Annotated in this window: 57 protein-coding genes and 1 pseudogene (2 of these 58 cut by a window edge); 45 read left to right on the top strand and 13 right to left on the bottom strand. The window is 36.4% G+C overall.

Features of this window, described 5'->3' with window-relative positions; translation table 11 throughout:
* Positions 1 to 745 carry the end of a S8 family serine peptidase gene (locus BAMA_RS25505; RefSeq protein WP_051758956.1) on the top strand. 3404 nt of this gene lie to the left of the window's left edge, so the window shows 745 of its 4149 coding nt (coding positions 3405–4149); its start codon lies off the left edge, out of view; the stop codon is at positions 743 to 745.
* 159 nt (positions 746 to 904) lie between these two features.
* On the opposite strand, the gene BAMA_RS14080 is transcribed toward BAMA_RS25505, so the two are convergent.
* Entirely contained in the window at positions 905 to 2611 is a 1707-nt protein-coding gene (locus BAMA_RS14080; protein WP_034640062.1) for a methyl-accepting chemotaxis protein, read from the bottom strand.
* A 315-nt stretch (positions 2612 to 2926) separates the two neighbouring features.
* On the opposite strand from BAMA_RS14080, the gene BAMA_RS14075 reads away from it, so the two are divergent.
* Complete coding sequence (locus BAMA_RS14075) at positions 2927 to 3298, top strand: VOC family protein (protein WP_034640060.1); 372 nt, start codon at positions 2927 to 2929, stop codon at positions 3296 to 3298.
* Between the two features lie 34 nt (positions 3299 to 3332).
* On the opposite strand, the gene BAMA_RS14070 is transcribed toward BAMA_RS14075, so the two are convergent.
* Positions 3333 to 4142, bottom strand: coding sequence for a YitT family protein (locus tag BAMA_RS14070; RefSeq protein WP_034640058.1), 810 nt, complete (start codon positions 4140 to 4142; stop codon positions 3333 to 3335).
* A gap of 259 nt (positions 4143 to 4401) precedes the next feature.
* Here BAMA_RS14070 and BAMA_RS14065 point away from each other — a divergent pair, with 259 nt between their 5' ends.
* The 3 genes from BAMA_RS14065 to BAMA_RS14055 all read left to right on the top strand — a co-directional run bounded on the left by BAMA_RS14065 (position 4402) and on the right by BAMA_RS14055 (position 5543).
* Positions 4402 to 4653 carry a DUF2164 domain-containing protein gene (locus BAMA_RS14065; protein WP_034640056.1) on the top strand — a complete coding sequence of 84 codons (252 nt, stop codon included), beginning with the start codon at positions 4402 to 4404 and terminating at the stop codon, positions 4651 to 4653.
* Positions 4654 to 4770: 117 nt separating this feature from the next.
* The gene (locus tag BAMA_RS14060; protein ID WP_034640054.1) at positions 4771 to 4971 is read left to right on the top strand and encodes a hypothetical protein; all 201 of its coding nucleotides are present in this window, start codon (positions 4771 to 4773) and stop codon (positions 4969 to 4971) included.
* A 5-nt stretch (positions 4972 to 4976) separates the two neighbouring features.
* Entirely contained in the window at positions 4977 to 5543 is a 567-nt protein-coding gene (locus BAMA_RS14055; protein WP_034640052.1) for a GNAT family N-acetyltransferase, read from the top strand.
* A gap of 37 nt (positions 5544 to 5580) precedes the next feature.
* On the opposite strand, the gene BAMA_RS14050 is transcribed toward BAMA_RS14055, so the two are convergent.
* Positions 5581 to 6228: a GNAT family N-acetyltransferase gene (locus BAMA_RS14050; protein ID WP_034640050.1), complete on the bottom strand. Its 648-nt coding sequence runs from the start codon at positions 6226 to 6228 to the stop codon at positions 5581 to 5583.
* A gap of 288 nt (positions 6229 to 6516) precedes the next feature.
* Between BAMA_RS14050 and BAMA_RS14045 the strand changes: the two genes are divergently transcribed.
* The 6 genes from BAMA_RS14045 to BAMA_RS14025 all read left to right on the top strand — a co-directional run bounded on the left by BAMA_RS14045 (position 6517) and on the right by BAMA_RS14025 (position 12700).
* Positions 6517 to 8130, top strand: coding sequence for a long-chain fatty acid--CoA ligase (locus BAMA_RS14045; protein ID WP_034640048.1), 1614 nt, complete (start codon positions 6517 to 6519; stop codon positions 8128 to 8130).
* 335 nt (positions 8131 to 8465) lie between these two features.
* On the top strand, positions 8466 to 10079 hold the full coding sequence (locus BAMA_RS14040; RefSeq protein ID WP_034640046.1) for a long-chain fatty acid--CoA ligase: 1614 nt from the start codon (positions 8466 to 8468) through the stop codon (positions 10077 to 10079).
* Positions 10080 to 10143: 64 nt separating this feature from the next.
* Positions 10144 to 10482, top strand: coding sequence for an HAD hydrolase-like protein (locus tag BAMA_RS14035; RefSeq protein WP_051758955.1), 339 nt, complete (start codon positions 10144 to 10146; stop codon positions 10480 to 10482).
* An 18-nt stretch (positions 10483 to 10500) separates the two neighbouring features.
* Positions 10501 to 10635 (top strand): hypothetical protein, encoded by a 135-nt coding sequence (locus tag BAMA_RS25410; RefSeq protein WP_265182735.1) that lies wholly within the window; start codon positions 10501 to 10503, stop codon positions 10633 to 10635.
* 178 nt (positions 10636 to 10813) lie between these two features.
* Complete coding sequence (locus tag BAMA_RS14030; protein WP_034640044.1) at positions 10814 to 11227, top strand: hypothetical protein; 414 nt, start codon at positions 10814 to 10816, stop codon at positions 11225 to 11227.
* Between the two features lie 240 nt (positions 11228 to 11467).
* Positions 11468 to 12700 carry an MDR family MFS transporter gene (locus tag BAMA_RS14025; RefSeq protein WP_034640042.1) on the top strand — a complete coding sequence of 411 codons (1233 nt, stop codon included), beginning with the start codon at positions 11468 to 11470 and terminating at the stop codon, positions 12698 to 12700.
* A gap of 39 nt (positions 12701 to 12739) precedes the next feature.
* On the opposite strand, the gene BAMA_RS14020 is transcribed toward BAMA_RS14025, so the two are convergent.
* Positions 12740 to 13129: an Hsp20/alpha crystallin family protein gene (locus BAMA_RS14020; RefSeq protein ID WP_034640040.1), complete on the bottom strand. Its 390-nt coding sequence runs from the start codon at positions 13127 to 13129 to the stop codon at positions 12740 to 12742.
* Positions 13130 to 13263: 134 nt separating this feature from the next.
* Positions 13264 to 13407: a small acid-soluble spore protein P gene (locus BAMA_RS14015; RefSeq protein ID WP_034640038.1), complete on the bottom strand. Its 144-nt coding sequence runs from the start codon at positions 13405 to 13407 to the stop codon at positions 13264 to 13266.
* 111 nt (positions 13408 to 13518) lie between these two features.
* On the opposite strand from BAMA_RS14015, the gene BAMA_RS14010 reads away from it, so the two are divergent.
* The gene (locus BAMA_RS14010; RefSeq protein WP_034640036.1) at positions 13519 to 13785 is read left to right on the top strand and encodes a hypothetical protein; all 267 of its coding nucleotides are present in this window, start codon (positions 13519 to 13521) and stop codon (positions 13783 to 13785) included.
* Between the two features lie 137 nt (positions 13786 to 13922).
* Here BAMA_RS14010 and sspO read toward each other — a convergent pair whose 3' ends face one another.
* Positions 13923 to 14072 carry a small acid-soluble spore protein O gene (gene sspO, locus BAMA_RS14005; protein WP_034640034.1) on the bottom strand — a complete coding sequence of 50 codons (150 nt, stop codon included), beginning with the start codon at positions 14070 to 14072 and terminating at the stop codon, positions 13923 to 13925.
* A gap of 464 nt (positions 14073 to 14536) precedes the next feature.
* On the opposite strand from sspO, the gene acnA reads away from it, so the two are divergent.
* The 7 genes from acnA to BAMA_RS13975 all read left to right on the top strand — a co-directional run bounded on the left by acnA (position 14537) and on the right by BAMA_RS13975 (position 20202).
* The gene (acnA, locus tag BAMA_RS14000; RefSeq protein WP_034640032.1) at positions 14537 to 17260 is read left to right on the top strand and encodes an aconitate hydratase AcnA; all 2724 of its coding nucleotides are present in this window, start codon (positions 14537 to 14539) and stop codon (positions 17258 to 17260) included.
* 462 nt (positions 17261 to 17722) lie between these two features.
* The gene (locus BAMA_RS13995) at positions 17723 to 18172 is read left to right on the top strand and encodes a YhfM domain-containing protein (protein ID WP_034640030.1); all 450 of its coding nucleotides are present in this window, start codon (positions 17723 to 17725) and stop codon (positions 18170 to 18172) included.
* Between the two features lie 46 nt (positions 18173 to 18218).
* Entirely contained in the window at positions 18219 to 18791 is a 573-nt protein-coding gene (locus BAMA_RS13990; RefSeq protein WP_034640028.1) for a peroxiredoxin family protein, read from the top strand.
* 126 nt (positions 18792 to 18917) lie between these two features.
* Positions 18918 to 19061 (top strand): FbpB family small basic protein, encoded by a 144-nt coding sequence (locus BAMA_RS24070; RefSeq protein ID WP_084158000.1) that lies wholly within the window; start codon positions 18918 to 18920, stop codon positions 19059 to 19061.
* 45 nt (positions 19062 to 19106) lie between these two features.
* Positions 19107 to 19241 (top strand): acid-soluble spore protein SspN, encoded by a 135-nt coding sequence (gene sspN, locus BAMA_RS13985; RefSeq protein ID WP_000527988.1) that lies wholly within the window; start codon positions 19107 to 19109, stop codon positions 19239 to 19241.
* 98 nt (positions 19242 to 19339) lie between these two features.
* On the top strand, positions 19340 to 19564 hold the full coding sequence (tlp, locus tag BAMA_RS25175; RefSeq protein WP_034640021.1) for a small acid-soluble spore protein Tlp: 225 nt from the start codon (positions 19340 to 19342) through the stop codon (positions 19562 to 19564).
* A 218-nt stretch (positions 19565 to 19782) separates the two neighbouring features.
* Positions 19783 to 20202 carry an acyl-CoA thioesterase gene (locus BAMA_RS13975; protein WP_034640019.1) on the top strand — a complete coding sequence of 140 codons (420 nt, stop codon included), beginning with the start codon at positions 19783 to 19785 and terminating at the stop codon, positions 20200 to 20202.
* Positions 20203 to 20230: 28 nt separating this feature from the next.
* Here BAMA_RS13975 and BAMA_RS13970 read toward each other — a convergent pair whose 3' ends face one another.
* Both BAMA_RS13970 and plsY read right to left on the bottom strand, forming a co-directional pair.
* A complete protein-coding gene (locus BAMA_RS13970; RefSeq protein WP_034640017.1) occupies positions 20231 to 20521 on the bottom strand; it encodes a HesB/YadR/YfhF family protein in 291 nt (96 codons plus the stop codon).
* Positions 20522 to 20630: 109 nt separating this feature from the next.
* A complete protein-coding gene (gene plsY, locus BAMA_RS13965; RefSeq protein WP_034640015.1) occupies positions 20631 to 21230 on the bottom strand; it encodes a glycerol-3-phosphate 1-O-acyltransferase PlsY in 600 nt (199 codons plus the stop codon).
* A 221-nt stretch (positions 21231 to 21451) separates the two neighbouring features.
* On the opposite strand from plsY, the gene BAMA_RS13960 reads away from it, so the two are divergent.
* The 7 genes from BAMA_RS13960 to parC all read left to right on the top strand — a co-directional run bounded on the left by BAMA_RS13960 (position 21452) and on the right by parC (position 31074).
* Entirely contained in the window at positions 21452 to 23299 is a 1848-nt protein-coding gene (locus BAMA_RS13960; RefSeq protein WP_034640013.1) for an anaerobic ribonucleoside triphosphate reductase, read from the top strand.
* On the top strand, positions 23296 to 23748 hold the full coding sequence (nrdG, locus tag BAMA_RS13955; RefSeq protein ID WP_034640011.1) for an anaerobic ribonucleoside-triphosphate reductase activating protein: 453 nt from the start codon (positions 23296 to 23298) through the stop codon (positions 23746 to 23748). Before BAMA_RS13960 ends, nrdG begins: the two co-directional genes overlap by 4 nt.
* Positions 23749 to 23762: 14 nt before the next feature.
* The gene (locus tag BAMA_RS13950) at positions 23763 to 24440 is read left to right on the top strand and encodes a response regulator transcription factor (protein ID WP_034640009.1); all 678 of its coding nucleotides are present in this window, start codon (positions 23763 to 23765) and stop codon (positions 24438 to 24440) included.
* A gap of 151 nt (positions 24441 to 24591) precedes the next feature.
* Entirely contained in the window at positions 24592 to 25812 is a 1221-nt protein-coding gene (locus BAMA_RS13945) for a S1C family serine protease (RefSeq protein ID WP_034640008.1), read from the top strand.
* 72 nt (positions 25813 to 25884) lie between these two features.
* Positions 25885 to 26298, top strand: coding sequence for a CoA-binding protein (locus BAMA_RS13940; protein ID WP_034640007.1), 414 nt, complete (start codon positions 25885 to 25887; stop codon positions 26296 to 26298).
* Between the two features lie 386 nt (positions 26299 to 26684).
* Positions 26685 to 28649 carry a DNA topoisomerase IV subunit B gene (gene parE / locus BAMA_RS13935; RefSeq protein ID WP_034640006.1) on the top strand — a complete coding sequence of 655 codons (1965 nt, stop codon included), beginning with the start codon at positions 26685 to 26687 and terminating at the stop codon, positions 28647 to 28649.
* A gap of 1 nt (position 28650) precedes the next feature.
* Positions 28651 to 31074, top strand: a complete 2424-nt coding sequence (gene parC / locus BAMA_RS13930; RefSeq protein WP_034640004.1) for a DNA topoisomerase IV subunit A — start codon at positions 28651 to 28653, stop codon at positions 31072 to 31074.
* Between the two features lie 39 nt (positions 31075 to 31113).
* On the opposite strand, the gene BAMA_RS13925 is transcribed toward parC, so the two are convergent.
* Positions 31114 to 31311: a hypothetical protein gene (locus tag BAMA_RS13925; protein WP_034640003.1), complete on the bottom strand. Its 198-nt coding sequence runs from the start codon at positions 31309 to 31311 to the stop codon at positions 31114 to 31116.
* Between the two features lie 263 nt (positions 31312 to 31574).
* Between BAMA_RS13925 and BAMA_RS13920 the strand changes: the two genes are divergently transcribed.
* The 3 genes from BAMA_RS13920 to BAMA_RS13910 all read left to right on the top strand — a co-directional run bounded on the left by BAMA_RS13920 (position 31575) and on the right by BAMA_RS13910 (position 35905).
* Positions 31575 to 32600, top strand: coding sequence for an oxidoreductase (locus BAMA_RS13920; protein WP_034640001.1), 1026 nt, complete (start codon positions 31575 to 31577; stop codon positions 32598 to 32600).
* A gap of 750 nt (positions 32601 to 33350) precedes the next feature.
* Positions 33351 to 35057 (top strand): peptide ABC transporter substrate-binding protein, encoded by a 1707-nt coding sequence (locus tag BAMA_RS13915; protein WP_034639999.1) that lies wholly within the window; start codon positions 33351 to 33353, stop codon positions 35055 to 35057.
* 128 nt (positions 35058 to 35185) lie between these two features.
* Positions 35186 to 35905 carry a class I SAM-dependent methyltransferase gene (locus BAMA_RS13910; protein ID WP_034639998.1) on the top strand — a complete coding sequence of 240 codons (720 nt, stop codon included), beginning with the start codon at positions 35186 to 35188 and terminating at the stop codon, positions 35903 to 35905.
* 48 nt (positions 35906 to 35953) lie between these two features.
* Here the strand turns inward: BAMA_RS13910 and BAMA_RS13905 are convergent, their stop codons facing one another.
* A complete protein-coding gene (locus BAMA_RS13905; RefSeq protein ID WP_034639996.1) occupies positions 35954 to 36331 on the bottom strand; it encodes a hypothetical protein in 378 nt (125 codons plus the stop codon).
* Positions 36332 to 36775: 444 nt separating this feature from the next.
* Between BAMA_RS13905 and BAMA_RS13900 the strand changes: the two genes are divergently transcribed.
* From BAMA_RS13900 to shc, 7 genes are all read left to right on the top strand, one after another.
* The gene (locus BAMA_RS13900) at positions 36776 to 38875 is read left to right on the top strand and encodes a vWA domain-containing protein (RefSeq protein WP_034639994.1); all 2100 of its coding nucleotides are present in this window, start codon (positions 36776 to 36778) and stop codon (positions 38873 to 38875) included.
* Between the two features lie 45 nt (positions 38876 to 38920).
* Positions 38921 to 42283 carry a tubulin-like doman-containing protein gene (locus tag BAMA_RS13895; protein ID WP_034639992.1) on the top strand — a complete coding sequence of 1121 codons (3363 nt, stop codon included), beginning with the start codon at positions 38921 to 38923 and terminating at the stop codon, positions 42281 to 42283.
* A gap of 72 nt (positions 42284 to 42355) precedes the next feature.
* Complete coding sequence (locus tag BAMA_RS13890; protein WP_034639991.1) at positions 42356 to 42490, top strand: hypothetical protein; 135 nt, start codon at positions 42356 to 42358, stop codon at positions 42488 to 42490.
* Positions 42491 to 42557: 67 nt separating this feature from the next.
* The gene (locus tag BAMA_RS13885) at positions 42558 to 42809 is read left to right on the top strand and encodes a DUF1294 domain-containing protein (protein WP_034639989.1); all 252 of its coding nucleotides are present in this window, start codon (positions 42558 to 42560) and stop codon (positions 42807 to 42809) included.
* 77 nt (positions 42810 to 42886) lie between these two features.
* Positions 42887 to 43816: an EamA family transporter RarD gene (gene rarD, locus BAMA_RS13880; protein ID WP_034639987.1), complete on the top strand. Its 930-nt coding sequence runs from the start codon at positions 42887 to 42889 to the stop codon at positions 43814 to 43816.
* 79 nt (positions 43817 to 43895) lie between these two features.
* Positions 43896 to 44321: a divergent PAP2 family protein gene (locus tag BAMA_RS13875; RefSeq protein ID WP_034639986.1), complete on the top strand. Its 426-nt coding sequence runs from the start codon at positions 43896 to 43898 to the stop codon at positions 44319 to 44321.
* Positions 44322 to 44438: 117 nt separating this feature from the next.
* Positions 44439 to 46298: a squalene--hopene cyclase gene (gene shc, locus BAMA_RS13870; protein WP_034639985.1), complete on the top strand. Its 1860-nt coding sequence runs from the start codon at positions 44439 to 44441 to the stop codon at positions 46296 to 46298.
* 19 nt (positions 46299 to 46317) lie between these two features.
* Here shc and BAMA_RS13865 read toward each other — a convergent pair whose 3' ends face one another.
* Positions 46318 to 46467: a YfhD family protein gene (locus BAMA_RS13865; RefSeq protein ID WP_034639984.1), complete on the bottom strand. Its 150-nt coding sequence runs from the start codon at positions 46465 to 46467 to the stop codon at positions 46318 to 46320.
* A 137-nt stretch (positions 46468 to 46604) separates the two neighbouring features.
* Between BAMA_RS13865 and BAMA_RS23535 the strand changes: the two are divergent.
* The 3 genes and pseudogenes from BAMA_RS23535 (at position 46605) to fabG (ending at position 49299) form a co-directional block, all read left to right on the top strand.
* Positions 46605 to 47204 (top strand): annotated as a pseudogene (locus BAMA_RS23535) (IS607 family transposase).
* Positions 47201 to 48352, top strand: coding sequence for an RNA-guided endonuclease InsQ/TnpB family protein (locus BAMA_RS13855; protein WP_034639978.1), 1152 nt, complete (start codon positions 47201 to 47203; stop codon positions 48350 to 48352). Before BAMA_RS23535 ends, BAMA_RS13855 begins: the two are co-directional and overlap by 4 nt.
* Positions 48353 to 48558: 206 nt before the next feature.
* Positions 48559 to 49299, top strand: coding sequence for a 3-oxoacyl-ACP reductase FabG (gene fabG, locus BAMA_RS13850; RefSeq protein ID WP_034639976.1), 741 nt, complete (start codon positions 48559 to 48561; stop codon positions 49297 to 49299).
* Between the two features lie 37 nt (positions 49300 to 49336).
* On the opposite strand, the gene BAMA_RS13845 is transcribed toward fabG, so the two are convergent.
* Positions 49337 to 50821: an aldehyde dehydrogenase family protein gene (locus tag BAMA_RS13845; protein ID WP_034639974.1), complete on the bottom strand. Its 1485-nt coding sequence runs from the start codon at positions 50819 to 50821 to the stop codon at positions 49337 to 49339.
* Positions 50822 to 51096: 275 nt separating this feature from the next.
* Between BAMA_RS13845 and BAMA_RS13840 the strand changes: the two genes are divergently transcribed.
* From BAMA_RS13840 to BAMA_RS13820, 5 genes are all read left to right on the top strand, one after another.
* On the top strand, positions 51097 to 51375 hold the full coding sequence (locus BAMA_RS13840) for a YhdT family protein (RefSeq protein ID WP_034639973.1): 279 nt from the start codon (positions 51097 to 51099) through the stop codon (positions 51373 to 51375).
* A gap of 2 nt (positions 51376 to 51377) precedes the next feature.
* Positions 51378 to 52820: a sodium/pantothenate symporter gene (panF, locus tag BAMA_RS13835; RefSeq protein WP_034639971.1), complete on the top strand. Its 1443-nt coding sequence runs from the start codon at positions 51378 to 51380 to the stop codon at positions 52818 to 52820.
* Between the two features lie 225 nt (positions 52821 to 53045).
* Positions 53046 to 53993 carry a nucleoside hydrolase gene (locus tag BAMA_RS13830; RefSeq protein WP_034639970.1) on the top strand — a complete coding sequence of 316 codons (948 nt, stop codon included), beginning with the start codon at positions 53046 to 53048 and terminating at the stop codon, positions 53991 to 53993.
* A 112-nt stretch (positions 53994 to 54105) separates the two neighbouring features.
* Positions 54106 to 55596 (top strand): argininosuccinate lyase, encoded by a 1491-nt coding sequence (gene argH, locus BAMA_RS13825; RefSeq protein ID WP_034639968.1) that lies wholly within the window; start codon positions 54106 to 54108, stop codon positions 55594 to 55596.
* A 160-nt stretch (positions 55597 to 55756) separates the two neighbouring features.
* Positions 55757 to 56608: a GNAT family N-acetyltransferase gene (locus BAMA_RS13820; protein WP_034639966.1), complete on the top strand. Its 852-nt coding sequence runs from the start codon at positions 55757 to 55759 to the stop codon at positions 56606 to 56608.
* A gap of 18 nt (positions 56609 to 56626) precedes the next feature.
* Here the strand turns inward: BAMA_RS13820 and BAMA_RS13815 are convergent, their stop codons facing one another.
* Complete coding sequence (locus tag BAMA_RS13815) at positions 56627 to 57379, bottom strand: (S)-benzoin forming benzil reductase (protein ID WP_034639964.1); 753 nt, start codon at positions 57377 to 57379, stop codon at positions 56627 to 56629.
* 262 nt (positions 57380 to 57641) lie between these two features.
* On the opposite strand from BAMA_RS13815, the gene BAMA_RS13810 reads away from it, so the two are divergent.
* Positions 57642 to 57671, top strand: the 5' portion of a protein-coding gene (locus BAMA_RS13810) for an SDR family NAD(P)-dependent oxidoreductase (protein WP_034639962.1). The gene runs 936 nt beyond the window's last position; the window shows 30 of its 966 coding nt (coding positions 1–30); it begins with the start codon at positions 57642 to 57644; the stop codon falls past the right edge of the window.

Here is a 57671-nt window from a genome sequence, read left to right as displayed (position 1 = left end):
AAACGACTTTTCTATTGAGCGTCATTTTATCGTTGATACGAAAGCACCTAAACTTTCTGTCGTAAAAGCACCTAAATATGCTGGTAAAAATGAAGATTCAGCGAAGATTAGTGTAGCAATTGAAGATAATTTCGATGAAGCACGTTTATATGTAAACGGCAGTGAAGAATATGTCCATGTGTTTGAAGATCCATATGAAATGAGATCATTTAAACATACTGTTGAAGATATTACAATACCATTAAAAGATGGTGTGAATACATTCAAAATCGAACTTGTAGATATTAGTGGTAATAAAACTGTAGAAGAAATTCAAATTACAAAGGGTGCATCAGGATGGGTCTATGATCAAGGTGCATGGTACTACTACGGTGATAACGGTGCGAAGCAAACAGGCTGGGTATCTACAGGGAATAAGTGGTATTACTTAAATGATAATGGCGTAATGCAAACAGGCTGGGTGTCTACAGGAGGGAAATGGTACTACTTAGATAATAGCGGAGCAATGCAAACAGGCTGGGCATTTACGGGAGGAAAATGGTACTACTTAGATAATAGTGGGGCAATGAAGACGGGCTGGGTGTCTACAGGAGGAAAATGGTACTATTTAGATAATAGTGGAGCAATGCAAACAGGCTGGATTTTTGTAGGGGGTAAATGGTATTACCTTTACAATAACGGCTCAATGGCGGCAAATACAGTTGTGAATGGGTATAAACTTGGACATGATGGAGCGTTAGTTTAAGAGATAAGAAGAAAAAGGAGAGGATTCCTCTCCTTTTTCGTTTATCCCGTAAAATCCTGATTGGTTTAACTAACACTCAGTGGGGGATGAAGAAAATCCCCACTGAGTGAAGTTTCACTTTATGGTAGATGAATAAAACTTCCACTACGGAATGAAATTTTACTTTTTTGCTGTTACATCCGTTTTAAATTGTGAAACGAGAGTTTGTAAATTTGTTGCACATGCATTCATCTGCTGTGAGCGAGTAGCAGTACTGCTCATTAATTCAGATTGCTCTTTTGTTGAGAGCACAGTTTGAGATGTTTCTGCTGCAACGGTTGTTGAAATAGAAGCGATATTTGTAAGTGAAGAAGAGATTTCTTCTGTGCTCGCAGACATTTCTTCAGTAGTAGAAGAAACGTCCTGAATTTGTTCTGTAATGATGCTAATCTTCTCAACGATTGTTGAGAAGGATTTTCCGGCTTCCTGTATAATGTGAATACCTTCAGCAGCTTCTTTTTGTCCATTTTGCATCGCTGTAATTGCTAGCTTTGTATCATCATGAATACATGTTATTAAATTATTGATTTCAATAGCAGCTTGTTTAGACTGTTCAGCTAAATTTCCAACTTCTTGTGCAACAACAGCAAAACCTTTACCTTGTTCTCCAACACGAGCGGATTCAATTGCTGCATTCAGTGCTAGTAAGTTTGTTTGTTCAGCTATCGTTGTAATTGTTTCAAGGGCAATATCAATTTGCTTTGTATTTTGGATTAGTCGATTTACGACTTGTGCTGTCTCATCTACAGAATGATGGATAGAATGCATCTGTGAAATCGATTCCTCAATTCTGCCTTCACCTTCCTTTGCATTTTCAGCAGTGAAGACTGCTAGTTCAGCGACATGTGTAGTAGATTGTGCAATTCGTTGTACACTAATCGCAATATCTTCCATCGCTGTTGAACTTTCTTGCATGCTAGACTCTTGGGTATGAATTCCTTGCTCTAATTCAGACATTGTTTTTGTAATATGATCTATTTTATCTGTTGTTGTAATAATATCATTTGTTACTTGTTCTGAATTTTCCTTCACTTCACCGGATATCGATTTTACTTCTTGAATAATATTTTGGAAATTATCAAGAGTTTGATTTAATGAGATTGCAATTTCACCGACTTCATCTTTACTGCTGACATGCAAACGTGCAGTTAAATCACCATTGTTTGAGGATAGCTCTTTTAGTTTTTGGATAACGGAATGAATGGGTTTTACTAGTCGATTAGAAAACCACCAAGCAATGATACAAGCAAGAGATATACAAAAGACCAGTGCGGATAAAATGACATTTTGTACAGCGAGGGAAGAGTCATGAATTTTCTTTATAGCAACTTCTCGTTTTTTTTCTTGTTCGGCACTATATGTAGTGAAATCTTTTAAAATACTACGTATATCATCTCTTGTTGTAGCTGAAAGTTGTGCCGCTTCTTCCCATTTACCTTCCTTAGCAAGTGGAAAAACATGATCTGTTATATATGTTCGCCAATCAATAGATCTTTGAATTGTTTGTTTTACTTCTTCTGGTGTTTCAGGGTGTTTTAAAATAGTTTGTTGTACTTCATAAGTTTCTTTTGTAAGGGTGTTAAATGCTTCTAACTGAGTTTCATCTTTATACAATAAATAGGCCCTTAGTAACGCTACTCTATCCTTTAGAGCATCACCTTGTTCTTTAAACAAAGTTGCTCTAGGTGAAACCTTCTTTTCTAGTTCTATCGCCATATTAGCTTGATTTTTAGCGGAGAAAAAAATAAATAGTAAAGAAGTGCTAAATAAAAGACTAATGACTAGCATCATTAATAATATTTTGTTTCTAATTTTTAAGTTTTTCATACTTATCTCCTATAGTGTTTTTATTTCTTACCTTTTAACAACCTGTAATCTTTTTAACTTAGCTCATGAATGCTCATAAATAAGAAAATTGGCGATAATTAAAGCCCTCCACCAAATGAAGTTATATAAGGCATTTGCATTATAGCAAATATATTGGTTATAAACATCTTATTATTAAATAAAATAAATATTAAGATTTTTAGATTATAAAACACATTAGAAACTTTCATATATCTTATCAAACTCTATAAGATATAAATTATTTCATAGTAAGACTGTTATATGTAAACTAAGAGTATAGAGGAGGGGATTTTTATGACGTTTCTAGTTCAGGGGATAGATCATGTGCAAGTAGCAGCACCAGTAGGTTGTGAAGAAAAAGCAAGAGAGTTCTATGGGAAAATTATTGGATTACAAGAAATAGAAAAGCCAGCTGAGTTAAAAAAACGTGGTGGTTGTTGGTTTAAATGTGGCAATCAAGAGATTCATATTGGAGTAGAGGAACATTTTACGCCCGCCAAAAAAGCTCATCCAGCTTTTTATGTGAAACATATTGAGGAGTTTCAACAAGTTTTAACTAAAAAAGGTGTTTCCGTCTTAGAAGACAAAGCACGTCCTGGTATAACGAGGTTTTATGTATTTGATCCATTTGGGAATCGAATTGAGTTTATGGAAAACAAAGGATAAAAAAACGAGGTAGAATCGTATCTACCTCGTTTTTTTATCCTCTTCTAAATAACCCTAATACTTCCACTGTTTCTGTAATATTGACAAATGCGTGAGGGTCTACTTCAGAAATAATAGATTTCATATTTGCAAGCTCTTCACGAGAAATAACAGTCATTAAAATACGCTTTTTTTCATTTGAGTATGCGCCTTCACCATCCAGCATTGTAATACCGCGTACTAAACTAGAAAGTAATTTTTGTTTCATAACTTCGGCTTGGTTGGTTACAATCATAAGTGTGATTTTTCGCTTTTTTGTATGAACTGCATCAATTGCTTTTCCTGTAACGTAAATAGATAATAAGCTAATTAATGCAACGTCCCAATTGAAGAAAAATCCAGAAATGATGATAACAACAGCATTAAGAGCGATTAAGAAACCACCAATTGAAATATCTTTTTTTCTTGATAATAACATACCAAGGACGTCAAATCCTCCAGTAGAACCCGAACAGTTAAAGACAAGCCCAACAGCAGCTCCAGCAATAACGCCCCCAAATATAGAAGATAAAAGAGCATCACTTACAATTGGATATTGAGGGATAAGATCTAAGGCTGCTGAAAGCGTGATAACAGACACAATTGTGTAAAAAATAAATCGCTTTCCAAGACCGATATAACCTAAAATAAGAATAGGTAAGTTAAGTAAAAGGTTTACGATACCGGTGTTAAATGGGGTTAAAATACCGATAATAATTGCAATACCACCGATCCCACTACTTAAAATGTTATGAGGGATAAGAAAAAGATTGAAAGAAATTGCTATAACTATTGATCCGAGAATAACTCCTAGTAATCGATACATCTCTTTCCCGTCCTTCCTAAAAATATATATGATTTCAAAATTATATATGAAATGGAAAGATTTTAGGGAAGAAAGTTTATTCCGTAAACTTAGATTAATCTAAAAATTGGAAGCGATTTCTATTTTAATTTTACATCCCGTAAAAGTCCGGTTGGTTAGGCTAACACTGAGCTGAAAAATTCCTCTTCAGAGATGTTTTACTTTATATAGAATTTCCTATATACATAAAGAGTGAATATATGTAAAACAAAAAGGAGAAATGATAGTAATGTTTATGAAAATAACAAATGATCAGAAAGAAAAATTAGTAGAAAATGTTCAACGATTTTTTGTAGAAGAAGGTTTAGAAGAGATTGGACGTTTTCAAGCAGAAAGACTAATTGAACAAATGATAAAAGAACTAGGTCCTTACGCATATAATCAAGCGATACAGGATGCAAGGCAACTTGTTGTGGACAAGTTAACTAACATGGAAGAAGATTTGTATGTGCTTGAGAAACCAATTAAATAATAGTTTGCTTTTTTAGATCATTACTAAATCTATTTGGAGTAAGATTCCTTTCTATGGAAGGGAATTTCCAAGTTGTTGTCGAAAGAGAGTAGAAAATGTAATGAAGGTGGTTTTTGTATGGAGAAAGTAGTACATATACATACGTGTCCCCATTGTGGATCAAACAACATCGGAGAAGGGGAATTTGTTGGTTATGCGCAAATGAGAAAGAAAGAGACAATGTTTACGTCTTCACCTGTAGATGCTTATGTTTGTACAGATTGCGGTAGTGTACTGCATTTGAAAGTACGAAATCATCAGAAATTTAAGAAGGAATGACCTTTATGCAGAATAATATCTTGGGAAAAGATCTAGCACTAGTAACGGAACGATTGTTGTTACGTCCTTTAAAACTTGAGGATGTTTCAGATGTATTTGATTATGCTTCAAACTCTAATATTGCTACTTATACAGTGTGGGAAGTACATGAAACGATTCACGAGTCGGAGCAATTTGTAAAATCTATACTAAACCAATATGAAAAAACAGAAATGGCAGCTTATGGGATAGAGTTGAAGAAAGAAAGGAAAATCGTTGGAACATGTGGCTTTATTACATATGACAAACATAATCATAAAGCAGAACTTGCATATGCTTTATCACCAAAATATTGGGGAAAAGGGCTTGCGATAGAAGCGGCGAAAGCATGGGTTAAATACGGATTTGAGGAATTAGGATTAAATCGAATTGAAGCAGGTTGTCACGCAGGAAACTTTTCATCGGAAAAAGTAATGAAGCGCCTTGGTATGCGTTACGAGGGAACGCTTCGAAAAGATATGTTTGTAAAAGGGAAATATCGTGATACGAAAGTGTATGCGATATTAAAAGAGGATTATAAAGAAGAAGTGTGAGAAACACTTCTTCTTTTGTTTATAAATAAGTCATTCTCTAAACAGCTTTACGTTTAATATGTGATTGAGGTATGTGCAATAACTGAGCCATTAAAGAAGACGAAAGTTTTGAAAATGGATGTGCACCTTCATAAAGAAACTCATTATAGACAATTTTATTGAGCTGAAAAGCTTGATATTGCTTTGTGAACATTCCTTGCGTAATTTTATTTGTACAAGCTGCCACCATATCAAGCTTTTTTGTAAGAGCTAACTCTTGTACTGCGTGTGCGGTAAGGGAATTAGCTACACCTTTCCCCATCCAGTCTGGGTGACACCCCCCCATATCTAAGTAAACTAAATTTTCTTTCTCAAGATAAGGAAACTCCGTTGAATCTGTTTCTAATTGGTCTAACAACTGGAAAATCGGTTCCATTTTTGGGCATATTTCAAGTGCTCTTTTTTTATCTATAAGAGGTTGATTTGCTTTTCTTACTAAAACAGCCCCGACCATTTGGGAATTTTTTATTGCGACAAATGATAATGATTGAGAAGCTGCTTCAGCCACCATTACTTCACACATTCTATTAAAAGAAGTAGATGGGATTTGTAAATTACTTACAAGGGGTTCGTAATTTACAAAAGAGTGTGTAATGATTGCAGCTGCGTCTTTTACATGTTGAGTCCCGAGTATTTCTATATTCATCTGTTGTTCCTCTTTTCACTATAATTAACTTTTTTTTACATATATATGATTGCGTTTAATCATATAAATTATATATACTAATAAAACGAAAGTAAATCTGTAATTTGGAATTTATGTAAAAATTTGAATGGTAATAGACTGTTGTTTACATCAAATGCAGAAACTTAATAAAGGCGTTTCTTGTATAGTGCTATATTGCAAAACTATTAAAAAATGTCGAATTGTTTAGCTTTTTTATAAAAAATTGCATGTTAGTAATAAAAGTGGTTTAACAAGGGGGAATAAAAGATGATGATGAATGTACCATTAACGATTCATTCGATGATTGAAAGGGCAGAGAAACTTTTTCCGAAGAAGGAAATTGTATCGAGAACACATGATACAATTACACACCTTACTTATAAAGAATTAGGTGAAAGAACAAGAAGACTTTCTAGTGCACTTCATAAATTAGGGATTAAAGAAGGAGAAAAAGTTGGGACACTAGCGTGGAACCACCATAGGCACGTTGAGGCTTATTTTGCAATTCCTGGTATTGGGGCTGTGTTACATACAATTAATATTCGTTTGTCTCCGCAGCATATTTCTTATATTATTCAACATTCAGAAGATCGAGTGTTATTGATTGATGAAGATCTTGTACCACTTGTTGAGCAAGTACAAGGTGAATTAAAAGGTGTACAAGCTTATATTATTATGACAGATAAAGATGAATTGCCAGCTACATCACTCCATCCTGTATATCATTATGAAGATTTATTGCGAGAGGGGAATCCATCATTTCCATTTATTCAAAATATAGATGAAAATATGCCAGCTGGTATGTGCTATACGTCAGCAACGACAGGAAACCCAAAAGGGGTTCTCTACACACATCGTAGTACAGTCCTTCATTGCATGACTCTTGGACTTGTAGATACAATAGCGCTTTCTGAAAGTGATAGTATGATGCCAATTGTTCCGATGTTTCATGTAAATGCATGGGGTCTTCCATATGCAGCAACTTGGTTTGGGACGAAGTTAGTTTTACCAGGGCCGATGTTTACATCAAAAACTTTGCTAGAAATGATGCAAGAAGAAAAAGTAACATTAGCTGCCGGTGTACCAACAATTTGGCTAAGTGTGCTGCAAGAGTTAGAGCGAAATACATATGATTTAACGAGTGTAACACGTTTAGTATGCGGAGGTGCAACAGCACCAAGAAGTGTCATTGCAGCATTTGAACAAAAATATAACATTCCATTTATTCATGCTTACGGTATGACAGAAACAAGTCCACTTGTTACAATTGCACGTCTAAAAAGCTATGAAACTGAACTAGCGTATGAAGAACAGTTAAATATTCGGGAGAAGCAAGGGTATGTAGTGCCGGGTGTTGAGATGAAAATAGTTGGGAAAGATGGAGAAATTGCGTGGGGCGGAAACGAAATGGGTGAATTATGTTTACGAGCTCCTTGGATTGCATCTAGTTATTATAATGATGAGCGTTCGGCAGAAGCTTTCCGAGATGGATGGCTTCATACAGGAGACGTTGTTACCGTTGATGAAGAAGGGTGTATCAAAATTGTCGATCGCACAAAAGATGTCATTAAAAGCGGTGGCGAATGGATCTCATCTGTTGATTTAGAAAATGCGTTTATGGCACACGAAGCAATTTTTGAGGCGGCTGTTGTTGCCGTTCCACATAAAAAGTGGCAAGAACGTCCAGTAGCATGTGTGTCAGTAAAAGAGGGAAAGGTAGTTACGAAAGAAGAATTATATGAATTTATAAAACCTCAATTTGCAAAATGGTGGCTTCCAGATGATATTGTCTTTATGGAAGAAATTCCAAAGACATCAGTTGGAAAGTTTTTAAAAAAGGAACTGCGAAAAGAATTAGAATCACAGTACATAGAAAGTTAATTTTGTTTGTAGGGTAACGTGCGATTATACGTTACCCTATTTTTATCCCGCATTAACAGCCTGTAAAAGCCCGATTGGTCGGGCTGACAATCAGTGGGGGATGGAGAAAACCCCCACTGATTGAAGTTTCACTTTATTCTTCATTAACCGGTTGTAATTGAGGAAGCGAAGATGTATAGGTGGAAGATTAATAGTTAAAAAGCATCTTTATCAAACGAGTAGCGGTCATTCTTCCTTTTTTAAATTATGAATAAATTGTCGAATTATTCTATCTATTCTTTTGAGAAAATTTGTTGTATCATCAATGAAAGCGTTTTAATTAGGGGGGATGAAAGATGATGATGAATGTACCATTAACGATTAGTTCTATGATTGAAAGAGCAGAAAAACTTTTTCCGAAAAAGGAAATTGTTTCTCGAACACATGATACAATTACACGTCTCACTTATAAGGAATTAGGAGAGAGAACAAGAAGACTTTCTAGCGCACTTCATAAGTTAGGGGTTAAAGAGGGCGAAAAAGTTGGGACATTAGCATGGAATCACCACCGACATGTTGAGGCTTATTTTGCAATCCCTGGTATTGGAGCGGTGTTACATACAATTAATATTCGTTTATCTCCGCAACACATTTCCTACATTATTCAGCATTCAGAAGATCGTGTCTTACTTATTGATGAAGATCTTGTGCCACTTGTTGAGAAAGTACAAGATGAATTAAAAGGTGTACAAGCTTATATTATTATGACGGATAAAGACGAACTTCCAGCTACATCACTTCAACCTGTTTATCATTATGAAAAGCTACTACAAGATGGTGATCCTTCATTTCAATTTATTCAAAATATAGACGAGAACATGCCAGCTGGAATGTGTTATACGTCAGCAACTACGGGAAATCCAAAAGGTGTTATATACACACATCGTAGTACAGTCCTTCATAGCATGGCGCTTGGGCTTGCTGATACAACAGCACTTTCTGAGAGTGATAGTATTATGCCAGTTGTCCCAATGTTTCATGTTAATGCGTGGGGGATGCCATTTGCAGGAACTTGGTTTGGGTCTAAATTAGTTCTCCCAGGACCGATGTTTACACCGAAAATTTTGCTAGAAATGATGCAAGAAGAAAGAGTAACATTAGCTGCTGGTGTGCCAACAATTTGGCTTGGTGTATTGCAAGAGTTAGAGCGGAATGAATATGATTTAACGAGTGTGACACGACTTGTATGCGGAGGAGCAGCTGCTCCAAAAAGTGTTATTGCAGCATTTGAACAAAAATATAATATTCCATTTGTTCATGCTTACGGTATGACAGAAACAAGTCCACTTGTTACACTTGCACGTTTAAAAAGCTATGAAAGTGAATTAGCGTATGAAGAACAGCTAGAAATTCGAGCGAAACAAGGATATTTAGTACCAGGTGTTGAGATGAAAGTAGTTGGAAAAAATGGAGAAGTAGAGTGGAACGGAAACGAGATGGGTGAATTATGTTTGCGTGCCCCTTGGATTGCATCCAGTTACTATAATGATGACCGTTCGGCAGAAGGATTCCGAGATGGATGGCTTCATACAGGAGACGTTGTTACCGTTGATGAAGAAGGATGTATCAAAATTGTGGATCGCACAAAAGATGTCATTAAAAGCGGAGGCGAATGGATTTCATCTGTTGACTTAGAAAATGCACTTATGGCACACGAAGCAATTTTTGAAGCAGCGGTTGTGGCAGTTCCGCATAAACAATGGCAAGAGCGTCCGGTTGCATGTGTGTCAGTAAAAGAAGGAAAAGCAGTTACGAAAGAAGAATTATATGAATTTATAAAACCTCAATTTGCGAAATGGTGGCTTCCAGATGATATTGTCTTTATGGAGGAAATCCCGAAGACATCGGTTGGGAAGTTTTTAAAACAAGCGTTGCGAAAAGAACTAGAATTGTATTATATAGAAAGTTAACTTCATTTTTCTAAGGTAACATACGACCGTATGTTACCTTATCTTTTTTTGAGGAGGGATGGTTATGAGTATAAACATACTTTGGGACTTTGATGGAACGTTAGTAGATAGTTATCCGGTCTTTATACGTATTTTTAGTGAAGTAATTGGAAGTCATATAGATAAAGAAGAAATTATGAGACATGCGAAGGTTTCTTTAACGCATGCCGTTAAGCATTACAAACTTTCACAGAGGCAAATTCACTATATGTTAAAAAGGGAAAAATCGATTCATCCATCGGAGTATCAAGTTTTTCCATATGTTGAAGATGTTTTAAAATGTGCAAATAGTAATTGTATTGTTACGCATAATTCAAGAGAAGAAGTGAAGCGCATATTAGAATATCATGGTTTGTTACAGTAATTTTCTGAGATTATTGGAATGGAAGATGAGTTTCCAAGAAAACCAGAAGTAGAAGCCTATCAATATATGAATGAAAAGTATGATATTCATCTTGCTGTTGGAGACCGTGCGCTAGATTTAATGGAAATCTATACAATCTCACTATGCCTTTGAATTTCCTTTATCCTGCATTAACAGCCAGTAAAAGCCCGATTGATTGGGCTGACAATCAGTGGGGGATGGAGAAAACCCTACTGATTGAAGTTCCATTTTATTAATTTGGTAAGAAAAGAAAGACTTTTTGAATTTTCTTGCTATAATAAAGAAAAGGAACATAATGGGGGTTGATACGATGTTGTATGAAAATGGGGTAAATAAATTAATTCATTTAAATACAAGTATTTCTGAACTATACAGAGAGCTTCATGACATGACCCGTCATTTAAAAGAATGTAACCGAGAAAGTGTATCATTTGATCGGTTGTATGTAAAAGAGCTACTTTGGAAGAAAGAAGATGTTATCTTCATGTATGATCAACTTCTCGTTCAACTTTGTATAAATGAATGCTTTGATATGAAAAGCTTGATTTCTGGAGAATACAGCTACACATATGATGAAGTAGCAACGTGTGTAAGTGAGTTTAATACGAAATATAATGTAACGATTTCATTAGAATCTGTGTTAAAAGAATTGCAATTTACATATGGAATTAACATGGAGTTAACAAGAGTTTCTCGTACGCAGCAGCAATATGAGAATGTGTAAAAGAAAGATGTGAAAGGGCTGATAATATATCATCAGCCCTTTATATATTGAAATTGCTATAACAGAAACTTATAAAAAGTTATAAGTTTCTTATTATTTGTTTCTGTAAATGATTGTAATAATATATGAAATGGGAGGAGAAAAAGGTTAATGATATAAGTTTTCTAAATATAAGTGCGTGAATTAGATGCGTAGTATGGTGCAAACTAAACAGGCGTGCTGTGTAAAGAAGGGGAGAAAATGAAGGGGAAGTTACAACAAATTCATCCAATTGGGATGAGTATTATCATTGGGACATTATTTGCACGTTTTGCAACATCGATGAGCATTCCATTTTTGGCGATTTATTTAACGACGGTTAAAGATATATCAGCTAGTGTGACGGGAGCCATTATTGGAACGAGTGCATTAATTGGTGTATTTGCAAGTTTCATAGGAGGGAACTTATCAGATCGGTATGGAAGAAAACGTATTATGATTGGTTCTATCGCTTTATGGATTTTCGTTTTTATTGGGTTTGCTTTTGCAGAAAACACTGCATCATTCTTTTTGTTAAATGCATTAAATGGACTGTGTCGTTCGTTCTTTGAACCAACGTCTCGTGCTCTGTTGTCAGATTTAACAAAGCCAGAAAATCGCTTGTTAGTATTCAATCTACGTTACGGTGCAATTAATGTCGGGTTTGCAGTTGGACCGCTTGTTGGTCTGCAGATTGGGAGTGCACAGTCTGTCATGCCATTTTTAGTAGCGGCTATTGTATATGCACTTTATATGATTGTTATAATATTGCAATTTCGCAAATATCGTATGGAAGAGAAAGAAACGAATAAGAAAGAGCGGACTACATTTGCGGGAGCTGTACGTATTTTAAGGAGAGATACTGTTTTTTTAGTTGTATTGCTTGGTATTATTATGAGTACAGCAGGATATGCACAGTTTTCTTCAACTATTTCTCAATATTTCGCAAACTCTCAATTATTTGAAGATGGGATCACTTTATTTTCTTATGCACTAACATTAAATGCAGTTACAGTTGTGATTGTTCAGTACCCACTTATTCAAATGTTTAAAAAGTATACACCACTTGTATCAATTATGGTTGGTACAATATTTGTGAGCATTGGTTTGTTTGGGTTCGGACTTGCACAGTCAATGGTAGTAGTTTTCCTTTGCACCATTATATTTACAATTGGTGAAGTATTAATGTTTTCAATGACAGATATATTTATTGATCAAATTGCAGTTCCGCATTTGAAAGGCACATATTTTGGGGCAATGGGATTTTCTGGAGTTGGGGTTGTGCTAGGGCCTTTTGTTGGTGGTATTTTAATAGATTATTATGGCTATCAAAATGGGTTTACCATTTTTACATTGTTAGCGGTGTCTTCACTAATAGCATTTCCACTGTTGCTAGTCGCAAAAAATTTGCTAAATAAAAGGACAATAGATGAGAAATTAGAGGCACAAATATAATAAGAAAAGGCTGACGATATGTGCCGTCAGCCCTTTTAATCATATTGATTTTTGAAAAGAGATTTGTGCTTCTTCGTTATCCGCTTGCGTTGTTTTTGAAATGTGAATGTTAAGAAGATGATGCTCTAAGCAGGCCAACATTTTCTTATCTATTATATTAGTTGGTAAAGAGATTGTGCGTTGTAGAAAAGAGTTGTTACAAAATATTTGAATGTGTAGGCCTGTCTCTAATTTTGTAATAAGAATATTTTTCTCAATTACTTCAGGAATGTTCGCTTCTAAAATGTATTCTTCATCTGTTTCAAATAAATCAACATGAAATGTATCTGTGTATTGTGAGTTTACGTATGAATCTGAGCAAAATTGATTCATCCATTCTTCAAATCCGTCCACATGAAAGAGGCAGTCCTTCTCTTTCTTTTTGCCCATAACAGAAAACCTCCGTAAAATCTCAATTCATCATTAAGATATGCGATATGAAGAGAAGTGGTGAGGAGTAGAAGACAAAATGTGTGAGGAGATAGAAATGATATGTAAAAGGATAGTGCATATGCACTATCCTTTTACATATCATGGTGAGAATGATGTTTCTGTCTTGAATGATTTTTATTCTTCACTTTATGAGATCCGCTCATTGGTTCTGGTTGACCAGAAGGTTGCCCTTTTGGTGTATTTTTACGAATGGATTTACTGTTGTTGTGTTCCATAGTTGCACCCCCTCCTTATTAGGATGAGAGAACTTTATGAAATTATACGAGAATGTTTTGAAGAAAACTGGTAAAGATAAGTGGGAGGATTAGACAGAAAGGGGAAAGACAATGCCTTATCATAAAGATAAACAACAAGCATTTCAAGCAGCTCAGCAAGGAGTCGTAGATGCGATGCATTCATACGATAATATTGTGAAGAATGATCCGAATTATGGACATGATTTAAAGCATTTACGTCAGGAAGTACAAGAAGCGTATGAACAAATTCAAAATGCATTAGAAGTTGCTTCAGAAACGCAGCGCTCGCAGCTTAAAAAATATGAGGATGATTTACAGCGCATTATACAACATGTAGATGAATCATCTGATATATAAAGAACAATAAAAGTCCCAAAAGGAATTCCCTTGGGACTTTTGCCTTTTTATTTTGCATTAACAGCTTGTAAAAATTTGATGGGTCAGGCTAATAATCAATGGGGGATGAAGAACCCCCAACTGATTGGATTTTCACTTTATTGATTCTTTTTTCGTTTTTTATTGTTTTGGCGCTGTGCAGCAGTTAGCGGTTCGTTTGCAAACTCTTCATTATACCCAGCTCCTTGCCCTTGAGCCGCCGCCGCATTCATTCCTGGGATAGCATGATTTGCTTTTCGTTTACCCATTTTATATCCCCCTTAACTTCATCGTGCTAAAGAAAAACCTTTAGCTGAATATTGTACAATGCATAGTATTTGTTAAGGCGATGTGAGCTATTCAACAAGAAGGAGAAGATTTGCTGATTCTCTTTTTATCCCGCATTAACGGGCTGTAAACTTTCACTTTAAAATTTGAAAGAAGCGAGGAAGTTTAGGTAAGAGATTAACACTATGTGAAAGCTTGATTGAAGTCTCATTTATAATAAGAAGATATAATTGTTCGTACGCATGATATAGCACTTTATTGGAGAGAAAATAAAGCTTTTTATGTTTTAAGGTATAGGTATAACAGAAACTTATAGAAAACCATAAGTTTCTTATTATTTACTTATTTAGAAAGTTGTAATAATATATTATCGTAAGGTATTGAAAAATTTGTCTATATTTTATATTCAGAAAATTTTAGGCGCGTTTAAACAGGGGGGAACACAATGGTAAAACACAATCCATTCCAGTCTAGAAAAGCATTTGAATTAGAGGGGAAAACGTATCATTACTATAGCTTAAAAGCACTTGAAGATGCAGGTGTTGGTAATGTATCTAAACTTCCTTATTCTATTAAAGTATTACTTGAATCTGTACTACGTCAAGTAGACGGACGTGTTATTAAAGAGGAGCATGTTACAAATTTAGCGAAGTGGGGAACAGCTGAAGTACAAGATATCGATGTTCCATTTAAACCATCTCGTGTTATTTTACAAGATTTCACAGGGGTACCAGCTGTCGTTGACTTAGCATCACTTCGTAAAGCAATGGCTGATATGGGAGGAGACCCTGATAAAATTAATCCAGAAATTACAGTTGACCTTGTTATTGATCACTCTGTGCAGGTTGATAGAGCGGGTACAGCAGACGCGCTTGAGTTCAACATGGACTTAGAGTTTAAACGTAATGAAGAGCGTTATAAATTTTTAAGCTGGGCACAAAAATCATTTGATAACTATCGTGCAGTTCCACCAGCAACAGGTATCGTACACCAAGTAAACCTTGAGTATTTAGCACCGGTTGTTCATGCAACAAAAAATGCTGAAGGTGAGTTAATTGCATACCCAGATTCTTTAGTAGGAACAGACTCCCATACGACAATGATTAACGGTATTGGTGTTCTTGGCTGGGGTGTTGGTGGTATTGAGGCAGAGGCAGGAATGCTTGGGCAACCATCATACTTTCCAGTACCAGAAGTTATCGGTGTGAAATTAACAGGTACGCTTCCAAGTGGTACAACAGCAACAGATGTGGCTTTAAAAGTAACGCAAGTATTACGTCAAAAAGGTGTAGTTGGTAAATTTGTTGAGTTCTTTGGTGCAGGATTAAAGAGCATGCCACTTGCTGACCGTGCGACAATTTCAAACATGGCACCAGAATACGGTGCAACGTGTGGATTCTTCCCAATCGATGAAATTTCATTAGAATATTTACGTTTAACAGGAAGAGATGAAGAGCAAGTTCGCGTTGTTGAAGAGTATTGTAAAGAAAATGATCTATTCTACTTTGCAGATAGTGAAGATCCAATTTATACAGATCTTGTTGAAATCGACCTAAATACAATTGAAACAAATCTTTCTGGACCAAAACGTCCGCAAGATTTAATCCCTCTTTCAAATATGAAGGATTCATTCCGTCAAGCAGTTGTTGCTCCGGTTGGAACACAAGGTCTTGGTTTTGACGAGCAAGAATTTGATAAAGAAGTGACAGTTGTATTAAAAGATAAAGAAGTAACGATGAAAACAGGTGCGATTGCAATTGCGGCAATTACAAGCTGTACAAATACATCAAATCCATATGTATTAATTGGTGCAGGTTTAGTAGCGAAGAAAGCGATTGAAAAAGGTCTAAAAGTACCTGGGTATGTAAAAACATCATTAGCACCAGGTTCAAAAGTTGTAACAGAATACTTAGATAAATCAGGTTTAACAACATATTTAGATCAATTAGGATTCCAAACAGTTGGATACGGATGTACAACTTGTATCGGAAACTCTGGTCCATTAGAGGATGAGTTAGAAGAAGCAATCGCTGCCAATGACTTATTAGTAACATCTGTGTTATCAGGTAACCGTAACTTTGAAGGTCGTATTCATCCACTTGTAAAAGCAAACTACTTAGCATCACCACCACTTGTTGTGGCATATGCGCTTGCTGGTACAGTTGATGTTGATCTGAAAAACGATGTGATTGGTACAGATAAAGATGGCAATGCAGTATACTTTAATGATATTTGGCCAACAGCGAAAGAAATTGAAGAAGTAGTTCAAAGTGTTGTAACATCTGAACTATTCAAGAAAGAATATGCGCAAGTATTTAATAGTAACGAGCGCTGGAATGAAATTCAAACTTCAAATGAGGCATTATATACTTGGGATAACGACTCAACGTATATTCAAAACCCACCATTCTTTGAAGGTTTATCAAAAGAACCAGGTGAAGTAGAGCCGCTTTCTAGCTTACGTGTAATCGGTAAATTTGGAGACACTGTAACAACAGACCACATTTCACCAGCAGGTTCTATCGGCAAGCATACACCAGCAGGTCGTTATTTATTAGAAAATGGCGTACAGCCAGTGGACTTCAACTCATATGGTTCTCGTCGTGGTAACCATGAAGTAATGATGCGTGGTACGTTTGCGAACATTCGCATTAAAAACCAAATCGCACCAGGTACAGAAGGTGGTTTCACAACATACTGGCCAACAGGTGAAGTAACGTCCATTTACGATGCTGCAATGAAATATAAAGAAGATGGTACAGGACTTCTTGTTATCGCTGGAAAAGATTACGGTATGGGAAGTTCTCGTGACTGGGCAGCGAAAGGTACGAATCTTTTAGGTATTAAAGCAGTTATCGCGGAAAGTTTCGAGCGTATTCACCGCAGTAACCTTGTGTTAATGGGTGTGTTACCATTACAGTTCAAAGATGGCGAAAGTGCTGAAACGTTAGGTCTTTCTGGTAACGAGTCGTTTGAAATTCAAATTGATAAAACAGTAAAACCACGTGACCTTGTTACAGTAGTAGCAACTGACGCAGATGGTAAAGAAACAAAGTTCGAAGTTGTAGCACGTTTTGATAGTGAAGTTGAAATTGACTACTACCGTCACGGTGGTATTTTACAAATGGTTCTTCGTGAGAAAATTGAAGAGTCGAAAGTATCTAACTAATAGATATAAATATAAAACAAAAGCTTGATTGGGATTCCAATCAAGCTTTTGTTTTATCCTCACTAACGGGCTGTACAAATCTCACCTTTAAAATTTAAGAGGGCTGAAAAGTTTAGGTGAGAGATAATCAGTTTGCGACAGCTCGATTGGTCTAGCTAGTAATTAATGAGAGATGAAGAATCTTATGTATGTAAAGTTTCACTTTATATACAAGCTGAATTTTCAGTAACAGTTTTAAAATATAAAAAAAGAGGTGAAAATTAAGTTGTTAAGTGGTTCTCTGTGCTTCATATATGTAATGTGAATGTATCTATATGTATTTGGTGGTGGACTTTTAATTTTTTAAAACAATAAAAGAAGTGATATAAAACAAAGAATAATTTTTTGCCGAAAGTAGAGTAAATAGAAGGACATCCTTCATATATATAGAATACGGTCAGTGAGTGGGAAGGAGTGAAAGAAATGAAACAACTGCACATTTATATGATTATAGTCTCCCTTGTAATGTTGGCAGGTTGTAAGTCGTATACAGGGACGGTTTCGGTTGTCGTGAATAAAGTAGTTGAAGAAGATGTCCATACTGCAGAACCGGCGTTAAAACGTGTGGTAATGGAAGAGCGTGAAGATGTTGTAAATCAAATTATGAAAGCTGTGCAGCAGAAAAAGAAAGTGGCTGGGGTAGATGTAGAAAAGGCAACAGCTCAGTATGAAATCCAAATTGTGTATCCAAATGAGAAAAGTGACCATTATTTTGTTTGGGTTGATGTAGAAAAAGGTGAAGTGAGAGTGTTACAAGGTAATGTGATGTATGAACTCGAGGATGAAGCTGAAGAAACACTACTACAAATTTTTTATGAATATAAAGAGGGACAACAGTTAGTGTGGGGAATATTTCCAAGTGTTCTCGTCTAAGCTAACTATTGAACAAGTGGAGATAAATGATAAGGACTGATGTTACATGTGGCGTAAATTGACAATTATTATCGTATTATTAAGTTTAACTGGATATGCTCTATATGAACAGTTTGGTAAAGAAAACAAGGTTGCTCCGAAGTCCACGCAGCAAAATGAACAAGTGAAAGATGTAATTGCGAGAAATGGTATTGAAGTGGGTAGAGCGGCACCTGATTTTGAGTTAACAACATTAGATGGAACGGCTGTAAAATTATCAGACTTACAAGGGAAGAAAGTTATTTTAAATTTTTGGGCAACGTGGTGTGGTCCTTGTAAACAAGAAATGCCAGATATGGAGACGTTTTATCAAAAACATAAAGGTGATGTAGAAGTGTTAGCTGTGAATTATACTGCTTCTGAAGGTGCGGGTGGAGAAGAGAAAGTAAAACAGTTTGCACAGGAGTGGGGAATTACGTTTCCGATTTTGCTCGATAAAGATATAACGGTTACAACGACATATAAAGTCATCACAATACCAACTTCTTTTTTTATTGATACAAAAGGAGTTGTTCGGGAAAAATTTGTTGGGCCAATGACTGTAAAGGAAATGGAAAAGAGGATTAAAAATGTAAAGTGACTTTTTGACAAGCGAGGTAAGAATCCTTGCTTGTTTTTTATTTCTTAAAATTTTCTAATAAATCCGATTAAGGTTTTTGGAATTTGCTCATACTACATAATAAGACAGAGAAAGGGTGAACACATAATGAGAAGAAATCGACGAAAAACATTTGAAGAGCTTGTGAGGGAGAATAAAAGGCAATTACTAAGCGATCGTGATGCAATTGAACGGATAGAAGAACGTATTGAAAAGAGATATGAAATGCAGCTTTTCAAACAAGCTGAATAGTCTTTTCGATTAGTATGATACTAATCGAAAGGAGGCGATATATTTATGGGTAATCCAAAAAAGAATTCAAAAGATTTTGCACCAAATCAGATTGGAACACAGTCGAAAAAAGCTGGTGGGAATAAAGGGAAGCAAATGCAAGATCAAACAGGAAAACAACCAATTGTTGATAACGGTTAAAAAAAGGAGAATGTTAGCATTCTCCTTTTTTGTACATAATGTGTACTGTTTTTCAAACACTAGCATTGTGTGTAACTTTTATAAAGGAGGGAAAGAAAGTGGCGGAGCATTATAAAGCAAATCCAGATGATCGTAGTGATAACGCTGAAAAGTTACAAGAGATGGTGCAAAATACAATTGACAACATTCATGATGCAAAAGCAGCTATTCCGCATTCAAGTGAGCAAGATTGTGCAGCAATTGAAGCGAAAAATGAACATCGCTTAGAAAGTATACAAAAAATGAAAGCGGAAATAAAAGAAGAGAGTCAATATCGAAAGTAAAATGTTACGTAAGGAAAGGAAAAAAGGCTGGCAATTGTCAGTCTTTTTTTCTTATGATTGGAATTGTTTGTATGAAACAAGGGGTTGAAGCTATACATAGTAATTATTTTTTGTTTTTTTTATATAAAAAGAGGAATGGCTCTTATTTTCCTTTTATGAGTTGCTGTATTATGATGAAAGATATGGGAAAGAAACATAGGTGAAAGGGAGCTAGAGAAATGTTTGTAGCAGAACACGAAATCGATATCCGTTATGCAGAAACAGACCAAATGGGTGTCGTATACCATGCTAATTATTTAGTATGGCTTGAACTTGGTCGCACACAATTAATTCGTGAATTAGGATTTTCCTACGTTGAGATGGAGAATGATGGAATTGTATCACCAGTATTAGATTTACAAATTACATACCGTAAAGCAATGAGGTATGGAGAAAAAGCAATTGTGAAAACATGGGTACATAGTGTAAATCCTGTGCGCGTTGTATATGGATATGAAATTTACAATGGTGATGGTGAGCTTTGTGTAACTGCAGAGACGACAAATATTTGCGTGAAAAAAGAAAACTTCCGTCCAATCTCATTTAAGAAGATGTATCCGAAATGGTATGAAACATATGAGAAAATAAAGAAACAATAAAAAACGAGCAGCCTCAGCTGCTCATTTTTTATTTTTCGTAATGGAACTGCGGAGATTCGTCTCCTTCGTTAAAAGTAACGGATAAATTATGTCCATCAAAGTACCACTCATCATCGCCTTCAATAAAGAATGTAATGCCACTTTCGCTTGTTTGTGCACAAGCATTCATCGGCGCATCTTTACGAAGACCAAGTGACAATCCTTTTTGTACAGTGCTACATCCGCCGTATTGAACGAAGAAGCGAATGAAGTCTCCATCTTGTAGTAACAGTTCTTCTTTATACCAATTTGCTGCTTCTTTTGATACTGATAAGTTCATTATGTATTCCTCCAGATGAATTCTTTTTCTTTAAGTATAAAAAATAACGCAAAAAGACGCCATTTATATGCTTTGCGTTTTCTTTTTGCGTTATGAGGTCAATTGCTGTTTACTTATGTTTTTTTGTCAAATTAGCTTTTGGCTCTGTCTTATTTATAATACGTCCAATGTTAGCGCGGTGTCTGTAAATGACAATGGCAGCTAATATGCAGATTGCAACAAGGTAGAATGTATCTGTTCCTTTGAAAACAATAGCGGCAATTACTGCAGCAACTGCTGTAATCATCGATGATAAAGATACGTATCTTGTTGTAAAGAGAAAGCCAAAAAAGACCGCTGCTAACAATAAGAAAATAAGCGGGGTATAGCCTAGTACAACACCTGCTGAAGTTGCAACAGCTTTTCCACCACGGAACTTTGCAAAAATTGGATATACGTGACCGACTACAGCCGCTAAACCAAACCAAAGTGGATGGATATCAAGATTAAATAGAAAAGGAAGAGCTGTTGCTAACGTTCCTTTTAAAATATCAGCAATTGTTACGATAAATCCTGCTTTTTTCCCTAATGTACGAAACGTATTTGTTCCGCCTAAATTTCCGCTGCCGTGCTCACGAATGTCAATTCCATAACCGATTTTCCCCACTACTAGTGCAAATGGAATTGAGCCAAGTAAATAGGCAACGATAATTAAAATATATGTAAGCATAAGTTCAGTCTCCTTTATACAAATGTGTTGATAAAGGGTAAAAAGAGTTTTTCCTGTTTATTATAGCACAAAGTTATATCATTCACATTGTTTTTTTAGTGGATGTATTTACATCGTATGAAAGAAACTTTCACAAGAATGTTACATTCTTCACAAATGAAAAGCGTCTACATATTGTATAGTTTTCTTTGTATATAAACTATATGTGGTTAGAGGTGTAGATGATGAGGAAATTTGAGGAGTTATGGACGATGTTTTCGACGATTGTAAAAGGAAATGAACAAGATGTAATGCAAGAAAATGCAAATGTTGATGGAAGATCACCGATGGGAATGATGGGAAGTTTTGCATCAGAAAGTGCAAAATTTTATGCGATAGAGCAGCTATTATCTGAACAAACAAAAGAAGCGATAGCGCAAAATATTTTATATCCGCATGATTTAGATTTTTACGCAACTGGAACAACAACATGTTCGCAAATTCCACTCGGACAATTATTACAAAGTGGTTTTCATACAGGACATGGTTATATGCGTCCGCCACAAAATATTAAAAGTGCTTTAGCGCTTGCAGCGATTATTTTCCAAGCGAATCAAAATATGCAGCATGGTGGACAATCGTTTGCAATGTTTGATGTAGATATAGCACCGTATGTAAAAAGAACATATGAAGGACATATAAAGCGTCTGGGGGCTTATCCTTTAGCAAAAGAGGAAATAGAACATTTTGCGTGGAACGAAACAGAAATGGACACGTATCAAGCTTGTGAAGCATTTATTCATAATTGTAATAGTATGCATAGCCGAGGAGGAGGACAAGTCCCGTTTATTTCAATTAATTATGGGACAGATATAACAAAAGAAGGGAGATTGTTAATAAGACAATTACTAAAGGCAACGCAGGCTGGATTAGGAAAGGGAGAGACACCGATTTTTCCGATTCAAATTTTTAAGATGAAAAAAGGAGTTAATTTTGAAAAAGAAGATCCGAATTATGATTTATTTCAGCTCGCGTTAGAAACGACAGCTAAGCGGTTATTTCCAAACTTTTCGTTTTTAGATGCATCATTTAATGCTGCTCACTACGATGGTAGACATGAAAGTGAGGTGTGTTACATGGGGTGCCGTACAAGGGTTATGTCGAATGTAAATGGAGAAGAAACGGGAGTTGGAAGAGGGAATTTATCGTTTACTTCTATTAACCTTGTTAAATTAGCGTTAATGTATAGGGAAAAGAAGGAATTTTTCAAGGCGTTACATCATTATATAGATATTGCAATAGAACAATTGTTAGAGCGTTTTTTCTACCAATCGAAGAAAAGGGCGAGAGACTTTTCGTTTTTATATTCACAAGGCGTTTGGCGTGGAGGAGAACAGTTACAGAGTGAAGATTATGTAGAAGAGATTTTAAAACAAGGAACACTTAGCATTGGTTTTATCGGACTTGCTGAATGTTTAGTCGCTTTGACTGGAAAACATCAAGGTGAAGATGAGGAGTCATGGAAACTTGGATATGAAATTATCACATATATGAGAAGAAAAATGGATGAGGCGACTGAAAAATATAATTTGAATTTTTCACTCATTGCCACACCGGCTGAAGGATTATCAGGAAAATTTGTTAAGAACGACCGTGCTACGTTTGGAGAGATAAGAGGTGTGACAGATCGAAAGTATTATACAAATTCGTTCCATGTTCCTGTCTATTATCCAATAAAAATAATCGATAAAATTCGATTAGAAGGGCCGTTTCATTCTTTATGTAACGGGGGACATATTACGTATATCGAGTTAGGTGGTGCAGCTGTGCATAATCTAAAGGCATTAGAACAAATTGTAAAAACAATGGTGCGGTATGAGGTTGGTTACGGTTCTATGAATCATCCTGTTGATCGCTGTAAGTGCTGTGGGTATAGCGGTATTCTTAATGTGGAATGTCCAAACTGTGGAAATGATGAAGAAGAAAAAATAGAAAGAATTCGTCGCATTACCGGTTATCTCGTTGGGGACATGTCAAAATGGAATGACGCTAAGAGAAATGAAGAAGAGGATCGAGTGAATCATATATGAAGGTGATGAACATTGTACATGATAGCGTAGTAGATGGAGAAGGACTTCGAACAGTCGTCTTTTTTTCCGGTTGTTCGCATCGTTGCAAAGGATGTCATAATCCGCAGTCATGGAATATAAAGAACGGGACGGAAATGACATGTTGTGAAATAATAAAAGAGATTGAAAAGAATCCCGTTGCTGATGTCACATTTTCAGGTGGAGATCCTTTCTTTCAAGCTAGGGAAGTGAAAGTAGTCGCGAAAGCGGTAAAGGAAAGCGGAAAGAATTTATGGATTTACACTGGTTATACGTTAGAAGAGATACAACGCTCACAAAATAATGATATGATAGAGTTGTTACATTATACAGATGTATTAGTTGATGGAAGATTTGAACTAGAAAATAGGGATGTAACACTTCCATTTCGAGGTAGTTCGAACCAACGTATAATTCGATTGAAAGAGTGAAAAGGCGGGGTAGGATGAATAAAACAGTATTGCTCGTGGAAGATGAACAAAGATTACGAGAAATTGTAAGTAATTATTTTCGTAACGAAGGCTTTGAAGTAGTGGAAGCTGAAGACGGCAAGCAAGCATTGCAATTATTTGCTGAACATACAATTGATTTAATTATTTTAGATATTATGTTACCAGAAATCGATGGCTGGTCTGTTTGTCGTCGTATTCGAAAAGAATCAGCGGTGCCAATTATTATGCTGACAGCACGCTCTGATGAAGATGATACATTATTAGGATTTGAGCTTGGTGCGGATGAATATGTGACGAAGCCGTTTAGTCCAAAAGTGTTAGTGGCACGTGCGAAAACACTATTAAAGCGTGCGGAAGGTGTAGTTGGACAAGCTGAAGAAAATACACTTTCAATCGCAGGAATTGATGTAAATCGTTTATCACGTACTGTTATGGTGGACGGGGAAGAAATTGTGTTAACGCATAAAGAATTTGAACTTCTTCTTTACTTAATGGAGAATAGAGGAATTGTATTATCAAGACAACATTTACTCGATCAGCTATGGGGATATGACTACTTTGGTGATGATCGAACTGTAGACACTCATATAAAAAAATTGCGTAATAAGCTTGGTGAAAAAGCAAAGCACATTGGTACAGTTATTCGTGTTGGTTATAAATTTGAGGAGTAAAACTGCTTGAAGAGCGTAAAATTTTTACTGTTCTTGTCTAAAGTGAATGTAATGTACATTTTTTTAACTAGATTTCACGATGAGTTCACAAGAAGGACACAAAGTGTGACTATACTAAAAGTACAAATTGAGACGAGAGGAGATACGAATTATGGGATATTATGATGGACCAAATATGAATGAAAATAATCAAGTAGAAAGCAGAACGGAAACGGTGAAACAGCGAGGGAAAAAAGGTTATTTCTTTTCAGGATTTGTTGGTGCAGTTATCGGAGCAGTAACAATTACTTTCGTAGCTCCCTACATGCCGTGGACGGATGGAACAGGAATTCTTTCAAAAGGAAATCAACAAGTGGAAGGGACGGTTGTTCCAGTTGTAAACAAAACGAAAGGGGCAACAGACCTTCCAGGGATGATCGAAGGAGCAAAAGAAGCAGTAGTTGGCGTCATGAACTTCCAGCAAAACGCAGATCCATTTACGATGCAAGTAGAGGAAGCGCAAGCGGGAACGGGATCGGGTGTCATTTATAAAAAAGTTGGAAATAAAGCTCTTATTGTTACAAATAATCACGTCGTTGACGGTGCAAATAAATTGCAAGTTAAGTTAAGTGACGGAACGGTTGTCCCTGCTGAAATAGTAGGAAAAGATCCGTGGTTAGATTTAGCTGTTATTGAAATTGATGGCGAACATGTAACGAAAGTAGCTACGTTAGGTGATTCTGATAAAATTCGCGCGGGAGAATCAGCGATTGCAATTGGAAATCCATTAGGGTTTGATGGCAGTGTGACAGAAGGGATCATTAGTAGTAAAGATCGTGAAATTCCTGTTGATATAAATGGAGATAAACAACCAGATTGGCAAGCACAAGTTATTCAAACAGATGCTGCCATTAACCCAGGTAATAGCGGAGGCGCATTGTTTAATGAAAATGGTGAAGTAATCGGGATTAATTCTAGTAAAATTGCGCAGCAAGAAGTAGAAGGAATTGGTTTTGCAATTCCAATTAATGTGGCGAAGCCAGTATTGGATTCACTAGAACAATTCGGAGAAGTGCAGCGTCCATTTATGGGAGTAAGTTATCGCAGTATTGACCAAATTCCAGCTGTTGGTTTAGAACAGTTAAAAGTACCAAAAGATGTAACAAGTGGTATTATGGTTGCTCAAGTAACACCGATGTCTCCAGCTGAAAAAGCAGGGATTGAGCAATATGATATTATTACAGAGCTCGATGGGCAGAAAGTAGAAGATGAGATAGGATTCCGCAAATATTTATATGAAAAGAAAAAAGTTGGCGAAAAAATGACAGTAACATTATACCGAAATGGTGAAAAGATGGAGAAGACTGTAACGTTAACATCAAATTCTAATTAATAAAGAAAGTCTCTTTCATATTGAAAGAGACTTTCTTTATCGGCTATACTGAAAAGATAGGAGGGGTTACATATGACAATTACAAATCCAACTCGTTCGGAAATTGGTGGAATTTTAAAGGAAAGCAAAACGATTGCAGTTGTTGGGTTATCGGATAATCCAGAACGTACATCATATATGGTATCAAAAGCGATGCAAGATGCTGGTTATCGCATTATTCCTGTGAATCCGAAAGTAGACGCAGTATTAGGAGAAAAAGCAGTAAAATCATTAGAAGAAATTACAGAACATGTTGATATCGTGAACGTATTTCGTCGTTCAGAGTTTTTAATGGATGTAGCGAAAGAGTTTGTGTTAATAGACGCAGATGTATTTTGGGCGCAGTCAGGCGTACAAGATGAAGAGACATACCAATTTTTAAAAGAAAAAGGACATACTGTTATTATGGATCGTTGCATTAAAGTAGAACATGCAATGACAAAGTAGAAATGAAAATCATTGTGGAATTCGCTCTAGTGGCCGCTACATAAGTTGTTTTATGATACATAATAGGTAGATGAGGGAATCACATGAAATTTTTCAAAGGCTGTTTGTTTGGTTTATTACTTGTCGCTCCATTTTGGATAATTGTTATTTTGTTAATTATAAAATGGTGGAATGGATAGCTGTATTGCGGTCCATATGTACGCCGCGTTGACAAACGATTCGTTTTCTGAAATAGTAGCGTAAAGGAATCCTTGTGAAAAACAAGGATTTTTCTTGTGAAAATGGTATATAAAAGATATAACGATACTTGCCAAAAGGAAGTAAAAAGCGTTATTCTATAATAGAAACATATGTTCTGATTTTTTGAGTGGAAAGGGGCAAGGAGCTTGGCTAAGAGTCAATTTCAATATAATGAAGAAGCAATTCAAGTGCTAGAAGGCCTTGAAGCCGTTCGAAAACGCCCAGGTATGTATATAGGGAGTACGGATAGCCGTGGATTGCATCATTTAGTATACGAAATCGTTGATAACTCTGTCGATGAAGCATTGGCGGGATTTGGAAACGAAATAACAGTAATTATACATAAAGATAATAGCATCAGCGTTATTGATAACGGACGTGGTATGCCTACAGGAATGCATAAACTTGGGAAGCCAACACCAGAAGTCATTTTAACGGTACTTCATGCAGGAGGAAAGTTCGGACAAGGTGGTTATAAAACAAGTGGTGGTTTGCACGGCGTTGGGGCGTCTGTTGTAAATGCGCTATCTGAGTGGCTAGTTGTTACCATTAAGCGTGATGGGTACATATATGAACAGCGATTTGAAAATGGTGGTGTGCCAGTTACAACACTAGAAAAAATCGGTAAAGCAAAGACAACTGGAACGACGATTCATTTTAAACCGGATCGAACAATCTTTAGTACAACGCAGTATAACTATGATACGCTTAGCGAACGATTACGTGAATCAGCGTTTTTACTAAAAGGGATGAAAATTGTTTTAAAGGATGAGCGTAACGATTTAGAAGAGGTGTTTCATTATGAAACAGGTATTGAAGCGTTTGTTTCATATTTAAACGAAGAAAAAGATTCTATTCATCCTGTTGTATACTTTGCAGGCGAACAAAACAGCATGGAAGCAGAACTCGCATTTCAGTTTAACGATGGCTACTCTGAAAATATTTTATCGTTCGTAAATAATGTTCGTACAAAAGACGGTGGTACACACGAGGCTGGTTTTAAAACAGCGATGACGCGTGTGTTTAATGAATATGCACGTAAAGTGTCACTATTAAAAGAAAAAGATAAAAACTTAGAGGGAACAGATATTCGAGAAGGGATTGCTGCGATTGTTTCAATCCGTGTTCCTGAAGGATTATTGCAATTTGAAGGGCAAACGAAAGGGAAGCTTGGAACAAGTGAAGCCCGTTCGGCTATTGATGCTGTTGTTTCTGAGCATTTAGCGTATTTTTTAGAAGAGAACCCAGATGTGGCGACTCTTCTTGTGAGAAAAGCAATAAAAGCAGCGCAGGCGCGTGAAGCAGCAAGAAAAGCACGTGAAGAAGCGCGTAGCGGAAAGAAAAAGAAACGTTCAGAAGGTACGCTAAGCGGAAAATTAACACCAGCACAGTCACGTAATCCGCAAAAGAACGAGCTGTATTTAGTAGAGGGTGATTCAGCTGGTGGATCAGCAAAGCAAGGGCGTGATCGCCGTTTCCAAGCTGTATTGCCGCTCCGTGGTAAAGTAATAAATACAGAAAAAGCAAAGCTTGCTGATATCTTTAAGAATGAAGAAATTAACACCATTATTTACGCAATTGGTGGCGGTGTAGGTACTGATTTCTCTGTAGAAGATATTAATTACGATAAAATTGTAATTATGACCGATGCAGATACAGATGGAGCGCATATTCAAGTACTTTTACTTACGTTCTTCTATCGCTATATGAAACCGTTAATTGAAGCAGGAAAAGTATTCATTGCACTTCCGCCTCTGTATAAAGTAAGTAAAGGGACAGGAAAGAAGGAAGTCCTCGAATATGCATGGTCCGATGATGAGCTAGATGGTGTGACGAAAAAGTTCGGTAAAGGATATACGTTGCAGCGTTATAAAGGTCTTGGTGAGATGAATGCGGATCAGCTTTGGGAAACGACAATGAACCCGGAGACACGTACGTTAATTCGCGTGAAAATTGATGATGCGGCAAGAGCTGAGCGACGCGTAACGACATTAATGGGTGATAAAGTAGAACCGCGTCGTAAATGGATTGAGCGTAACGTTCAGTTCGGTATGCAAGAAGAAGGAAATATTTTAGAGAATGAAATGATTACAGAAGCGGAGGTAGAATAACATGCAAGCAGAAAAATTTCATGACCTCCCGTTAGAAGATGTGCTCGGTGATCGCTTTGCACGTTATAGTAAATATATTATTCAAGACCGTGCGCTTCCAGACGCACGTGACGGTTTGAAACCGGTGCAGCGCCGTATTTTATATTCGATGCATGTAGAAGGAAACGTACATGATAAGCCGTTTCGTAAATCAGCAAAAACAGTTGGTAACGTAATTGGTAACTATCATCCGCATGGTGACTCATCTGTGTACGAGGCTATGGTACGTTTAAGTCAAGATTGGAAAGTACGAAATGTCTTAGTAGAAATGCATGGGAATAATGGTAGTGTCGATGGTGACCCAGCGGCCGCAATGCGTTATACAGAAGCACGTTTATCTCCAATTGCGTCTGAATTGCTACGTGATATTGAAAAAGAAACAGTTGAATTTGTTTCAAACTTTGATGATACAAGTGAAGAACCAGTAGTTTTACCAGCGATGTTCCCAAACCTTTTGGTGAACGGATCTACAGGGATTTCAGCTGGTTATGCGACTGAAATTCCACCGCACCATTTAGGGGAAGTAATCAATGCTGTTATGATGCGTATTGATCAGCCAAATTGTACAGTTGATGAGTTATTAACTGTTATAAAGGGGCCAGATTTCCCAACCGGTGGTATTATTCAAGGGTTAGACGGGATTAAAAAGGCATATGAAACAGGAAAAGGTAAAATTATTATTCGCGGAAAAGCGGAAGTTGAAACAGTGCGCGGTGGTAAGCAACAAATCGTGATTACTGAAATTCCGTACGAAGTGAATAAAGCTAACCTTGTAAAAAAAATGGATGAGCTTCGTTTAGATAAAAAGTTAGATGGTATTGCAGAAGTTCGTGATGAAACAGATCGTACTGGTCTTCGTATTGTGATTGAGCTGAAAAAAGATGCAAATGCAGAAGGTATTTTAAATTATTTATATAAAAATACAGACCTGCAAATCCCATATAACTTTAATATGGTAGCAATCCATAACAGACGTCCGACATTAATGACGTTGCCAAAGTTATTAGATGCATATATTAGTCACCAAAAGGAAGTTGTAACGCGTCGTTCTCAGTATGAATTGCGTAAAGCAGAAAGCCGTCAACATATTGTGGAAGGCTTAAAGAAAGCTCTATCTATTTTAGATGAAGTCATTGCAACCATTCGTGCGTCAAAAGACAAACGAAATGCAAAAGATAACTTAAAAGAAACATTCTCATTTACAGAAGCGCAAGCAGAAGCAATCGTTTCACTTCAGTTATATAGATTAACAAATACGGATATTACAGCGTTAGAAGAAGAAGCGAAAGCACTGCAGGAGCAAATTGAGAAACTGCAAGCGATTTTACAAAGTGAGAGAAAACTTCTTCAAGTCATTAAGACAGATTTAAAGCGAGTGAAGAAAACATACAGCGATAATCGACGCGCGATTATTGAAGAAGAGATCCAAGAAATTAAAATTGATGTCGAAGTGATGATTCCACAAGAAGATGTCGTTGTTACTGTGACAAAAGAAGGTTATGTAAAACGTACAAGCTGGCGTTCTCATAATGCTTCCAATGGAAAAGAATTTGGAATGAAAGAGAGCGATATGTTGCTCGAAAAATTTGAAACAAACACAACCGAAACGGTTCTTTTATTCACAAATAAAGGGAATTACATTTACTTACCAGTATATGAACTGCCTGATATTCGCTGGAAAGACTTAGGGCAGCACGTTGCAAATATCGTTTCACTTGAACGAGATGAAACGATTCTCTTTGCCACTGTTGTGCCAAACTTTGAGGAAGAAAAGCGATTTATTATGTTTATCACAAGAAATGGTATGATTAAGAAAACAGAACTAAGTCAATATAAAGTACAGCGTTATTCCAGAGCGTTTGTTGCAGTAAATGTGAAAAAAGATGATGAAGTTGTTGATGTGTTTATAACAGATGGAACGAAAGATATTTTACTTGCTACTCACGGTGCATATGCACTTGTGTTTCATGAAGAAGAAGTGAGTCCAGTTGGAATACGCGCAGCGGGTGTTAAAGGGATAAACTTAAAAGAAGATGATTACGTCACATGTGGACGAGCAATTGATAGTGAGAAGGATCTGCTTACTTTGGTGACGCAGCGCGGCGCAGTAAAAAGATTGAAAGCGTCGGAGATTGAAAAATCGACGCGAGCGAAACGTGGCTTAGTCGTTTTTAAAGAATTGAAACGAAATCCATACCGGGTTGTTGGCATCGAGGTTGTTAGAGATGATGAGCTCGTTTATATGAAAACAGCAAAACAAATGATTGAAGTAATTGATCCAAAGACATTGCGGAATAAAGATCGCTACAGTAACGGTAGTTTAGTGTTAGATGTAAGCGATGCTGGTGAAGTAGTGGAAACGTGGACAGAAAAACGGAAAGTATAAAAAAAGGAGCATGCTGATGAAGAATAGCATGCTCCTTTTTCATAGCAATAATCCATCGTAATCAAGTTCACCGCTATTAATAATATGGATATATATTCGTATGATTTGTTGTAAACGAGTAGGGATGGAAAGGGGTTCTTCAAAAGTAAAATCGATAATTTCTCCAGCTGTCATATCTTTTGCTTGAATCACATGCTGTGTACCAATAAAGTTTGTAAACAAAATTTCACAACTCATATATTTCACTTTTTTACCCAGTATTTATATAGAAGCAAAAAAATATGTAAAACATACATCTGGTGATATAATTCAAAGTGAAATCGTTCTCATTATCCCGCATTAACGGGCTATAAGACTCCACCTCAAAGCTTGAGGGAAGTGAAGAAGTTTAGGTGGGAGATAAACAGCTCGTAAATGCCCGATTGGTCGGGCTGACAATTAGCGGGGGATGGAGAAAATCCCCACTGATTGAAGTTTCACTTTATTAGGAGGAAGTAAATATGAAAAAAATAGGTGTAGGAATTGTTGGTTACGGTTTTTCTAGTACAACGTTCCATATCCCATTATTACAAGCAATAGATGACTATGAGATTCGTACCATAGTTTCTTCAAAGGAAGAAGTTGTAAAGGAAGCATTTCCAACTGTTCACATTGTAAAAACAGTAGGAGAGTTAGTAAAACAAGAGAATATTGATCTTGTTGTCATTACATCACCAAATACAACGCATTTCTCATATGTAAAAGAAGCGATTTTACAAGGAAAGCATGTCATTGTGGAAAAACCGTTTGTTGTTTCAAGTGAAGAAGGGGAAGAGTTAATTAAGCTTGCAAAAGAACACGATGTATTTGTAAGTGTGTATCATAATCGCCGTTTTGATAATGACTTTTTAACGATGAAGAAGTTATTGCAAGAGAAGCAAATTGGTGAAGTATATACATATGAGGCTCATTTTGATCGCTTCCGTCCACATGTACGTGATCGCTGGCGTGAGCACAATTTACCTGGGTCTGGCATTTTATATGATTTAGGATCACACTTAATTGATCAAGCACTACATTTGTTTGGTATGCCAGAAGCAATATTTGCAGATGTTGTAGGACAAAGGCCTGGATCACAAACAGACGATTACTTTCATATTGTAATGTACTATGGGAAGAAACGTATTATTTTACATAGTAGCAGTTATGTGAATTATGCTGTTCCTCATTTCAGTATTCATGGAGAAAAAGGATCCATTGTAAAATACGGGATGGATTCGCAAGAAGATCAGCTAAAAGAGGGCTTAAAACCAGGCGATGCGGGTTACGGAGAAGATGCAGAGCAATATTATGCAGTACTAGCAGCAGAAAAAGAACAGCGTATTCCAACTGAAACAGGATGTTATGAAATGTACTATAAAGGTGTACGTGATAGTATTGTACAAAATAAGCCACTGCCAGTTACAGCAGAAGATGGATTGCAAGTGATTCGTGTGATTGAAGCAGCATTACAAAGTAGTCAAGAAGGAAGAAAAATTCAGCTATAAGAAAAAGACACGTGAATGCGTGTCTTTTCTTATTTTGGATTCGACAAATCGTAGAAAAATAAAGTCTTTCATTCTTTACTTTATTTCGCCAGAGAAAATTGTAGCAGGAACATATCATATATGGCCAACAAGTATAGGATTATTGTGTGGATCAACTATTATTTTTGTTGCCTCAGTTGTTTTGTTTGAAAAGAGAGATTTACCGATATGAATAATTTTGAAATATAATATAGAGGAGAGACTCTTATTCATAATAGAAATAAGAGTCTTATTTTATTCCGCATTAACGTGCTGTAATACTCCCACCTCAAAACTTGAGGAGTGCGAAGAAGTTTAGGTGGGAGATAAACAGCACGTAAAAGCCCGATTGGTTCAACTAATAATCAGTGGGGGATGAAGAATCCCCCCGCTGATTAAAGTTTCATTTTATTGGATTAAAAAATAGTTACGTATGATTATGAGGGGGTTATACACAATTTGATCAGAAACAAATTAGAAAATATGTATAAAAATGGTGTGAAGATAAATGATAAGTTTATATATAACAAGGATTTCGTTAGCATGAATATAAATGTTACTGTAAAAAAATAAATTTTTTAATTTTTTTAATAATAACTCTTTACAAAATCTAAAAAATTAGTAGAATATTAATTAATAGAAATTTTCTGATAACTGAGAAAAATAGAAAAAGTTGGTAGGGGATTTCTTAAAATGTGTAGCTCGTACATAAATTTTCGGGAGGGTACAGAAATGAAAAAAATTAAAAAGATGACAGCAGTAGTGGCACCAGTATTAGCAATGAGCGTAGCACTAACAGCTTGCTCGGGTTCGGGGGAAACAGAGAAAGCAAACACAAAGCCGAAGGATGAGAAAGCATCTGGCGAAAAATTAGCAGCAAAACAAGTTTTAAACGTAGCATCATCAAGTGAAATCCCATCTATGGATTCTGCAAAAGCTACGGATGCCGTTTCGTTCCTTGTATTAAATAACGTAATGGAAGGTTTATATCGTCTTGATAAAGATAATAAACCAACTCCAGGTGTGGCTGAATCACATGAAAAGAGTGAAGACGGAAAAGTATATACATTTAAACTACGTAAAGATGCAAAGTGGTCAAACGGTGACCCTGTAACAGCAAACGATTTCGTATTCGCGTGGAAGCGTCTTGTAAATCCAGACACGGCAGCAGAATATGCATTTATTGCAAACGATATTAAAAATGCAAAAGCAATTAGTGAAGGAAAAGCGGCTCCAGATACGTTAGGAGTAACAGCTGTTGATGATCATACATTTAAAGTAGAATTAGAAAATCCAATTCCATATTTTATTGAATTAACAACATTCGGTTCATTTATGCCATTAAATGAAAAATTTGTAACAGCACAAGCTGACAAATACGGTTTAGAATCAAATACAACAATTTATAATGGCCCATTTGCGCTGACAGAATGGAAGCATGAACAAGGATGGAAATATGAAAAGAATGATCAGTACTGGGATAATAAAACAGTTAAATTAGAAGAAATTAACGTGAGTGTTGTAAAAGAAACGTCTACAGCAGTTAACTTATATGAAAGTGGTGAAATTGATCGTGTAGGTTTAACTGCTGAGTACGTTGATAAATATAAAGATAAAAAAGATGAGTTCAATACAGAATTAGATGTATCTACGTTCTTCTTACGTTTTAACCAAAAACGTGGTGGCCAAGATACAATCTTTGCGAATACAAAAGTACGTCAAGCATTTGCGAAAGCATATGATAAAGATGCGTTAGCAACTGTTATTTTAAACGACGGGTCTAAAGGTGCAAACTATTTAGTACCAGAAGGACTTGCAACAGGTCCAGATAAGAAAGATTTCCGTAAATCAAATGGTGAAATTAAAGCTGTAAAATATGATGCAAAAGAAGCGAAAAAACTTTGGGAAGAAGCAAAGAAAGAGCTTGGTCAAGATCAAATTACAGTTGAATTCTTAAACTATGATGGTGACAGTGCGAAGAAGATTGGTGAGTATTTAAAAGAGCAGTTTGAGAAAAACTTACCTGGTTTAACAGTATCATTAAAGAGTCAACCATTTAAACAAAAATTAGACTTAGAAACAAAAGAAGATTATGATTTATCTTACGCTGGTTGGGGACCAGACTATGCTGACCCAATGACATTCATCGATATGTTTGAAACTGGAAACTCTCATAACCAAATGAGTTACTCTAATGCTGAGTACGATGCAATTGTTCAAAAAGGTAAAGGTGAACTATTAACAGACGTGAAGAAGCGTTGGGAAGAACTTGGAAAAGCAGAGAAGATTTTACTTGAAGAAGCGGCAATTGCACCGTTATATCAAAGAGGTACTTCATATGCACAACGTCCATATGTTAAAGATATCGCATCTCATAATATTGGCGGTGACTTCAGTTACAAGTGGGCATACATTACAGATGCGAAAGATAAAAAATAATAGAAGTAATCGTAAGAGGATGCATTGTGCATCCTCTTTTTTGTGCACAATTTTTTTCATATTACATATGTAGTAATGATGTAGCAGTTTTAAGTAAGAATGATTTGTTACTGAGGGGAGGAACGACAATGAGCGGTTACACGTATCTTGATTTTTTAGCTGCTGCTGGAATTGGGAGTGCTCATCCGGGGGGCTTTACGTTAACAAAGCAATTGTTACAGCAATTTGATTTAAAGAAAGAAACGAAGTTATTAGAAATTGGGTCTGGTACGGGCCGAACCGCTGCCTATATAAAAAAACAATTTGGTTGTGATGTAAGTGCAGTTGAAAAAAATGAAGTCATGATAGAAAAGGCGAGAGCAAGGTGGATGAGAGAGAAGTTAAATGTTGATGTTATTCAAGGAGAGGCAGAGGAGTTACCATTTCAAAATAAACAGTTTCATATTGTATTAGGAGAGTCTGTTTTTGCTTTTACAAAAAAAGAAAAGGCAGTTGAAGAATGTTATCGTGTATTAAAAGAGGAAGGTATGTTAGTTTGTATTGAAATGGTAATTGAACAACATATAAAGAAACAAGATGAAGAAAGAATTGCAGCTGTATATGGAATTGATGAAATATTAACAGAATCGGAGTGGCTCAAAGTATTTCTAAATTCAGGATTTGGAATTGCAAATGTAATAGGAGGAGCGACAATTGCAAAAACAATTGCAGCTTACGCAGAGCAACCAGAGTTTCATGTATCGTATAATTTTTCAAATGAATTATATGAAATGTGGAGTGAGCATGAGAGAATTTTACGTACGTATCATCATGTGTTGGGACATCGCGTATTCCTATGTAAAAAATAAACTATTTCCATCAAGTATGCTTCACTGATGGAAATAGTTTTCTTTTTGCTAAATAAAGAAGAGTGCAGCTAATGCGATACCAAAAATAAAGCCAAATCCTAACGCATATGCTCCGCCATAACCGTAACCACCATAGCCACCACCACCATAACCACCACCATAACCACCACCATAACCAAATCCACAATGATCACAAGAACGTAGTCCACCGCAAAAGTGACAACCATGTTCGTTATCATTATCATAACCTGCATCATAGTATCCGAATCCATAATCAAATCGTTTACGATGAATCGGTTCAATCCAAACAGATTCATCCGTTATTTGTACAATTTTTCCAAAATGTGTGTATCCATCCCGATCTTCAATTCGAACAACCTTTCCATAATAGCGGTGACACATTTCATAACATTTCCGAGGATGCATATTTCTTTCCCCCTTTCTTGTGCATAGTACTATCGTATGGAATAGGGACAAGGATGGTTTGTATGATTGTCCTAAGTTTATCCCGCATTAACGTGCTGTAATACTCCTACCTCAAAACTTGAGGAGTGCGAAGAAGTTTAGGTGGGAGTATTACAGCACGTAAAAGCCCGATTGGTAGGGCTAACAATCAGTGGGGGATGAAGAAAACCCCCACTGATTAAAGTTTCACTTTATTACGATAGGGATAACACATCGAATAGGAAATGGCGGACTGTATGTAAGATTTAGTGCTCTTACTACATGGAAAGGTTGAATTTACCTTTATCACTCTTTACATAATATTATTATTGCATCTTAAAAACTTGGCAACGCTAGTCATATATCTTGTTTCCTCTCATAAATTTAAACATAGGAATTTGTCTACAAAGGTGGCGAAGCTACAACATGAATAAGAGATTAATAGCCACATGTATGTTGTTATTGCTTGTTTGTATAAGTCCTTTTTCTACTTTTGCGAAAGGAGAGGAGGAGAGAGCACGCGTCGTTTCACTAGTGTATGATGATTCAGGAAGTATGAAAAACAATGATCGCTGGAAATATGCAAATTATGCCTTGCAAAGTTTTATTGCATTGTTACATGAAAAAGACACATTTTCATATATTCCAATGAGTCGTCCTTTAGAAAAAATGAGTGTATCCCTTACAAATAATGAGAGACAAAATGAAATTCAACATGTGCAAGAGTGGAGTGATTATAAGAATACTCCTTTTCAGTCAGTAGAAACAGCGTTGCAATCGCTTAAAGGAGAAGTTGCAAAAAATGAAAAACGTGAATTTTGGCTTATTGTTTTAACAGATGGGGCTTTTAACGAGCTAGAAGGTCAAAATGATGCTGAAAAGGAAAGGCTGATGGAAGTGCTTCGAAGCTTCCGAGCAGATATGGAAGAAAAGAAAGTATTACTACATCCTATATTGATTACGATGGAAGAAAATTTAGCTCCAGAAGAACAAGAACAAATGAATGTGTTCAAAGAAATGTGGAAAGATGAAATGAAAGGTATGATTTTACCAACAACAGGAGAAGATGGAGTGATTTCGAGTGTAAATGCTGCCGCCGCATTGATTGCAAATAGAGATCCATTCTCTTCTGTGAAAACAGGAATAACAACAAAAATAGTAGGAGAAAATCTCGAAGTTACCACACCTTTTCCATTAACACGTCTTACACTTGTGGAACAATCTTCTCAATCCACATCATATAAAATAGAGAAATTACCAAACACGTTACAATTGCAGTCTTCTTTTACGATGCAGGCACCTATGCAATCACAACTGTTTGGAAATGTAATGCATTTAGTCCCTCAAGGAAATTCAATTATAAAACCGGGAACATATGTGTTAAAAATGAATCAAAACATAGTAGAGGAAAATATTGAAGTACTTGCAGAACCAGCGCTTGATTATACAGTTGTTACGTATGAGAAAAAAGATAAAAAGCGTGTAAATAAAGAGGAAATGTATGAAGGTGCAGTTGCTATTATCGAGGCGAAGCCTAGTAATATCCCAATCGATTCTTCCTATTTTACAGCAGAAGTAGAAATAGATAATAAATTATATAAAATGAAGTGGGATGAAAAAAGAAAAGTATTCTCCTATAGCTTAAAAATTCCCAAAAAACAAGTAAGTGGGAAGGTACATCTCAATATAAAAGGGTTTTATCGACAAACGAAAGAGTTTCATATTACATCCATTCCGAATCCAAAACTGTCTGTACAGAGCATTACAAATCATTATGAGGAGAAGGTAACTCAGTTACAAAATAGTAAACCGTTTGTCTTACAGCCGCTACTAGATGGAAAAGAGATGTCAGAAGAAGAAGTGAAAACATTGTTACAAAAAGCAACTGTAACATTTAATAAAAATATCAACTATGAATTACAACAAAAAGGAAACAAGTTACATATTTATCCTCGTCCTTATTACTCCGATACATTTAACTTTACAGATACCGGCAACATAGAAGCTACCATCACATTACAAGATTCTAGGTTACAAAAAGTGAAAACGAGTATGACAATTTTCATTCATGATGCCCCGTTTTGGGAGAGATATGCGATTATTTTTCAAAAAGTATTACCGGTAGGGGTACTTTTACTAATTGCAGCAATTGCTATTCTTGGCTGGATTGTACGGCCTCGTTTTCACCGGAAGGCACTTCTTTATTATGAGTGGGATCAATCAATTGCAAAAGATTGGTCGTATCAATCAGAACCAGAGTTATTACGAAATACATGGTGGAAACATTATTTTGGCATTCCGTTTCGAGCAGAGCGGAAAACGATTCAGTCCATTACATTTATTGCGAAAAAAAGTTCAAAATCAATTTTTATTGCGAAAGAATCACAAATAGCTGGCATGGTAATTGATAGCATGTCTCTTACAGAAGAAGAGGTAGGTCGTGAACATAAGACGTTATATCCAAACGAGATGGTCATTATAGACCGTGGATATGGAAAAGAATTGTATCGGTATGAATGTGAATGAAACTGTGAAAGTAAAACGAGCTAGATAAACAGGAAGGTGGTTCACATGACGTTACAAGTTCCAACGATTTTAATTGGTTTAGGTGGGATTGGAAGTTCTGTTACACATAACATTTATAACAAATTGCCAGAGGAGCGTCGCAAAAAAGTAGCGATGCATGTATTTGATACAGATATTAATACCCTTAGTCAATACCAGCACATTCGAAAGTTTATGACGCAAACAAGTTCGAGTAAAACACCAAGAGAATATATTGCTGAAGATCCAACCATTCCAGAGTGGTTTCCGCTTGATCCAACGATTTTAGATAAGCCGTTAACAGAAGGGGCTGGGCAACTTCGGGTTATTTCAAGATTGGCGCTAAGAGCAGCGATGAAAGAAGATAAGTTAACGACATTTTGGCAAGAGATTGAGAAGATTTTTCCTGTTACGAGCGATAAAACAGAGTATGGTGTTCGAGTTATCATTGTGACATCGTTAGCTGGTGGAACAGGTTCGGGTATGTTTTTGCAAATTGCTTTATATTTACGAGAAATGCTCCGGAAAAAGTTGCAGCACCATAACATTTTAATTCGAGGCGCCTTTTTAATGCCAGATGTGTTAGTAAAGACACGTACGATAAGCGGGAAGGAATTTGAAGCAGTGCAAGCAAATGGATATGCATCGTTAAAAGAACTTCACGCTATTACGCTTGGTTCAACGGGAGAATTATCACGACGAGGCGGGGTTACGATTGAGCTTGAATATCGCCCAGACCAAGTGGATGAAGAAGGAAGAACAAACCATACAATTATGCAGCACCATCTTCCTTACAATTATTGCTTTTTATATGATTATGAAAATTTGCATGGTCATCATTTGCATAGTTTATCAGATTACATGGAGCAAATGACAAATACGATTTATTTGCAGTTGTTCAGCCCGATGTCAACGAGTCATTTTGCGCAGGAAGACAATCAAATACAGCAGTTAGCAGAATCAAATGGGAAAGCGCGTTATTGCGGGGCAGGTGCCGCAAAGCTTATTTATCCGTATGAACAAGTATTAAAGTATTGTGCATTAAAATGGGCGGTGCAAGGGCTAGATGAATCATGGCTTCATTTAGATCAACTATTCCAAGATAAACGAAAGCGCTATGAACAAGATGTGCGGTGCGGAATGCAACGTGAGAAGCCAGAGCGCGGGAAAAGTTATCTAGAAGATTTAGAGCATTTAGCAACTCGTCCAGAACAGGCCCATGTTTTTTATAAGCAAATGTATTATGAAACACGTGAAGGGGCAGAAGGTGGGAAAATTGGCGTTTCTAAAGCAAAGTTATTTTTAGAAGCTGTCGAAAGTTATGTGCAGCGCACGGTACAAAAAGATGAGGAATTAAATCGTTTGCAGCATGATTGTAAAATTTCGGTGGCGAAATTAAAAATTGCTGAGCAAATGAAAGGAGAAGTAGCGAGGGTTGATCATGCAGTTCGCCTTTATGCATATGCGATACCAAGTCGTATGCATGAACATGTAACGACACTGATGTACGATATGATTGAAGCAGATCGTTTTGCGCCAAGCGGAGCAGAAGGCCAAACATATCAGTTAAATACATGGTTTTTACGAAAAACGGAGGCTGTTCACCCTGTTGCAGCTCGCTATATGTTATACGAAATTCGAAAGTTCATTGTAGAGCGGATGAATAAATTACATGAAAGTAATGAACAAAAGCGGAACTTAGTTCAAAACTATGATAAAAAATTTAATGTGAGTAATGTGGAAGGTACAGTTACTGCAGTGCGACGTGTGGAGCTTGCTCAGCAGCAAAATTGGTTCGGGAAGTTATTTTATAACGAGCAGCGTACGTTTAGAAAAGAGTTTCATGATATCGTAACGCAATATGTGCATAAGTTAAATGAGTATCGAAAAGATTTATTGCTGGAGCTTGTTTATCAATCGTTATATGAAGCGGTAACAAAAATGATTCAGCATTGGGAACGCTTTTTTGATAATTTACAAGATACGCGTGAAAATTTACTATTTGATATTCAAAAACGTAGCAAAGAATTTGAAGGGAAAACAAATCCAACAAATGTATATGTATTAGCAGAAGAGAATTTGCAAGAAAAAATGTGGAACGAAGTGCAGCGTCATGTAGATCATGGTGTACTGCCGAAAGACATATCAGCAGAAATTTATATGAGTTTATACAGAGAGTATTGTAAAGGATTGCAAGAGGAAGAAAATCATTCGCAAAAGGTAGAGGATTTCTATAGAGAACACATTTTAGCCTATTGTCAGCAAGAATTACAAGGACGTTATCGTGATAAATTAGAACTGAACATTATAGAAGCACTGCGGAAAGAAGCAGACTTTCAAAAGCGTGACCGTAACGAGTATGTAAGAGAGAAAATTGAAGATTTATTCCACTTGGCAAGTCCATTTATCCCGAAGGTTTCACATCACCGGGAACTGCAATATTGGGGCGTACATCCAGCAATTAAGAAAGAGTTAAATGAAGAATTATTGCAAGAACTTTTCCAAGAGAAAGATACAGCAAACACTGCTTTTTCACCATTTGAAGTGATTTGCTATAGGGCGCATTATGGCTTGTCACTACAAGATTTTCCGAAACTTTCGGCCGGTCATCTTGCAAACGGCTATGTGAGTGACAAAGGGGATTACTTTCAATCTTACTACCGTCGTGTCAATAAGTTGAATATTAAGAAGTCAAATTTAACGCCGCACCTTGATAAATATTGGCATTTACCAGCGTTTATGCCGGATTTAAACGCAACGCAAACAAATTTAGATTATGATAAATGTAATCGCGCATTTTTATATGCTTATTTGTATCGATGGATTAGTCTTGTTGCAGTTGATGGCCAGTTTGTTTACCAATATAACGGAGTTGGGCGTAGCTTCCTTATCCAATCGATGGGGAATAACATATTAGGTGAAGGATATAAATTGCACCGTGCACTACTTCACAACCCGTTTATTTATGAAAATATTATTTCACGTTTTGAAGAAGAACAAGAAAAAGCAATGCAACATGGAAATCATGTTTATACACATTCATTTTTATCAGGTGCACAAGATGTAAGGTGGCTCCGTAAAGAGTATGTGCATAACATTTTAGATGTCATTTTAATGTACGATAAAGAAGCGAAATATGACCCAACACTAGAAGAAACATCGGATGAATTACTCCGTTTACTGATGGAAGAAGTGGAACGTTATTTTAAAGCATACTACGGAGCAGGGGCAGAATCTGTAGCAAAAAAAGAAGCGAATGTCTTTATTAAACAACTATGGGACCGTTCATATGCAAAAGGGTATGTAGACCCAAATAGTGCCCCATATAAAAAGTGGATTCATCTTCTTGGTGTTACATTAGAAGAGGAAGAAACAAAGACGAATGTATAACAGAAAAAAGGGGAATGGTTAAGAAGGGTATATCCTAATTCATTTGTATCATTTAGAAAAGAGGGATTTCTCGTGCCATTTCTCGGAAGTGTGTATCAAGTATTTGGCTTGTATCCAGAAGTGTACCATGCGATGATTTGCATGGAGATGAAAGATGAAGAATGCGAAAGTGATGAGAAAAAAGAAGAATCACATACGGAAAAATAAAAGCATGCAGAGCGTTCTGTATGCTTTTTTTATGATACAATATTGCGTTAGATAGGGAGTGAGAAACATGGAATGGATGTATTTAATTGGTATTAATATCATTGCATTTATTATGATGGGTCGTGATAAACGAAAGGCGAAGAAGAAGGAATGGCGCACATCAGAAAATATGTTGTTTTTCGTAGCAGCAATCGGCGGCGCAATTGGTGCTTGGCTAGGGATGTATGTCTTTCGGCATAAAACAAATAAATATAAATTTATGATTGGCATGCCTTTGCTTGCTATAGTTGTCTCCTATATAAGCTGGTTATTACTGTAAAACAAATTTGTTTTCTTTTCACTTTATTCATTATATGATGGAGAAAACTTTATAAATAGTGGAAAAGAGGAGAACAGATGGAGAGTCAAAAACAGGGGATTATGTATGCGGCTTTGGCATATATGATGTGGGGGATTCTACCTGTCTATTGGAAGTTACTTGATGTTGTTTCAGCAGAAGAGATTTTAGCACATCGTGTGATTTGGGCTTTTGCATTTATGTTACTTGTTTTATTTATTGCTGGTCGACTTCGAGAGTTTACACGTGAATTTGTGGCTCTTTTTAAACGTCCTAAATTATTCATCTCATTAACAATTGCTTCAGTTTTAATTAGCGGTAACTGGTTTGTGTACATATGGGCGGTCAATCATAATCATATGATTGAAGCAAGTCTTGGTTACTACATTAATCCGCTCGTTAGCATTTTGCTAGGAACAATCGTTTTAAAAGAGAAGTTGAATTTTTGGCAGTATGTCGCAGTTGGATTGGCGTTTATTGGAGTTATGATTCTTACATTTCGTTACGGATCTATTCCGTGGATTGCGCTGTCACTTGCGCTTACATTTGCACTATACGGTTTATCGAAAAAAATGTTGAATTATGATGCAATGACTGGCTTGACACTTGAAACAATGTTAGTAACGCCTGCTGCACTTCTATATGTATTAATGCTTACTAAACAAGGTGTTGTGTCGTTTGGAACACTTTCGGTCACAACGACGCTTTTACTTATGGGCGCAGGTATTGTAACGGCATTACCGCTTTTTTACTTTGCAAAAGGAGCGAAATTAATACCATTATATATGATTGGCTTTTTGCAATATATTTCACCAACAATTAATTTACTGTTAGCACTCTTTGTATTTGGTGAACATTTTACAGCCGCTCACATGACTGCTTTTATTTTTATATGGATTGCGTTACTCATATTTTCAGCGGCAAAGACGAAATTTATGTTAAGTAGACAACCAAGATTTATAAAAAATAAATCTGCAAAAGTTTCGTAAAAAGCGTAGTATTTTCTACGCTTTTTTCTTTATACTTTACATATAGGGAATTTCCATTATAGGCGGTGAGGTGCAAGCGATGGAAACAATTTTACATAATGCGCCATTAATGGCAGCTATTTTAGCTTGGTTTTTGGCGCAGCTTACAAAAGTTATTTTTAAGCTTTTCAAAGAACGAGAATTTGATTTTGCGCAGTTTTTTGCTTCTGGTGGTATGCCAAGTTCACATTCTTCAACAGTTACAGCACTTGCCGCAGGAGTGGGGATGGAAGAAGGGGTTGCAAGTTCGATATTTGCAGTAGCAGCTATTTTTGCAATTATTGTAATGTATGATGCTTCAGGAGTGAGGCTTGCTGTAAGTAAACAAGCAAAAATTTTAAATGATTTTTTTCATGGTAGACAAACGAATTATAAAAAATTAAATGAATTAGTAGGGCATACTCCTTATCAAGTGGTGGTAGGAGCGATTTTAGGTATCGTTGTTGGTGTGTCATATTGTTTATAGGCAAAGTGAGTATTTTTATCACTTTGCCTTTTTGTACATAAGGCTGTACAAAACATATTTAATCTGGATACAGAATATCGTATACGGATGGTAACTTTACGAAGTGAGGTGAGGGCCATGTTGCTATATGATAAAGTAAAGCATGAAGTAGAGCGCCGCATTACAGCACTTCGTACGATGCAACGTAGTGACGGTACGTGGCGGTTTTGTTTTGAAGGGTCGCCTCTTACAGATTGCTGGATGATTTTATTACTCCGTTTATTGCAAAGACATGATGAAATCGAGCCTTTTGTAGAAAGGTTAGTTTCAATGCAAACGAATCACGGAACATGGAAATTGTATGAGGATGAACCAGTCGGTCATTTATCAACAACGATTGATATATATACGGCATTATTAGCTTCGAATTACTATAGAAAAGAAGATTATAATATGAAGCGTGCAGAAGCATTTATTTCTCATGAGGGGGGAATTGCAAACGCTCATTTTATGACGAAATTTATGTTAGCTGTACATGGGCAATATAAATACCCCTCGCTGTTTTATTTACCGACACCAATTTTATTTTTACCAGATGAATCACCGCTGAGTATATATCAAATTAGTAGTTCGGCACGCATTCATCTCATTCCGATGGCGCTTTGTATGAATAAACGTTTTTCAGTTCAACGAGGCATACTGCCGAACATGAACTATATTATAGGGAAAAGTAATGGGAGTTGGTTTCGTGAGGAACGTTCGTCTCTACTAGAAACGATGGTAGCTGGTGTGAAAAACATTGTTCAGTATCCATTATCTCTCCACCATAAAGGATATAAAGCAGCCGAACGTTTTATGATGGAGAGACTTGAACAAAATGGTCTACTTTATAGTTATGCAAGTTCAACATTTTACATGATTTATGCACTATTAGCACTTGGTCATTCTACTCAGTCCCCGGTTATTATATCTGCTCTTCGAGGGTTGCAATCTTATGTATGGAACACAAAAGTTGGTGCACATGTTCAAAACTCTCCATCAACTATATGGGATACAGCATTATTTAGCTATGCATTACAAGAAGCCGGAGTAGCACCAGAAGATCCACTTATTCAAGGAGCGAATGAATATTTAATAAGGAAACAGCATTCACGTTACGGTGACTGGCATATAAACGCACCGACGCTCTCTCCTGGTGGCTGGGGATTTTCAGATGTAAATACAACAATTCCGGATTGTGATGATACAACGGCAGTTCTTCGTTCACTGACTGAGATGGCTAAAAAAGATAGGAAGGGAAAACAAGCTTGGGATAAAGGGATAGATTGGGTAACAGGGCTTCAAAATAAAGATGGTGGCTGGGGAGCGTTTGAAAAAGGAGTGACATCGCATCTGTTTGAGCATGTGCCGCTAGAAAATGCAAAAGATATGATGACAGATCCATCTACAGCAGATATAACAGGGCGAGTGTTGGAGTTTTTTGGTACGTATGCACCTAATAAATTATTAGATGAAAATCGTAACAGAGCAATTAGATGGCTAATTGAAAATCAAGAAAACAATGGATCGTGGTATGGAAAATGGGGTGTTTGCTACATTTATGGAACGTGGGCAGCTATCACTGGATTACGTGCTGTTCATGTATCACCCGAACATCCTGGTTTGCAAAAGGCGATTCAATGGCTCGAAGCTATCCAGAACCGCGATGGTGGCTGGGGAGAATCTTGTAGAAGTAGCAAAGAGAAGCGGTATATCGCTTTGCCATTTAGTACCCCATCGCAAACGGCTTGGGCGTTAGATGCTCTTATTTCATTTTACGATAAGGAAACACCTTCAATTCAAAAGGGGATTCATTATTTAATAGAACATTCCTTACAGCACCGGGAGTATCCAACTGGAACCGGTCTTCCGGGGAGTTTCTATATTCATTATCATAGTTACCATCGCTTATTTCCACTTTTAACTTTTGCGCATTATATAAAAAAATATAAAAAATAAACCGAGGGAGTTCCTCGGTTTATTTTTTGTTTGATTGGCGTTGTTGTCTTGCGTCTGCAGCATTTGCGCGTGCTTGTGCTTCTAAATCATCTTGATCAGCAAGTTCTTGAGAAAATTCTACATCAATGCCATCAGATAGTTTATTTTGCTGCAAGCTTTTTTTCTTCATGTTTGTACAATCTCCTTGTATTAAGCTACGTTGCAAATATAGTGTGAGACATATTGTCTTTTTTTATTCAAAAAAGGAGATGATTAACAGTAACCTAAAATACAGACAAATATAAGCATAAGTAGTAAAATATACCTATGAAACAGTATAAACCAAAAGAATTTGCAAAAATGATCAATGTGTTTGTCAGAACACCACAAAGATGGGATAACGAAGGTACATTAACTGCTTACCGAAACCCAAAAGGAAGAAGATACTATACAGATAAATAGTATAGAACTTATATGGGTATTCAAGAAGAAAATAAAGTAGGTAAGACCGTTATTTACACGAGAGTATCCAATCAAGGACAAAAAGATGACTTAGAAAACCAAATTGAGTTTTTAAAAACATTTGCTAACGCACGAGGAATCATTGTTAATGAAGTGATTACGGATATTGGCAGTGGATGAAATTATAACAGAAAACAGTGGAACAAACTGTTTGATAGTTGTGTGGAAGGTGAAGTTCCGACAATTATTATCGCGCACAAAGATAGATTTGTTCGTTTTGGCTATGATTGGTTTGAAAAGTTTCTTCGTAAATTAGGTGTGGAAATCGTTGTTGTTAATAATGAGAAGTTATCCCCTCAAGAAGAACTGGTTCAAGGCTTGATATCTATCGTCCATGTATTCAGTTGCAGAATATATGGATTGAGAAAATACAAAAAGAAAATGTCGGAGGATAAAGAGTTATGAAAAAGGCGTACTTTATTGAAATGAAACCGACAAATGAACAAATAACCAAAATCAATCAAACTATTGGAGTGTGTAGATACGTTTACAATCTATACCTTTCTAAAAACAAAGAGATTTACGAAAAAGAAGGTAAGTTTATCGGGGGTTATGATTTTTTCAAGTGGTTAAATAATGAATATACAAAAGCACATGACCTGTGGATTAAAGAAGTATCAAGTAAGGCTGTTAAACAAGCTATTATGAATGCTGATAATACTTTTAAGAAATTTTTCAAGGGAACGTCTAAATTTCCACGATATAAGAAAAAGAAGAAGCAAGATGTTAAGTGCTATTTCCCGAAAAACAAAAAAACAGATTGGACAATAGAAAGACATAGAATAAAAATACCTACAATTGGTTGGGTAAGATTAAAAGAATATGGGTATGTTCCAAGAGATGCAGTAGTAAAAAGTGGAACAGTGTCTCAAAGAGCAGGAAGGTATTACGTGTCTGTTCTATGTGAAGTGTTCAAACAAAATAATCAAAATAATACGAATGCTGGAATTGGTGTTGATTTAGGTATAAAAGAGTTTGCTATATGTAGTAATGGCAAACCATACAAGAATATTAATAAAACTTTAACAGTAAGAAAGCTAGAAAAGAAATTGAAACGTGAACAACGCTCTTTATCACGAAAATATGAAAATCTAAAAAAGAGAGGTGAAAAAACTGTTGCTAAAAGAGCAAATATAAACAAAAACATTTTTAGAGTACAAAAATTACATGCGCGGCTATCTAACATACGAGTAGAGTACGCAAAATCGGTTGTGAATACGTTGGTGAAAACCAAGCCGATGTATATCACAATAGAGGATTTGAATGTAAAAGGTATGTTAAAGAATAGGCACTTGTCCAAAGCAGTAGCACAACAATGCTTTTACACTTTTAAAACATGGTTACTGTCTAAATGTAAGCAGCAAGGAATTGAATTACGCCAAGTAGATAAGTTTTATCTGTCTTCTAAATTATGCTCATGTTGCGGTCAAAAGAAAGTTGATTTAAATCTATCAGACAGATTGTATACATGCGATTGTGGAAACATTATGGACAGGGATTTAAACGCTTCTATCAACCTTTTACAAGCAAAAGAGTATACCATACTCACTTAAAAGAGTAGGTATATATGTACGGTGGGCTACATCGGAATTTACGCCTGCGGAGAACTATACAAACGATAATAGCGAGCGTTTGGCGAGGTCGGGTTCGTAGAAGCAGGAAAACTCTAAAAATGTATATTTGTCTATGTTTTTAGTAGCAGTTGCCTACATATCGATTGAAATATATATAGTAATGTGTCAAAAAATGGAGGATGAACATGAACATTTTACAGAACAAAGTAGCTGTTGTAACTGGAGCGGCACAAGGTTTGGGAAAAGAAATTGCAAATACGCTTGCATCACTTGGAGCTTCTGTTGTCATAAGTGACGTAAATGAAAAAGCATTACAGGAAACACAGGCAGAGTTTAGCAGGAAAGGCTATGATGTATCTTTGTATGTTTGTAATGTTGGGGATTCTCAAGAAGCGATGACATTAATAAAGCATGCTATCGAAGTGTATGGGTCACTACATATTTTAGTAAATAATGCTGGGATTACGAGAGATAGTATGTTACATAAGATGGAGCATACAGCATGGGAACAAGTTATAAATGTTAACTTAACAGGAGTATTTCATTGCATACAACCAGCGCTTATGTATATGCGAGAACAAAAATATGGTCGCATTATTAATATTTCGTCTGTTAGTTGGCAAGGGAATGTTGGGCAAGCAAATTATGCAGCGGCGAAAGCTGGTGTGATTGGTTTAACGAAAACAGTATCAAAAGAAGCCGGAAGTTTTGGAATCACATGTAACGCAATTTGTCCAGGATTTATGGATACAAGTATGACAAAGACGATACCGGATAAAGTGAAAGAGAAGATGATAGGGGCAATTCCAGTAGGAAGGATTGGTACGCCACAAGATGTTGCGAATGCAGTGGCTTTTTTAGCTTCAGACTATGCTTCATACATTACAGGAGACGTCATCAATGTAAGCGGTGGCTTACAAATATAGAAAAAGTGACTTTGCCTCGGGGCAAAGTCACTTTTTCTTAGTTTAAGCTAATCCAAACGCTTTTTACTTCTGTGTAGTTATCTAATGCATAAGAACCCATTTCACGACCTAGGCCAGATTGTTTATATCCACCAAACGGAGAAGCTGCATCAAATACGTTATAGCAGTTTACCCATACAGTACCTGCACGTACTTTACTTGCAACATAGTGTGCATTCTTTAAGTTTTCTGTCCAAACACCTGCAGCAAGACCAAATTCAGTTTTATTTGCACGTTCAATTACTTCATCGATATCATCGAACGGCATCGCTGCAACGACGGGACCGAAAATTTCTTCTTTTGCAATTGTCATTTCATCACTAACGTTTGCAAATACTGTTGGTGCAACGAAGTAGCCTTGCTCATATGGTTTCTTTCCACCAATGACAACTTCGGCGCCTTCAGCTGTACCTTTTTCAATGTACCCCATTACACGGTTTTGTTGTTCTTGTGATACAAGTGGACCGATATTTGTTTCTGGGTTTAGTCCAGCGCCTTGTTTTAAGTTTTTCGCATATAATGCAAGGTCAGCTACAACGTTATCATACATTTTCTTTGGAATATATAAGCGAGAACCTGCGCAACATACTTGTCCTTGGTTAAACATAATACCAGAAAGAGCGGCTGGAATCGCGCGAGATAAGTCTGCATCAGGTAAAATGATGTTTGGAGACTTACCACCTAATTCTAACGTTACACGTTTTAATGAATTAGAAGCTTCTTTCATAATATGTTTTCCAACTGCTGTAGATCCTGTAAACGCAATTTTATCAACAAGTGGATGTGTGATAAGAGCTTGTCCAGCTATTTCACCATATCCAGGTACGATATTGACAACGCCTTTTGGGAATCCAGCTTCTTCCATTAATTCAGCTAAGTATAATGCAGAAAGTGGTGTTTGCTCAGCTGGTTTTAATACGATTGTACATCCTGTTGCAAGAGCTGCACCAAGCTTCCACATTGCCATAAGAAGTGGGAAGTTCCAAGGGATAATTTGTGCAACAACACCAACTGGTTCATGGCGTGTATAATTGAAGTATTCGCCAGAGACAGGAATTGTTTGTCCAACTAATTTCGTAGCCCATCCAGCATAATAACGCATATGTTCAATTGCAAGCGGTAGGTCCGCGTTCATTGTTTCTTGAATTGGTTTTCCGTTATCTAATGTTTCAAGTTGTGCTAATTCTTCTTTATGTTCTTCCATTAAATCGGCAAGCTTATACATAAGACGGCTTCGTTCAGCGGCGCTCATACGTGACCAAGGTCCTTCATCAAATGCTTGGCGAGCTGCAATAACAGCTTTATGAATATCTTCGCGTCCAGCTTCTGCAACAATTGCTAACGTTTCGCCTGTTGCAGGGTTAGGTGTTGTGAAAGTTTTACCGGAAGCGCTTTCGATGAAAGCTCCATTTACATATAACTTTTTTGTTCCTTGTAAAAACTTTTCGACTTTTTCATGAAGATTCATAGCTAATTGACTCATCGTATAACCCCCTAAATATTTTATAAATACAGTGTAACTGTACTTATTTCAAAACAAATACAACACAGAGTGCACGAAATGGAATTTTGTACACCTATTTCTAATAATAGGGAAAAATATTTTTAATTTCAATTTTCAATTATATTACAAAATTCTCTCTATTGTAATATAATTGAAATTTTTTTGTTATTTGTAAATTGTTTCTTTTTCTTTTTATTGGGAAAAATATCGGCAATAATGGTACAATTATAAATTGCGAGAGGGGTGAGAAAAAGGTGAATAAATATCATGAAGATCCACGTTTTCGTATTGCACATCGTGAAGCGTGGATGGGACTTGGACTTGTTATCATTAATTTTATTATTTGGTTTGGATTTGCTTATGGATTAGGGAGTCAAAATCCGGCGCACTATACATATGTATTTGGTTTTCCAGCATGGTTTTTTTATAGCTGTATTGTTGGGTTTTTCGTTATGATTAGTCTTGTAACACTTGTTGTGCGATTTGTGTTTCAAGATATACCGCTGGATGAGCAAGAAAAAGGTGAGGAATGAATATGAACTGGTATGTAATAATTCCAATGATGGCATCATTCATCATTGTCTTTTTAATTGGTATATATGCGTCTCGGAGTGTACAAAGGACAGTACATCATGAGTTTTTGCAGGAATATTTTCTTGGTGGACGTAATCTCGGTGGGCTATTACTAGCAATGACCATGATTGCAACCTACGGTAGTGCGAGTAGTTTTATAGGTGGACCTGGAATTGCATATAATATGGGGCTTGGCTGGGTGCTCTTATCAGCTATTCAAATTGTAACAGGTTACATTGTTTTAACAGTACTTGGTAAGAAGTTTGCAATTATTGCGAGAAAGATGAAAGCCATTACACTTGTTGATTATTTAAAAGGACGGTATGACAATAAAGCTGTTGTTATTTTGTCAGCAATATGTATCATTGTGTTCTTGTTTTCAGCTACTGTAGCACAATGGGTTGGCGGTGGTCGTTTAATTGAATCGTTAACAGGATTATCGTATACAACATCGTTATTTTTATTTACTTTTTTTGTACTTATTTACGTTTTAATTGGTGGTTTCCGTGCTGTTGCGATATCTGATACAATACTTGGCATTATTATGCTAGTTGGTACGACAATGATTTTAATTGCAACTATCATAGCTGGTGGCGGCGTTGCAAACATTATACAAGAACTTGTACAAGTGAATCCAAACTTAGTAACCCCATTTGGCGCAGATGGTAGTTTAACAAAAACATATGTTACATCATTTTGGGTTTTAATTGGAGTAGGGGTAGTCGGTTTACCACAAATTAGTGTAAGAGCGATGTCTTATAAAAACTCAAAAGCAATGCATCAAGCGCTAATTATTGGAACAATTGTTGTTGGAACGATTATGATAGGCATGCACCTTACAGGGGTGTTTGCTCGCGTTGTTCTACCAGGTATTGAAGTTCCAGATACAGTTATGCCACTCCTTGCGATGGAAGTATTACCACCATGGCTTGCTGGTGTCTTTCTAGCCGCACCAATGGCAGCGATCATGTCAACGGTAAATTCCTTGTTATTACTTGTAAGTTCAGCTGTCATTAAAGATATTTATGTCAATTACATAAATGAAAAAGCATCTCATCAGGCTGTGAAAAAAGGGACATTATGGGTTACTGGTATTATCGGATTACTCGTATATGTAGCAGCGATGAAGCCACCTGACTTTTTAATTTGGTTAAATTTATTTTCATTTGGTGGATTAGAAGCAGCCTTTATTTGGCCAATTGTATTAGGATTATATTGGCGGAAGGGAAATGCGACAGGGGCACTTTCATCTATTATTGTAGGAGTTGGGTCATATATTGTATGTCACCTTTTCTTCCCAAACTTATTAGGTATGCATACGGTTGTGTTCCCTGTGTTACTTGCGCTTATTGCTTATATAATAGGAAGCATAGTGCATGAATGGAATACGAGTAGAAATAATTAAAAGGAAGCGGATTCGCTTCCTTTTTTTATATAGAGTTAGTTTTTATAGTGTGAGTTTGTATCATCTAAAAATAGTAATGTTTTTATCCCGCATTAACGGGCTGACACTTAGTGGGTGATGAAGAAAACCCACACTGAGTGAAGTTCCACTTTATCCAAAAGAACAGTTTCTATAAAATACGTCTGTATACGTAGTCACATTCATATAGTAATAGCAGCGAATAGGATGGAGTTGAGAGCTGTGAAAAAAGTGTTATTTTTAGGAGATCCGGGAATTGATGACTCGTTAGCAATTATGTATGGACTATTACATCCTAATATTGATATCGTTGGAATTGTAACAGGGTATGGGAATGTTACACAAGAGCAAGCAACGAGCAATGCAGCTTATTTAATGCATTTAGCAGGAAGAGAAGATATCCCAATTATTAATGGGGCAAAAATCCCGTTATCCGGTGAATTTGTGACGTATTATCCTGAAATACATGGAAAGGACGGATTAGGTCCTATACGTCCGCCCAAAACGGTGCAACCCAATATTCAACCGTTTTGTGAAATATTTGAAATCATAAAACGTTATAAAAATGAGCTTATTATTGTTGATGCAGGAAGACCAACAAGTTTAGCTACGGCGTTTATTTTAGGAAGTAATATGATGGAATACGTCAAAGAATACTATATTATGGGAGGGGCCTTCCTTGTGCCAGGGAATGTTACGCCTGTTGCGGAAGCGAACTTTCATGGTGACGCAATAGCAGCGAATTTAGTTATGGAACGTGCTAAAAATGTAACGTTACTGCCGTTAAATGTAACGAGCGAAGCGCTCATAACTTCAGAAACAGTAAAGTATATCACGAAGCATGCGGATACAAGTTTTAGCAAACTAATTAGTCCAATTTTTGAGTATTATTATAAAGCGTACAAAAAGATAAATCCACAATTAACGGGCAGCCCAATCCATGATGTGGTGACAATGATGGCTGTTGTGAATCCATCTTTTGTTGAGTATGTATATAGAAGAGTAGAGGTAGCTGTTGAAGGAATTGCAAAGGGCGAAAGTATTGCTGATTTTCGCTCGAATCCAGATGCTAGTGCGATGAAAAATTGGGTGAGAATTGGATGGGAATTACGATATAAAGAGTTTTTACGAGATTTTGTAGAGACTATGACATGAAACCGAGCTCGAATTTTTATGGGCCCGGTTTTTGTTATGTTATAGCCCGATAGATAAAATTCGATCTGGCCAAACACATTTAAAAAGTTACTGGGTATGATGTTACAAATAGATGAGAGGAGAGCATATCTTGGGGCAGGAAAGTGAAAAGTTTCCGGGAAAGGTCTATGCGGATTGTGTGTTAAAACATGTATTTCAGTTTCAACGTGATTATTTGCTACGTGATATGTTACTTGTGCATCGTGCGCATACAATCATGCTACAGGAAGAAGGGATTATAAAAGAAAGTGATGCAAAATTGATATTAGGTACTTTGAAGAAAGTTGAAACGATTTCATCTAATGAATTGACGTATGGGACGGATTATGAAGATCTTTTCTTTTTAATTGAGCATCATTTACAGAAGGAAGCAAATAGTGATGCAATTAGTAATATGCACATTGGAAAAAGTAGAAATGATATGGGTGTTGCACTGTACCGGATGAGTTTACGAAGATATATATTGCGTTTTGCTGAGCATTTTATGTTACTAAGAGAAAGTATATTGCATATTGCCAAGGAGCATATAGAAACAATTATGCCGGCTTATACGCATACACAACCAGCTCAGCCAACGACGTTTGGGCATTATATGCTGGCTATTTATGACCAGATGGAGCGAGATGCTAAAAGGGTATGGAGAGCGTATGATGCTGTAAATCAGTCACCTCTTGGCGCTGCAGCACTATCAACAACAGGATTTCCGATAAATCGAGAGAGAGTAGCCGCATTGCTTGGTTTTTCTAATATAATAGAAAATTCGTATGATGCTATTGCAAGTGCAGATTACGTATTAGAAACAAGTGCCGCACTTATGATTACAATGACAAATAGTGGCAGGTGGATTCAAGATTTTTTATTATTGGCAACAAAAGAATATAGCGGAATTACGGTTTCAGACGCTTATGTACAAATTAGTAGTATTATGCCACAAAAACGAAATCCAGTTTCAATCGAACATGCTCGTGCTCTTAGTAGCAGCAGTTTTGGGGAAGCATTCACAACGTTTCAAATGATTCATAATACACCGTTTGGAGACATTGTAGATACGGAAGATGATTTGCAACCACATTTATATGCTAGTTTTGAAAAAGGGATTCGTGTATGTAGTGTGATGAATGCTGTAATTCGAACGTTGAAAGTAGAAAAAGCTATTTTACAAGAGCGCGCAACAAAGCATGCAATTACAATTACAGAGCTTGCTGATGTATTGGCAGGTAAATATAATGTACCATTTCGCCAGGCACATCATGTAGCAAGTATGCTTGCAAACATGACTGTGCAAACAAAAAAAGAATTATACGAATGGAGGCTCGTAGATATTAATAAACAGTTACAAAACCAATTAAATGTGATATTAACAGAGGAAGAATGGAGAGATATCGTTTCTCCAAGAGCATTTATTGCAAAGAGAAATGTATATGGTGGTCCAAGTAAAGAACAAATGGAACGGATGGTAAAAGAGCGCATGCAACAATTTGAAAGAGAAGAACACCAACTAGAAAAAGAACGACAGAGAATAAGAGATATTGAAAGTGTAGTAAGAGATATGGAAGTGAATTAAATAAAAATATAAAACTAATGTTTTTATTATAGATGAGTTGGAGTACTTTTGTATTAGGAAAGAATTGTTGTAACAGAAATAGCATGTGGATAAAGGAAGGTTTTTTTATAGAAAGCGAGAATATACCATATATATTTATAAATAGAAAGAAGAGGTTTCAATGGTACAATTACACGTATATACAGACTTTTTACAGTTTAAGCATGATATCCTTCCTTTTTTAATGAAGTATGAACAAGAAAATAATTTAATATTAGGTGTATTGTATTCTCCACAATTGCCATTATTTATGGCGACAGTTGTAAAAGATGGTGACTTAGTAGGCGTGATGTTACAGACACATCCAAGGCAAGTAATTGTATCGAAGCATTTTATCACGTCGGAGGATAGAAAAGAATTTGCAAAGCAGTTATGCATTGCTTATCCGCATATACCAGGGTTAATTGGAGAAAGGGGATTAGTTGAAGATACAGCAAAACAAATAGCAGCTCATTTTAATAAGCAGGTTCGCCTTGGGATGAATCAGTGTATTTATGTGTTACAAACAGTTGAAAAAGAAGCGGGTAATAAAGGGCTATTTTATCAAGTGTTGCCTGAAGAACAGCCAATTATTGAAAAGTGGGTGTATGAGTTTTGCCAAGATGTACACTTACCGACAACGAAAGAAGAAGCAAATGAGAAAGCAGCTGAACTAATTGAAAGCCATCGATTGTTTGGTTGGAGAGTAAACGATGAACTTGTATCCATGGCGGCTGTTACAAGACCAACAGAGAATAATATTACAGTGAACTATGTATATACACCAAAAGAGAAAAGAGGAAGTGGATATGCATCAAGTTGCGTTTCGGCATTAAGTCAACGCATGTTAAATGAAGGGTATAAAACTACTTCATTATATACTGATCTAGCGAATCCGACTTCTAATAAGATTTACCAAAAAATAGGTTATAAGCCGGTCATGGAATCCATCTTGCTATTTTTAGAGGAACATAAGAAAAACTCGTCAGCGTAGACGAGTTTTTCTTATGTTTTATTTCGCTTGAATACGAATGACACCCCCTTGCTCAAAATGGTCTGTCTCTAGTAAATGAATGATGGATTCTGCGACATATTGAGGTGATAGTAACTGATTTTCGTCTTTTAAAGCAATAAAACGATCTAGTTGGATGAAATCTTCTCGTGGTGTTTGGCGGATTTGGGTTTGCATATCTGTATCTATCACACCAGGAGCAAATGAAATGATTTGTACGGGGTGTTCTTTTTCAGCTTCCTCTATACTGATACACTTTGTTAACATATTTAATCCTGCTTTTGTGGTGCAATACGCCCCCCAGCCAAAGTATGGATTTTGTCCTGCCCCGGATGAAATATTAATGACACGTTTGTCTACTTTCAAGTCCTTCGTATGCTTCATGAAAGAAGAGGTGAGTAGCATTGGAGCCAGTAAATTTACATTTACATTTGCAATTAAATCTGCACCTTCTGATTTTTCAATTGGTTTTGTTGGTGCTAACATACCAGCGTTATTAATAAGATGGATAGAAGAGATTTCTTGCTTGTTGACATGTGAAAAGATTTCCCCCATAAGTGATTCAATGTTATGTACCTTCTCTAAATCAAATGGATAGAAAAGAAGCGGAATGTTTAAGTTTTGAGCTTGCTGAGCTAACATTTCGTTATCTTTCCGAGAAATGCAAATTAATCTTGTGCCTTCTTGTAGTAGTTGCAAAGCAATGGCTTCACCTAATCCTCTTGAAGCACCTGTTAGTATGACGTAACGCATTTTTACATCTCCTTTTATTTACTATTTATTTTCATGGAAAGTTGTTATGTCTATCATAGTATGGAATGAACGATTATGAAACATTTGTTACTGCTTTGCGCTATATAATGAATGTTTCATAATTTTAACAACAAATAAATATAATGACATTGTGTATCTTTTTGCTCGGCTATTTTGGTAATATGTGCGATTAAATATACGTTTCTTTATATGGTATAGAAAAAATTTTACTTGTGACGTGAAGAGATAAGGGGGAATATAAATGAAAGAAAGGATTTTAGTAACAGGAGGA

The organism is Bacillus manliponensis, from assembly GCF_000712595.1.
In the GTDB taxonomy this organism is placed as follows: Bacteria; Bacillota; Bacilli; order Bacillales; family Bacillaceae_G; genus Bacillus_A; species Bacillus_A manliponensis.
The sequence above is the reverse complement of the archived record's forward strand: the minus strand, read 5'-3'. Positions and strand labels throughout refer to the sequence as shown.

Coding starts and splice junctions, on each gene's coding strand:
- BAMA_RS14080 (WP_034640062.1), bottom strand. CDS start 2,611: ATGAAAAACTTAAAAATTAGAAACAAAATATTATTAATGATGCTAGTC.
- BAMA_RS14075 (WP_034640060.1), top strand. CDS start 2,927: ATGACGTTTCTAGTTCAGGGGATAGATCATGTGCAAGTAGCAGCACCA.
- BAMA_RS14070 (WP_034640058.1), bottom strand. CDS start 4,142: ATGTATCGATTACTAGGAGTTATTCTCGGATCAATAGTTATAGCAATT.
- BAMA_RS14065 (WP_034640056.1), top strand. CDS start 4,402: ATGATAGTAATGTTTATGAAAATAACAAATGATCAGAAAGAAAAATTA.
- BAMA_RS14060 (WP_034640054.1), top strand. CDS start 4,771: ATGGAGAAAGTAGTACATATACATACGTGTCCCCATTGTGGATCAAAC.
- BAMA_RS14055 (WP_034640052.1), top strand. CDS start 4,977: ATGCAGAATAATATCTTGGGAAAAGATCTAGCACTAGTAACGGAACGA.
- BAMA_RS14050 (WP_034640050.1), bottom strand. CDS start 6,228: ATGAATATAGAAATACTCGGGACTCAACATGTAAAAGACGCAGCTGCA.
- BAMA_RS14045 (WP_034640048.1), top strand. CDS start 6,517: ATGATGATGAATGTACCATTAACGATTCATTCGATGATTGAAAGGGCA.
- BAMA_RS14040 (WP_034640046.1), top strand. CDS start 8,466: ATGATGATGAATGTACCATTAACGATTAGTTCTATGATTGAAAGAGCA.
- BAMA_RS14035 (WP_051758955.1), top strand. CDS start 10,144: ATGAGTATAAACATACTTTGGGACTTTGATGGAACGTTAGTAGATAGT.
- BAMA_RS25410 (WP_265182735.1), top strand. CDS start 10,501: ATGGAAGATGAGTTTCCAAGAAAACCAGAAGTAGAAGCCTATCAATAT.
- BAMA_RS14030 (WP_034640044.1), top strand. CDS start 10,814: ATGTTGTATGAAAATGGGGTAAATAAATTAATTCATTTAAATACAAGT.
- BAMA_RS14025 (WP_034640042.1), top strand. CDS start 11,468: ATGAAGGGGAAGTTACAACAAATTCATCCAATTGGGATGAGTATTATC.
- BAMA_RS14020 (WP_034640040.1), bottom strand. CDS start 13,129: ATGGGCAAAAAGAAAGAGAAGGACTGCCTCTTTCATGTGGACGGATTT.
- BAMA_RS14015 (WP_034640038.1), bottom strand. CDS start 13,407: ATGGAACACAACAACAGTAAATCCATTCGTAAAAATACACCAAAAGGG.
- BAMA_RS14010 (WP_034640036.1), top strand. CDS start 13,519: ATGCCTTATCATAAAGATAAACAACAAGCATTTCAAGCAGCTCAGCAA.
- sspO (WP_034640034.1), bottom strand. CDS start 14,072: ATGGGTAAACGAAAAGCAAATCATGCTATCCCAGGAATGAATGCGGCG.
- acnA (WP_034640032.1), top strand. CDS start 14,537: ATGGTAAAACACAATCCATTCCAGTCTAGAAAAGCATTTGAATTAGAG.
- BAMA_RS13995 (WP_034640030.1), top strand. CDS start 17,723: ATGAAACAACTGCACATTTATATGATTATAGTCTCCCTTGTAATGTTG.
- BAMA_RS13990 (WP_034640028.1), top strand. CDS start 18,219: ATGTGGCGTAAATTGACAATTATTATCGTATTATTAAGTTTAACTGGA.
- BAMA_RS24070 (WP_084158000.1), top strand. CDS start 18,918: ATGAGAAGAAATCGACGAAAAACATTTGAAGAGCTTGTGAGGGAGAAT.
- sspN (WP_000527988.1), top strand. CDS start 19,107: ATGGGTAATCCAAAAAAGAATTCAAAAGATTTTGCACCAAATCAGATT.
- BAMA_RS13975 (WP_034640019.1), top strand. CDS start 19,783: ATGTTTGTAGCAGAACACGAAATCGATATCCGTTATGCAGAAACAGAC.
- BAMA_RS13970 (WP_034640017.1), bottom strand. CDS start 20,521: ATGAACTTATCAGTATCAAAAGAAGCAGCAAATTGGTATAAAGAAGAA.
- plsY (WP_034640015.1), bottom strand. CDS start 21,230: ATGCTTACATATATTTTAATTATCGTTGCCTATTTACTTGGCTCAATT.
- BAMA_RS13960 (WP_034640013.1), top strand. CDS start 21,452: ATGATGAGGAAATTTGAGGAGTTATGGACGATGTTTTCGACGATTGTA.
- nrdG (WP_034640011.1), top strand. CDS start 23,296: ATGAAGGTGATGAACATTGTACATGATAGCGTAGTAGATGGAGAAGGA.
- BAMA_RS13950 (WP_034640009.1), top strand. CDS start 23,763: ATGAATAAAACAGTATTGCTCGTGGAAGATGAACAAAGATTACGAGAA.
- BAMA_RS13945 (WP_034640008.1), top strand. CDS start 24,592: ATGGGATATTATGATGGACCAAATATGAATGAAAATAATCAAGTAGAA.
- BAMA_RS13940 (WP_034640007.1), top strand. CDS start 25,885: ATGACAATTACAAATCCAACTCGTTCGGAAATTGGTGGAATTTTAAAG.
- parC (WP_034640004.1), top strand. CDS start 28,651: ATGCAAGCAGAAAAATTTCATGACCTCCCGTTAGAAGATGTGCTCGGT.
- BAMA_RS13925 (WP_034640003.1), bottom strand. CDS start 31,311: ATGAGTTGTGAAATTTTGTTTACAAACTTTATTGGTACACAGCATGTG.
- BAMA_RS13920 (WP_034640001.1), top strand. CDS start 31,575: ATGAAAAAAATAGGTGTAGGAATTGTTGGTTACGGTTTTTCTAGTACA.
- BAMA_RS13915 (WP_034639999.1), top strand. CDS start 33,351: ATGAAAAAAATTAAAAAGATGACAGCAGTAGTGGCACCAGTATTAGCA.
- BAMA_RS13910 (WP_034639998.1), top strand. CDS start 35,186: ATGAGCGGTTACACGTATCTTGATTTTTTAGCTGCTGCTGGAATTGGG.
- BAMA_RS13905 (WP_034639996.1), bottom strand. CDS start 36,331: ATGCATCCTCGGAAATGTTATGAAATGTGTCACCGCTATTATGGAAAG.
- BAMA_RS13900 (WP_034639994.1), top strand. CDS start 36,776: ATGAATAAGAGATTAATAGCCACATGTATGTTGTTATTGCTTGTTTGT.
- BAMA_RS13895 (WP_034639992.1), top strand. CDS start 38,921: ATGACGTTACAAGTTCCAACGATTTTAATTGGTTTAGGTGGGATTGGA.
- BAMA_RS13885 (WP_034639989.1), top strand. CDS start 42,558: ATGGAATGGATGTATTTAATTGGTATTAATATCATTGCATTTATTATG.
- rarD (WP_034639987.1), top strand. CDS start 42,887: ATGGAGAGTCAAAAACAGGGGATTATGTATGCGGCTTTGGCATATATG.
- BAMA_RS13875 (WP_034639986.1), top strand. CDS start 43,896: ATGGAAACAATTTTACATAATGCGCCATTAATGGCAGCTATTTTAGCT.
- shc (WP_034639985.1), top strand. CDS start 44,439: ATGTTGCTATATGATAAAGTAAAGCATGAAGTAGAGCGCCGCATTACA.
- BAMA_RS13865 (WP_034639984.1), bottom strand. CDS start 46,467: ATGAAGAAAAAAAGCTTGCAGCAAAATAAACTATCTGATGGCATTGAT.
- BAMA_RS13855 (WP_034639978.1), top strand. CDS start 47,201: ATGAAAAAGGCGTACTTTATTGAAATGAAACCGACAAATGAACAAATA.
- fabG (WP_034639976.1), top strand. CDS start 48,559: ATGAACATTTTACAGAACAAAGTAGCTGTTGTAACTGGAGCGGCACAA.
- BAMA_RS13845 (WP_034639974.1), bottom strand. CDS start 50,821: ATGAGTCAATTAGCTATGAATCTTCATGAAAAAGTCGAAAAGTTTTTA.
- panF (WP_034639971.1), top strand. CDS start 51,378: ATGAACTGGTATGTAATAATTCCAATGATGGCATCATTCATCATTGTC.
- BAMA_RS13830 (WP_034639970.1), top strand. CDS start 53,046: ATGGAGTTGAGAGCTGTGAAAAAAGTGTTATTTTTAGGAGATCCGGGA.
- argH (WP_034639968.1), top strand. CDS start 54,106: ATGAGAGGAGAGCATATCTTGGGGCAGGAAAGTGAAAAGTTTCCGGGA.
- BAMA_RS13820 (WP_034639966.1), top strand. CDS start 55,757: ATGGTACAATTACACGTATATACAGACTTTTTACAGTTTAAGCATGAT.
- BAMA_RS13815 (WP_034639964.1), bottom strand. CDS start 57,379: ATGCGTTACGTCATACTAACAGGTGCTTCAAGAGGATTAGGTGAAGCC.